The sequence below is a fragment of the Streptomyces sp. NPDC048389 genome, from assembly GCF_040706335.1.
Lineage (GTDB): Bacteria > Actinomycetota > Actinomycetes > Streptomycetales > Streptomycetaceae > Streptomyces.
Genome location: NZ_JBEZKP010000048.1, coordinates 1 through 57671, shown reverse-complemented (window position 1 = coordinate 57671; position 57671 = coordinate 1). Strand labels below are relative to the sequence as shown.

Annotated in this window: 41 protein-coding genes and 2 pseudogenes; 13 read left to right on the top strand and 30 right to left on the bottom strand. The window is 70.1% G+C overall.

The features are described 5' to 3' along the window. Positions 1-82: 82 nt before the first annotated feature. Together AB0903_RS26595 and AB0903_RS26590 are read right to left on the bottom strand one after the other, a co-directional pair. Positions 83-292 carry an acyl-CoA carboxylase subunit epsilon gene (locus AB0903_RS26595; RefSeq protein WP_366706947.1) on the bottom strand — a complete coding sequence of 70 codons (210 nt, stop codon included), beginning with the start codon at positions 290-292 and terminating at the stop codon, positions 83-85. Between the two features lie 26 nt (positions 293-318). Further along, positions 319-1902, bottom strand: coding sequence for an acyl-CoA carboxylase subunit beta (locus AB0903_RS26590; protein WP_366706945.1), 1584 nt, complete (start codon positions 1900-1902; stop codon positions 319-321). Positions 1903-2614: 712 nt separating this feature from the next. Here AB0903_RS26590 and AB0903_RS26585 point away from each other — a divergent pair. Then, positions 2615-3235: a YceI family protein gene (locus tag AB0903_RS26585; protein WP_366706943.1), complete on the top strand. Its 621-nt coding sequence runs from the start codon at positions 2615-2617 to the stop codon at positions 3233-3235. A gap of 96 nt (positions 3236-3331) precedes the next feature. Here AB0903_RS26585 and AB0903_RS26580 read toward each other — a convergent pair. From AB0903_RS26580 to ureA, 7 genes and pseudogenes are all read right to left on the bottom strand, one after another. Beyond that, a pseudogene (locus AB0903_RS26580) lies at positions 3332-4467 on the bottom strand (S8 family serine peptidase); the annotation flags it as partial. Beyond that, entirely contained in the window at positions 4352-5734 is a 1383-nt protein-coding gene (locus AB0903_RS26575) for a hypothetical protein (RefSeq protein WP_366706941.1), read from the bottom strand. The gene AB0903_RS26575 and the pseudogene AB0903_RS26580, both read right to left, overlap by 116 nt. A gap of 412 nt (positions 5735-6146) precedes the next feature. Continuing rightward, positions 6147-7766 carry a citramalate synthase gene (cimA, locus tag AB0903_RS26570; protein ID WP_366706939.1) on the bottom strand — a complete coding sequence of 540 codons (1620 nt, stop codon included), beginning with the start codon at positions 7764-7766 and terminating at the stop codon, positions 6147-6149. Positions 7767-8508: 742 nt separating this feature from the next. Beyond that, entirely contained in the window at positions 8509-9063 is a 555-nt protein-coding gene (locus AB0903_RS26565) for a TetR/AcrR family transcriptional regulator (RefSeq protein WP_366706949.1), read from the bottom strand. Between the two features lie 110 nt (positions 9064-9173). After that, the gene (locus AB0903_RS26560; RefSeq protein ID WP_366706937.1) at positions 9174-10190 is read right to left on the bottom strand and encodes an agmatine deiminase family protein; all 1017 of its coding nucleotides are present in this window, start codon (positions 10188-10190) and stop codon (positions 9174-9176) included. A gap of 11 nt (positions 10191-10201) precedes the next feature. Then, positions 10202-11884: an urease subunit alpha gene (locus tag AB0903_RS26555; RefSeq protein ID WP_366706935.1), complete on the bottom strand. Its 1683-nt coding sequence runs from the start codon at positions 11882-11884 to the stop codon at positions 10202-10204. Beyond that, entirely contained in the window at positions 11884-12570 is a 687-nt protein-coding gene (gene ureA / locus AB0903_RS26550) for an urease subunit gamma (protein ID WP_366706933.1), read from the bottom strand. Before ureA ends, AB0903_RS26555 begins: the two co-directional genes overlap by 1 nt. 139 nt (positions 12571-12709) lie before the next feature. Here ureA and AB0903_RS26545 point away from each other — a divergent pair, with 139 nt between their 5' ends. Beyond that, positions 12710-14182, top strand: coding sequence for a cytosine permease (locus AB0903_RS26545; RefSeq protein ID WP_366706931.1), 1473 nt, complete (start codon positions 12710-12712; stop codon positions 14180-14182). A gap of 723 nt (positions 14183-14905) precedes the next feature. Here AB0903_RS26545 and AB0903_RS26540 read toward each other — a convergent pair. The 6 genes from AB0903_RS26540 to AB0903_RS26515 form a co-directional block, all read right to left on the bottom strand. Then, a complete protein-coding gene (locus AB0903_RS26540) occupies positions 14906-16012 on the bottom strand; it encodes a branched-chain amino acid aminotransferase (protein ID WP_366706929.1) in 1107 nt (368 codons plus the stop codon). Positions 16013-16274: 262 nt separating this feature from the next. Next, complete coding sequence (locus AB0903_RS26535; protein ID WP_366706927.1) at positions 16275-17318, bottom strand: 3-isopropylmalate dehydrogenase; 1044 nt, start codon at positions 17316-17318, stop codon at positions 16275-16277. Positions 17319-17403: 85 nt separating this feature from the next. After that, entirely contained in the window at positions 17404-17532 is a 129-nt protein-coding gene (locus tag AB0903_RS26530; protein ID WP_366706925.1) for a hypothetical protein, read from the bottom strand. A gap of 396 nt (positions 17533-17928) precedes the next feature. Further along, positions 17929-18321, bottom strand: coding sequence for a hypothetical protein (locus AB0903_RS26525; RefSeq protein ID WP_366706923.1), 393 nt, complete (start codon positions 18319-18321; stop codon positions 17929-17931). Positions 18322-18456: 135 nt separating this feature from the next. Beyond that, the gene (gene pruA / locus AB0903_RS26520; protein WP_366706921.1) at positions 18457-20088 is read right to left on the bottom strand and encodes an L-glutamate gamma-semialdehyde dehydrogenase; all 1632 of its coding nucleotides are present in this window, start codon (positions 20086-20088) and stop codon (positions 18457-18459) included. Between the two features lie 36 nt (positions 20089-20124). Further along, a complete protein-coding gene (locus tag AB0903_RS26515) occupies positions 20125-21051 on the bottom strand; it encodes a proline dehydrogenase family protein (RefSeq protein ID WP_366706920.1) in 927 nt (308 codons plus the stop codon). Positions 21052-21241: 190 nt separating this feature from the next. Here AB0903_RS26515 and AB0903_RS26510 point away from each other — a divergent pair, with 190 nt between their 5' ends. The 7 genes from AB0903_RS26510 to AB0903_RS26480 all read left to right on the top strand — a co-directional run bounded on the left by AB0903_RS26510 (position 21242) and on the right by AB0903_RS26480 (position 30957). After that, positions 21242-22522: a helix-turn-helix domain-containing protein gene (locus AB0903_RS26510; RefSeq protein WP_366706918.1), complete on the top strand. Its 1281-nt coding sequence runs from the start codon at positions 21242-21244 to the stop codon at positions 22520-22522. A 167-nt stretch (positions 22523-22689) separates the two neighbouring features. Continuing rightward, entirely contained in the window at positions 22690-23442 is a 753-nt protein-coding gene (locus tag AB0903_RS26505; protein ID WP_366706916.1) for a TnsA-like heteromeric transposase endonuclease subunit, read from the top strand. Further along, positions 23439-25625, top strand: a complete 2187-nt coding sequence (locus AB0903_RS26500) for an integrase (RefSeq protein ID WP_366706914.1) — start codon at positions 23439-23441, stop codon at positions 25623-25625. Before AB0903_RS26505 ends, AB0903_RS26500 begins: the two co-directional genes overlap by 4 nt. Beyond that, positions 25622-26758 carry an AAA family ATPase gene (locus AB0903_RS26495; RefSeq protein WP_366706912.1) on the top strand — a complete coding sequence of 379 codons (1137 nt, stop codon included), beginning with the start codon at positions 25622-25624 and terminating at the stop codon, positions 26756-26758. Before AB0903_RS26500 ends, AB0903_RS26495 begins: the two co-directional genes overlap by 4 nt. Further along, positions 26755-28359 (top strand): TniQ family protein, encoded by a 1605-nt coding sequence (locus tag AB0903_RS26490; RefSeq protein ID WP_366706910.1) that lies wholly within the window; start codon positions 26755-26757, stop codon positions 28357-28359. Before AB0903_RS26495 ends, AB0903_RS26490 begins: the two co-directional genes overlap by 4 nt. Next, on the top strand, positions 28359-29516 hold the full coding sequence (locus AB0903_RS26485; protein ID WP_366706908.1) for a hypothetical protein: 1158 nt from the start codon (positions 28359-28361) through the stop codon (positions 29514-29516). Before AB0903_RS26490 ends, AB0903_RS26485 begins: the two co-directional genes overlap by 1 nt. A 40-nt stretch (positions 29517-29556) precedes the next feature. Continuing rightward, the gene (locus tag AB0903_RS26480) at positions 29557-30957 is read left to right on the top strand and encodes a CBS domain-containing protein (protein ID WP_366706906.1); all 1401 of its coding nucleotides are present in this window, start codon (positions 29557-29559) and stop codon (positions 30955-30957) included. A gap of 26 nt (positions 30958-30983) precedes the next feature. Here AB0903_RS26480 and AB0903_RS26475 read toward each other — a convergent pair whose 3' ends face one another. The 12 genes from AB0903_RS26475 to AB0903_RS26420 form a co-directional block, all read right to left on the bottom strand. After that, on the bottom strand, positions 30984-31565 hold the full coding sequence (locus AB0903_RS26475) for a DUF4240 domain-containing protein (protein WP_366706904.1): 582 nt from the start codon (positions 31563-31565) through the stop codon (positions 30984-30986). A 135-nt stretch (positions 31566-31700) separates the two neighbouring features. Continuing rightward, positions 31701-33752: a hypothetical protein gene (locus AB0903_RS26470; protein ID WP_366706902.1), complete on the bottom strand. Its 2052-nt coding sequence runs from the start codon at positions 33750-33752 to the stop codon at positions 31701-31703. A 48-nt stretch (positions 33753-33800) separates the two neighbouring features. Beyond that, the gene (locus AB0903_RS26465) at positions 33801-35888 is read right to left on the bottom strand and encodes a hypothetical protein (RefSeq protein ID WP_366706900.1); all 2088 of its coding nucleotides are present in this window, start codon (positions 35886-35888) and stop codon (positions 33801-33803) included. Continuing rightward, a complete protein-coding gene (locus AB0903_RS26460) occupies positions 35885-36559 on the bottom strand; it encodes a hypothetical protein (RefSeq protein ID WP_366706898.1) in 675 nt (224 codons plus the stop codon). The genes AB0903_RS26465 and AB0903_RS26460 overlap by 4 nt, the downstream gene beginning before the upstream one ends. 1322 nt (positions 36560-37881) lie before the next feature. After that, the gene (locus AB0903_RS26455) at positions 37882-38928 is read right to left on the bottom strand and encodes an SPFH domain-containing protein (protein WP_366706896.1); all 1047 of its coding nucleotides are present in this window, start codon (positions 38926-38928) and stop codon (positions 37882-37884) included. Between the two features lie 3 nt (positions 38929-38931). Then, a complete protein-coding gene (locus tag AB0903_RS26450; protein ID WP_366706894.1) occupies positions 38932-39363 on the bottom strand; it encodes an NfeD family protein in 432 nt (143 codons plus the stop codon). 311 nt (positions 39364-39674) lie between these two features. Continuing rightward, entirely contained in the window at positions 39675-41267 is a 1593-nt protein-coding gene (gene serA / locus AB0903_RS26445; RefSeq protein ID WP_366706892.1) for a phosphoglycerate dehydrogenase, read from the bottom strand. 239 nt (positions 41268-41506) lie between these two features. Continuing rightward, on the bottom strand, positions 41507-42559 hold the full coding sequence (ilvC, locus tag AB0903_RS26440) for a ketol-acid reductoisomerase (RefSeq protein ID WP_366706890.1): 1053 nt from the start codon (positions 42557-42559) through the stop codon (positions 41507-41509). A 66-nt stretch (positions 42560-42625) separates the two neighbouring features. Further along, positions 42626-43150, bottom strand: a complete 525-nt coding sequence (gene ilvN / locus AB0903_RS26435) for an acetolactate synthase small subunit (protein WP_366706888.1) — start codon at positions 43148-43150, stop codon at positions 42626-42628. A 17-nt stretch (positions 43151-43167) separates the two neighbouring features. Continuing rightward, the gene (locus AB0903_RS26430) at positions 43168-45021 is read right to left on the bottom strand and encodes an acetolactate synthase large subunit (RefSeq protein WP_366706886.1); all 1854 of its coding nucleotides are present in this window, start codon (positions 45019-45021) and stop codon (positions 43168-43170) included. 219 nt (positions 45022-45240) lie between these two features. Continuing rightward, on the bottom strand, positions 45241-48051 hold the full coding sequence (locus AB0903_RS26425; RefSeq protein ID WP_366706884.1) for an EAL domain-containing protein: 2811 nt from the start codon (positions 48049-48051) through the stop codon (positions 45241-45243). A gap of 349 nt (positions 48052-48400) precedes the next feature. Next, a complete protein-coding gene (locus AB0903_RS26420) occupies positions 48401-49351 on the bottom strand; it encodes a 2-hydroxyacid dehydrogenase (RefSeq protein WP_366706882.1) in 951 nt (316 codons plus the stop codon). A 75-nt stretch (positions 49352-49426) separates the two neighbouring features. Between AB0903_RS26420 and AB0903_RS26415 the strand changes: the two genes are divergently transcribed. The 3 genes and pseudogenes from AB0903_RS26415 to AB0903_RS26405 all read left to right on the top strand — a co-directional run bounded on the left by AB0903_RS26415 (position 49427) and on the right by AB0903_RS26405 (position 52160). Beyond that, the gene (locus tag AB0903_RS26415; RefSeq protein WP_366706880.1) at positions 49427-50425 is read left to right on the top strand and encodes an aldo/keto reductase; all 999 of its coding nucleotides are present in this window, start codon (positions 49427-49429) and stop codon (positions 50423-50425) included. 240 nt (positions 50426-50665) lie between these two features. Further along, positions 50666-51816 (top strand): annotated as a pseudogene (locus AB0903_RS26410) (PQQ-dependent sugar dehydrogenase). A gap of 14 nt (positions 51817-51830) precedes the next feature. Next, a complete protein-coding gene (locus AB0903_RS26405) occupies positions 51831-52160 on the top strand; it encodes a DUF6191 domain-containing protein (protein WP_366706878.1) in 330 nt (109 codons plus the stop codon). Positions 52161-52167: 7 nt separating this feature from the next. Here AB0903_RS26405 and AB0903_RS26400 read toward each other — a convergent pair whose 3' ends face one another. Together AB0903_RS26400 and AB0903_RS26395 are read right to left on the bottom strand one after the other, a co-directional pair. Then, positions 52168-52956 (bottom strand): GNAT family N-acetyltransferase, encoded by a 789-nt coding sequence (locus AB0903_RS26400; RefSeq protein WP_366706876.1) that lies wholly within the window; start codon positions 52954-52956, stop codon positions 52168-52170. Positions 52957-53176: 220 nt separating this feature from the next. Next, a complete protein-coding gene (locus AB0903_RS26395) occupies positions 53177-55387 on the bottom strand; it encodes an MMPL family transporter (protein WP_366706874.1) in 2211 nt (736 codons plus the stop codon). Positions 55388-55949: 562 nt separating this feature from the next. On the opposite strand from AB0903_RS26395, the gene AB0903_RS26390 reads away from it, so the two are divergent. Continuing rightward, positions 55950-56849 (top strand): hypothetical protein, encoded by a 900-nt coding sequence (locus tag AB0903_RS26390; protein WP_366706872.1) that lies wholly within the window; start codon positions 55950-55952, stop codon positions 56847-56849. Between the two features lie 319 nt (positions 56850-57168). Here AB0903_RS26390 and AB0903_RS26385 read toward each other — a convergent pair whose 3' ends face one another. Further along, positions 57169-57456 carry a hypothetical protein gene (locus AB0903_RS26385; protein WP_366706870.1) on the bottom strand — a complete coding sequence of 96 codons (288 nt, stop codon included), beginning with the start codon at positions 57454-57456 and terminating at the stop codon, positions 57169-57171. Between the last annotated feature and the right edge of the window lie 215 nt (positions 57457-57671).

The following is a 57671-nucleotide window of genomic DNA, read 5'->3' as shown; positions in this document are numbered from 1 at the left end:
GCGGGGGTTGGGGCGGGGCGCGGCCCGCACAGGCGTGAGGCCCCGCACACGGTCGTGTGCGGGGCCTCACGGGGTCAGGGCGTCAGCCCTGCCAGCTGTGGGAGGGCTGGAAGCCGCGCTGGCGCTCCAGACGGCGCCAGCCGGCCGTGGTGCGGCCGCGGTGCGCCGGGGCCGTGTCGGGCTGGGCGGCCGCGCGGGCCATCAGGACGGCGGTGATGGCGGCCAGTTCCTCGGGGTCGGCGTGCCCCTTCTCGACACGGAGGAGGGAGGAGGGATCGGTAGGAGTGCTCATGGTCGGGCTCCAGTCCAGTCGCAGGGTCACTGCGGGGGGTTGCCGTGCTTGCGGGACGGCAGGTCGGCGTGCTTGGTGCGCAGCATCGCGAGGGAGGCGATGAGGACCGACCGGGTCTCGGCCGGGTCGATGACGTCGTCGACGAGGCCGCGTTCCGCCGCGTAGTACGGGTGCATGAGTTCGGCCTTGTACTCCTTGACCATGCGGGCGCGCATCGCCTCGGGGTCCTCCGCGTCGGCGATCTGGCGGCGGAAGATGACGTTCGCCGCGCCTTCCGCGCCCATGACCGCGATCTCGTTCGTCGGCCAGGCGTAGGTCAGGTCCGCGCCGATGGACTGGGAGTCCATGACGATGTAGGCGCCGCCGTACGCCTTCCGCAGGATCAGCGAGATACGGGGGACGGTGGCGTTGCAGTAGGCGTACAGGAGCTTGGCGCCGTGGCGGATGATGCCGCCGTGTTCCTGGTCGACGCCGGGCAGGAAGCCGGGCACGTCGAGCAGGGTGAGGATCGGGATGTTGAACGCGTCGCACATCTGCACGAAGCGGGCGGCCTTCTCCGACGCCTCGATGTCGAGCACTCCGGCGAGGGACTGCGGCTGGTTGGCGACGATGCCGACGACCTGGCCGTCGAGGCGGGCGAAGGCGCAGATGATGTTGCGGGCCCAGCGTTCGTGGACCTCGAGGTATTCGCCGTCGTCGACGAGTTCCTCGATCACCTTCGCCATGTCGTAGGGCCGGTTGCCGTCCGCGGGAACCAGGTCGAGCAGCACGTCCGACCGGCGGTCGGCCGGGTCGTCACACGAAACCGTGGGCGGGTTCTCCCTGTTGTTGGAGGGCAGCAGCGACAGGAGGAAGCGGACCTCGGCGATGCAGGTCTCCTCGTCGTCGTACGCGAAGTGCGCCACGCCCGACGTCTCGGCATGCACATCGGCACCGCCCAGCCCGTTCTGCGTGATCTCCTCGCCGGTGACCGCCTTGACCACGTCCGGACCGGTGATGAACATCTGCGACGTCTCACGCACCATGAACACGAAGTCCGTCAGTGCGGGACTGTAGGCCGCACCGCCCGCACACGGGCCCAGCATCACCGAGATCTGCGGGATCACACCCGACGCACGGGTGTTGCGCTGGAAGATGCCGCCGTAACCCGCCAGCGCGCTGACACCCTCCTGGATCCGGGCGCCGGCACCGTCGTTCAGGGACACCAGCGGCGCACCCGCCGCGATCGCCATGTCCATGATCTTGTGGATCTTGGTCGCGTGCGCCTCACCCAGCGCGCCGCCGAAGATCCGGAAATCATGCGCGTACACGAAGACCGTCCGGCCCTCCACCGTGCCCCAGCCGGTGATGACACCATCGGTGTGCGGCTTCTTCGCCTCCAGCCCGAAACCCGTCGCCCGGTGCCGCCGAAGCTGCTCGACCTCACGGAACGACCCCTCGTCCAACAACAGGGCGATCCGCTCCCGGGCCGTCAGCTTGCCCTTCGCGTGCTGCGCCTCGGTGGCCTTCTCACTCGGCCCCCGCAGCGCCTGCTCGCGGATCTCGTGCAGCTCGGCCACCCGGCCACGTGCGTCGCTCGGCTCGCTGGTGGTCTCGTCCAAAACGGTCATGCATCGACCCTACGGATCGCACCAAGGAAACCCCGCCGTTGACTCTGTACAGTCTCCTGCCGGTTCTCCTGTGGGACTTGCACAGAACCATTTCCCACAGAACGCCAACCGCCAGCTCAGGCGGGTGGCGCTTTGTTGAGGTTCGACAAGCACGACGGCCCGAGAGCCACGCCACAGCCACGCCGACCCGTGTGCGCCGCCCGGGTTAATCCGGGGGCGGCCCCACCGTACCGGGCCGCACACCGGAGGCGATCGGGCCCGGCAGCGGAACCGGGCGACTCCCCCGTCGGCCTGGTCGTTGCCTGACGGCTCGATTCGGGGTGCGGCGCACAGGCGGACCTCGCACGCCGCGCCGTCATGGTCGACCGGTGCGGTGCCGGCCTCCGGCGCCGCGCCCGTCATCAGCTCGAAGCAGCGCCGACGAAGGCGAACGCCGGGTGCCGGGCAGTCCGGCGGCCGCCACGCGTCGCCGATTCACATCCGTCGGTGAGCGCCGGGGTCCGAGCCCTCGCATTCCGGAGCAGCCCGTGCGGGCGTCCGGTCCGGGTGGCCGGACGCCCGCACGTCGCGCCAAGGGGCAGCACGGGACGCGAGGGAGCGACCCGGTCAAGATGTTGAATGTTGAACGGAATGGGGCTACAGTCAAAGTCGTTGAAGCTTGAACAACAGCGCGGGGAGCTCCCCCGGCGCCCGTCCCCCGCAAGGAGCAGTCATGGGCCTCTTCAACCGCAAGACCGACATCGCCGACACCACCACCGCCGTCGCCACCGTGGACCCCGCACTCGCGGCGCTGACCGGTGAGTACACCATCGACCCGGCGCACAGCAGCATCGGATTCACCGTCAGGCACGCGATGGTCACCAACGTCCGCGGCAGCTTCGGCCGCCACGAGGGCACCCTGCGCCTCGACGGCACGGACCCGTCCCGCTCCTCCGCCTCGATCGACGTCGACATCGCGTCCGTCGACACGGGTATCGCGGACCGCGACGGCCACCTCCGCAGCGCCGACTTCTTCGACGCGGAGAACTTCCCGAAGATGACGTTCCGCTCCACCGGTGCCGAGCAGTTGGGCGGCGACAGGTACCGGATCACCGGTGACCTGACGATCAAGGACGTCACGCGTCCGCTCGCCATCGACCTGGAGTTCCAGGGTGCGGCCACCGACGTCTACGGCAACGAGCGCGTCGGATTCGAGGGCGGCGCCGAGATCCTGCGCTCCGACTGGGGTCTGACCTGGAACGCGGCACTGGAGGCCGGTGGCGTGATGGTCAGCGACAAGGTCAGGCTGGCCTTCGACATCTCCGCGATCAAGGCCGCCGTTCCGGCCGCCTGACCGAACGCGCGTACGGACCGCCACGGCGGGGCCGGGGAGTCCCCCGGCCCCGCCGGCGTACGTCGCGCCCCGGGCGCTGCCGGGGGCGGCGGATCGGAGTCCGCCGGTGTGGAGCAGGCGGTTGGGCGAGCCGGGGCGGATACCGGTCACCACATCCTTGATCGACTTGTCGACCAGCCAACGCGCCACCTCCGTCGCGGTGGCGGTCGGGTGCTCCGAGTTGTACAAGGCGGCGACGCCCGCGACGTGCGGGGACGCCATCGAGGTGCCGTTCAGCGAGACGCTGCCGCCGCCGAACGCGGCCGACTCGATCGAGGCACCGGGGGCATAGAGCGCCAGGCAGCCGCCGAAGGCGGAGAAGTCGGTCTCCTGGTCGAAGGAATTGGTCGCGCCGACGGTGAGCACACGCTCCGCGGACGCGGGAGAGACGTTGCAGGCGTTCTGCGCCTCGTTGCCGGCCGCGACGACCGGCAGGACCCCGCTGTCGGCAAGCGCGTCGGCCGCGCTGTTCACGGCGGTGGACCTGCCGCCGCCGAGCGAGGCGTTGAGCACGGCGGCTGCACGGCGTTGGCCGCCACCCAGTCCATCCCGGCGATGACCCCCGACACGGTGCCTCCGCCCTCGCAGTCGAGCACACGGACGCTCACCAGCGACGCCTTGGTGGCCACGCCATAGGTCCTGCCTCCGACGGTGCCCGCGACATGGGTGCCGTGACCCTGGCAGTCCTGGCCGCGGCGCCCGTCCCCGACGGCGTCGTAGCCGAAGGTGGCCCGGCCGCCGAACTCACCGTGCGCGTAGTCGATGCCGGTGTCGAGGATGTACGCGTTGACGCCCTGGCCGCTGCCGGCCGCGATGAAGCTGCTGTCGAGCGGCAGTTCCCGCTGGTCGAACCGGTCGAGGCCCCAGGACGCGGCCGGGGCGAGCGACGCGGGGGCGCCGTCGGCCTTGACGGTGGCGTCCTCCTCGACGGCCACGACTCCGGGCATCAGCCGGATCTGCCGCAGCTGCTCGCGGGTCAGCGTAATGGATTCTTACTGCCCGTAGCGAAGTTCCGTCGTAGGCCCACACGGTTGCCGTACAGGCGTCCCCAGGGGTCCGTCCCGGTGGCCCGCGGCCCTAGAAACCGCCGCCGTCGAAACCACCACCGAAGCCGCCGCCGCCGAAGCCGCCGCCGCCGCCGCCCCAGTCGCCACCGCCTCCGCCTCCGCCGAAGTCGGACGTGTTGAAGTCACCGCCCGAGACGTCGCCGCCGCCGTATTCACCGCCGCCGAACTCGCCGGCGCCGTAGTCGGCCGCGTAGGCAGGGGTGGCGAGCATGTGGCCGAGCATCGTGCCCATGAGCAGGCCGGGAAGGATGCCGCCGCCGAAGTAGCCGCCTGCCCAGGGGCCGTACGCGGGCCCGGCCTCCCAGTAGGGGCGGCGGCCGTAGCCGGTCTCGACGGTGCGGGCCATCGGATCCCGGCCCTCCTCGACGCGTGCCGCGTCCTCGGCGCACGCGGGGATGTCACGGGCGGTACCACCGGCCGGAGCCCAGGAGATGTCCTTGACCGAGAGGCCGTGGCGGGGGTCGAAGAAGCAGGGCGCGCGGCGCTCCGGCAGGGGCAGCCCCTCACGGCGGGCGGCCAGGACGGCGAGCGAGAACCGGCCGTCGTCCAGGGCTTCGGTGACCCCGCGGACGTCGCCGGGGTGCTGTGCGGCGCCCATCCGGGACTTGGCGGTGTCGTACGAGTCGAGGGCGCGCTCGTAGTCGGCGCGCATGGCGTCGTCCGCACCCTTCTCCGAGGGATGGAAGTCCAGCCGGTCGAGTTCCTCGCCGAAGGCGGTGATGTCCTCGTCGACGACGACCCGGAGCTGCTCGAGGGCCGCCCGCTCCTCCTCCGCCTTGCGGCGACGCCTGGTGCGGACGATCGCGTAGGCGCCGGCGCCGCCCGCGGCCGCGAGACCGCCGAGGACGATCAGGCCCGCACCGGTGTCGTCGCCGTCACCGGAGCCGGGGTTCCAGGAGGCCGGTGCGCTGCCCCTGACCTGGGGCAGGGCCTGGTCCACGAAGTTCTCGAGCTGGGTGGCCGCGTCGACCGGTCCGCCGCCCTTCACCGCGCTGGTCAGGTTGTCGACAATCCGGCCCGGCATCACGACCGAGTCGGCCCCGGCGTCGAAGCCGTCACCGAGCCGCACCGCGTACAGGCCGGTGACACCGGTCTCGGTGCGCAGGTTGCGCAGCAGGTCGTCGGGCGGGAACTCCGAGGTCTCCGGCAGCACCGCCACGAAGACCGGCTTGTCCGCCTCCTCGATCCGGTTCGCCAGAGCGTCCGCCTCGGCACGTGGCACCTGATCGGCCATCGCCGGGTGGACGTAGACCGGGCCCTGTTTCAGGGCGTCGGCGGCATCCGACAGTCCCGATGCCGTGACCGCCGCGCCGGACGCGGGGGCAAGGATCAGGAGCAGGAACAGGGTCAGCCCCGAGAGGGCCGACACAAACGTGAACGGCCGTATCCTCATACCATGAAGGTACTCCAACCGGGTCAATCGGGGCATCCGTCCGGCCGGAGGAACGACTCGGCGGCGGCATCGGTCCGGCGGGTAACGCCGCGGGGTCGTGTGATCGGCCCGCCCGGCAGACGGCGGCCGGCTCGACGACCTCTCCACGGCCGGCCGGTGAGCGGCAGGGGTCGACCCCGGCGGAGGGCTTCGCCGATGCCTCCGTGCCGTCCTGGCCGATCCGCTCCCGGACGATCAGCCGTGCCGAGCCGATCACCCTCCTGATCCGCTCGGGCCCGCCCTGACCGGTCACCGGGAGGAACCCGGGCGGGGCGGGCGCGGGGCTGGACGGGGCGGGGCTCGACGGGGTGGGGCGGGCGGGGCGGCGGACCGGGCCGCCCCGCTGTCGGGCTACTCCGGCGGTGCTGCCCGGCTACTCCGTCGGTTCGATGCCGGCGCGCAGCAGGCCGTAGGTGTACGCGTCCTCCAGCGCCTGCCAGGACGCGGCGATGATGTTGTCCGCGACGCCGACCGTGGCCCATTCGCCGGTGCCGTCGCCGGTCGTGATGAGCACGCGGGTGGTGGAGCCGGTACCGTGGCGGCCCTCGAGGATGCGGACCTTGTAGTCGATCAACTCGAACTTCGCGAGCTGCGGGTAGATCTTCTCCAGCCCCACCCGCATCGCCCGGTCCAGGGCGTTGACCGGGCCGTTGCCCTCCGCCGTCGCGACGATGCGCTCGCCCTTGGCCCACAGCTTCACCGTGGCCTCGTTGGCGTGGGTCCCGTCGGGGCGGTCCTCGACGATCGCCCGCCAGGACTCGGTCCGGTAGTAGCGGCGGGCCCTGCCCTCCGCCTCCGCGCGCAGCAGCAGCTCGAAGGACGCGTCGGCGGCCTCGTACGTGTATCCCTGGAGCTCGCGCTCCTTGACCCGCTCGACGACCCGGCCGACCAGCTCGCGGTCGTCACCGAGGTCGATGCCCAGTTCCTTGCCCTTCAGCTCGATCGAGGCGCGGCCCGCCATGTCGGAGACGAGCATCCTCATGGTGTTCCCGACGAGTTCGGGGTCGATGTGCTGGTACAGATCCGGGTCGACCTTGATCGCGGACGCGTGCAGACCGGCTTTGTGGGCGAAGGCGGAGACACCCACGTAAGGCTGATGGGTGGAGGGTGTGAGGTTGACGACCTCCGCGACGGCGTGGGAGATACGGGTCATCTCCGCGAGCGCGCCGTCGGGCAGGACCTTCTTGCCGTACTTGAGTTCCAGGGCGGCGACGACGGGGAACAGGTTGGCGTTACCGACCCGCTCGCCGTAGCCGTTGGCCGTGCACTGGACGTGCGTGGCGCCGGCGTCGACGGCGGCCAGGGTGTTGGCGACGGCGCACCCTGTGTCGTCCTGGGCGTGGATACCGAGGCGGGCGCCGGTGTCGGCGAGCACGGTGGAGACCACGGCCTGCACCTGGGCGGGCAGCATCCCGCCGTTGGTGTCGCACAGGACGACGACGTCGGCACCGGCCTCGTGAGCGGTCCGCACAACGGCCTTGGCGTACTCGGGGTTCGCGCGGTAACCGTCGAAGAAGTGCTCGCAGTCGACGAACACGCGGCGGCCCTGCTCGCACAGGTACGAGACGGTGTCGCGGACCATCGCCAGGTTCTCGTCGAGCGTGGTGCGCAGCGCCAGTTCGACATGGCGGTCGTGCGACTTGGCGACCAGTGTGATCACCGGCGCGCCGGAGTCCAGGAGCGCCTTGACCTGGGGGTCGTCGCTCGCCTTGGCGCCCGCGCGGCGCGTCGCGCCGAAGGCGACGAGCTTCGCGTGCCGGAAGTCGATCTCCTGCCGGGCACGGGAGAAGAACTCGGTGTCCCGCGGGTTCGCCCCCGGCCAGCCGCCCTCGATGAAGCCGACGCCGAAATCGTCCAGGTGCCGGGCGATGGTCAGCTTGTCCGCGACCGTGAGATTGATGCCCTCACGCTGGGCGCCGTCGCGCAGCGTCGTGTCGAAGACATGGAAACCGTCGTCGGCCCGCCGATCGTGGGCGCCTGCGTTGGTGGTCATGCTGTCCTGACTCCTGTCGGATGAGTGGCTCCGGAATGTCTGGCTCCACTTGCCCCCATCATCACGCGCCGCTCGCCTTCGGCCGAGGGTGAGGCCGTAAAACGAAAAAACCCCTCGCGGGTGCGAGAGGTCTGCGCGCGGGTCTGGGGCACGGTGCCGCCTGCCGCGGGATTGCTGTCCACGGGTCAGCGGTCACTGCGGACCGGCGCGCTGTTGCCGATAATCATGGCGAACGAGAGCACGGAGGCAGTGTGCCACAGCTTCATCGCGGCCTGGACACCGGTCTCACGATGCGGTCGGCCCGGCGGGTCCGCTGTGCGGGGCGAGCGTTGCCGTGCCGCGCGTGGCGCGAGCGGGACCGCCGCGCGGGGCCGTTCCCCACCTCGCCCCTTCCCGAAACCGGGGCTCCGTCCCGGACCCGTTTCCGGGACTCACCCCTTGGGCCTGGTGGCCCGGGGGACCCACCACCGGACGCCCGCGCCTCAAACGCCGGCGGGGCCTGCGTTGGCCGGCACATCCAGCCCGAGGTATCCAGCCCGAGGTATCCAGCCCGGCCCGGGGCCCGCTCCCCACGGCCGCCAGGCCGTGCGGAAGTGCGAGGCCACCGCGCGAAGCGCGGTACCGGGTCCGCCGGGCGGAGCCCGGTTCGGGAAAGGGACGAAGCGCGGCACCGCGTCCCGGCAGAGCCCGGCACGGGAAGGCGAAGCGCCCGCCGCGGTAGCCACGGACCCGAACCGCCCCGTCATCGCAGCAACCCGTCCCCCACGAACTCCGCTACGTGCGCCAGCACCTGCTCGCGGCCCGTCCCCGGTATGCCCACGGCGACATGCACGCTGAAGCCGTCCAGGAGCGCCCGCAGCCTCGCCGCGAACCGGTCGGGGTCCACCGCGCGGAACTCCCCGCGGGAGACGCCCTCCGCGAGGAGCGCCACCAGGTCCCGGTGCCAGGCACCTTCGATCGCGGCCTGGCGGCCGTGCATGTCGGCGTCCGCGTTCTGCGAGCGGTTCCAGACCTCGAGCCACAGCATCCAGTGCGGGTCGCGCGGCCCGTCGGGGACGTACAGGTCGATGTACGCGTCGAGCCGTTCACGGGCCGGTGCCTGCCGGGACAGCAGCGCACTGCGCTGCGCACCGAGGCGGCCCTCGCTCCACTCCAGGGTCTGCAGCAGCAGCTCGTCCTTGCTGCCGAAGTAGTAGAGGAGGTGCCCACTGCTCATCCCGACCTGCCGGCCGAGACCGGCCATGGTCAGCCCGTCGAGCCCGCGCTCGGCGATGGTGGCCATGGCGGCGGCGAGCAGCGCCTCGCGCGGCGGTGCGGACTGGTTGCGGCGCCGGGGGCCGGCGGGGCTGGAGCTGGTCACTCGTACGTTCTACCGGATCCGTGTCCCGGGGCGTCGGCGGCCCGGAGTCAGACCCGGGGCTGCTGCTGGGTGATGCAATGAACGCCGCCGCCGCCCGCGAAGATCGCCCGTGCGTCGACCAGAGTGACCGTCCGCTCGGGGAAGAGCCGCCGGAAGATGCCCGCCGCGATCTCGTCCCGGGGGTCGTCGAAGCCGCACAGCACCACGCCGCCGTTGCAGAGGTAGTGGTTGATGTACGAGTAGTCGACCCATTCCCCGTCGTCGTCGACGAGGACCGTCGGTGCGGGGACCTCGACGACCTCCAGGCGGCGGCCTCTGGCGTCCGTCTGGGCGGAGAGCAGGGCGACGTTGGCCTTGCACGGTTCGTGGTCGGGGTGGGACGGGTCGGGCTGGGTGTGGACGACGACGACGCCCGGACGGGCGAAGGCCGCGACGATGTCGACGTGGCCCCGGGTGCCGTACATCCCGTAGTCGCCGCTCAGGCCCCGCGGCAGCCAGATCGCCTTCTTCGTGCCGAGCCGGGCGTGGATCTCCGCCTCGACCTCCGCGCGGGACCATCCGGGGTTGCGCTCGGGACCGAGCTGGACCGTGTCGGTGAGCAGGACGGTGCCCTCGCCGTCGACGTGGATCGCGCCGCCCTCGTTGACCAGCGGAGAGGGGTGTACGGGGACACCCGCGAGGTCCGCGACATGACGGGCGATCTTGGAGTCGTGCTCCCAACGCGCCCAGTCCGCCGCGCCCCAGCCGTTGAACACCCAGTCGACGGCGGCCAGCGCGGAGCCGTCGGTGACGAAGGTGGGGCCGATGTCGCGCATCCAGGCGTCGTCCAGGTCCCGTTCGACGATGTCGATGTCGGGGCCGAGGAGGTCGCGGGCAGAGTCGGACTGGCCCGTACCGGCGACGACGGTCACCGGCTCGAAGCGCCGCACCGCGCGGGCCACCGACGCCCAGGCCGTACGGGCCCCCAGCAGCTCCGCGTCGTCGGTGAACGTCGGGTTGGGACCGGGCCAGGCCATCCAGGTGCGCTCGTGCGGGGCCCACTCCGGGGGCATACGGAAGCTCATCGAAGGCATCCTCAGAGGAAGTAGAGGCGGTTGAGGGAGATCGACTCGGCGGGCTCGGAGCGGATCGGGTCGCCGTCGAGGGTGACGAGACCCGTACGGCCGTCCACGGACACGTCCCCGAGGCGGGAGTTGAGCAGCAGGTCGCGGGGGCCGATGCCGCGGGTGCCGCGTACGGCGACCCGGCGGCGCCTGGTGGGCATCAGATCGGAGCCGGCGTCGACCGCGGCCTGTGCCACGAAGGCGACCGAGATGTCGGCCGGTGTCGCCCCGTACGCGCCGAACTGAGGGCCGAGGACGAGTGGTTCGCAGGTGTCCGTCGCCGCGTTCGGGTCGCCGACCACCCCGTACGCGGGGAAGCCGGACTTCAGCACCAGTTGCGGCTTCGCGCCGAAGAACTCGGGCCGCCACAGCACGATGTCGGCCATCTTGCCGACCTCGATGGACCCGATCTCGTGCGCGAGGCCGTGGGCCAGGGCCGGGTTGATGGTCAGCTTCGCCATGTAGCGCAGGACGCGCGCGTTGTCGTCGTGCGCGCCGTCGCCGTCCATGGGGCCCAGCTCGGCCTTCATCTTCCCGGCCATGGCGAAGGTGCGCCGCACGGTCTCGCCCGCGCGCCCCATGCCCTGCGCGTCGGACGAGGTGATGCCGATCGCGCCGAGGTCGTGCAGCACGTCCTCCGCGCCCATCGTGCCGGACCGGATGCGGTCGCGGGCCATGGCGGCGTCGCCGGGGAGGTCGGTCTTGAGGTCGTGGACGGAGACGATCATGCCGTAGTGCTCGGCGACCGCGTCCCGGCCGAAGGGCAGCGTGGGGTTGGTGGACGAGCCGATGACGTTCGGTACACCGGCCATCTTGAGGACGTTCGGTACGTGCCCGCCGCCGCAGCCCTCGATGTGGAAGGCGTGGATCGTCCGGCCGTCGAGCACGCGCAGGGTGTCCTCGACGGACAGGCATTCGTTGAGGCCGTCGCTGTGCAGGGCCACCTGGACGTCGTGCTCCTCCGCGACCCGCAGCGCGGTGTCGAGCGCCCGGGTGTGCGCGCCCATGTCCTCGTGGACCTTGAACCCGGACGCGCCGCCCTCGGCCAGGGCCTCGACGAGCGGTGCCGGGTCGGAGGACGAGCCGCGCGCCAGGAAGCCGATGTTGACGGGCCAGGCGTCGAAGGCGTTGAAGGCGTGCTTCAGCGCCCATGGAGAGTTGACGCCGACACCCCACACGGGGCCGAACTCCTGGCCGATGACGGTCGTGACGCCGGAGGCGAGCGACGCCTCCATGATCCGCGGGGAGAGCAGATGCACATGCGTGTCGACCGCGCCCGCCGTCGCGATCAGCCCCTCGCCGGAGACGATCGACGTGCCGGTCCCTACGACGACGTCCACGCCGTCGAGGGTGTCCGGGTTCCCGGCCCGCCCGACGGCGTGGATGCGGCCCTCCCGGATGCCGACGGAGACCTTGCGGATGCCCTGGACCGCGTCGATCACCAGGACGTTGCTGATGACGACGTCGCAGGTCTCACGCACGGCGGCGGCCTTCAGGTGCAGGCCGTCGCGGGCGGTCTTGCCGAAGCCGGCCAGGAACTCGTCGCCGGGCTTCTGCGCGTCGGACTCGACCCGGACGACCAGACCGGAGTCGCCGAGGACGACCCGGTCCCCCGCCCGGGGTCCGTGCACGGATGCATACTCGTACGGGTCCATCACTTCTCCTCCGCTCCGAGGTAACCGCAGGCCACAGCCCTGCGCAGGGCCTCTTCCTTGGCTCCGGGGGCGTCCAGCGGGCCGTCCACCAGGCCCGCGAAACCGATGGCGATCCGTTCGCCGCCGATGGGCAGCAGCCCGACCTCCACGTCGCCGCCCGGGTCGAAGCGGACGGAGGACCCTGCCGGGACGGCGAGCCGCATGCCGTACGCCGCGGCGCGGTCGAAGCGGAGCCGCGGGTTGGCCTCGAAGAAGTGGAAGTGCGAGGTGACGCTGACGGGCACGGTGGCGGTGTTGCGCACACCGACCCGTAGCGCGGGCGGGAGGTCGGCGTAGCCGGGACCGGGGAGCAGCGCGCCCGGGGCGCCCGGCCCGGTGGCGGCGCCGCGGATCGGGTCGGAGACGACCGCGAGCCGGGACCCGTCGTCGAAGACGGCCTCCACGTGGACCTCGGTCACCACGTCCGCGACGCCCGGGAGGACGTCGTCCGGCCCGAGGACCGACCGCGCGGCCTCGATGGCTTCGGCGAGCCGACGACCGTCGCGGGCCGCCTCGCAGACGGTGTCCGCGACGAGCGCCGTCGCCTCCGGGACATTGAGCCGCAGGCCCCGGGCTCTGCGTGCCCGCGCCAGCTCGGCGGCGCCGTAGAGCAGCAGCCGGTCGCGCTCGGTCGGGGTCAGTCGCACGTCACCACACCTCCAAGTTTGAACGCCACTCTAACAATGCCTACCCAGGAGCGAAACCATTGACTTCACACGAGGCATGGCTCACATTGAGCAGCACTCAATTAGAGCGCCACTCAAACTACGAAGGTAGGGGCAGCCCATGCCGGTGGAACAGCGCGGAGTCGACACGATCCCGGAGGCGGAGCGCACCAGCACCCCGCGCGATCTCGTCTCGATCCTGCTCGGGTCGAACCTGTGCCTGGGGGTGATCGTCTTCGGCTGGCTGCCGGTCTCCTTCGGGCTCGGCCTGTGGCCGTCAGTGACCTCGGTCGTCGCCGGCACGCTCGTCGGTGTGGCCGTCACCGCCCCGCTGGCCCTCATATCTCTGCGCACCGCGACCAACCTGTCGACGTCCAGCGGCGCGGCCTTCGGCGTGCGCGGCCGTCTCGTCGGCTCCGTCGTCGGCCTGCTGCTCTCGCTCGGTTACACGGCTCTGACGCTGTGGATCGGCGGGGACGTGGTGATCGGGACCCTGGCGCGGCTCGTCGGCCTGCCCACCGGAGGTGTCGCCCACACGCTCGTCTACGCGCTGCTCGCCGCCTGCACCGTCGTCGGCGCCGTGTACGGGTACCGGCTGCTGCTACGTCTCAGCAAGGTTCTGGCCGTCGGCATGACCGCGCTCCTGCTGCTGGGCGTCGTCGCCTACGCCCCGGACCTCACCACGGCCGCGCCGCCGGACACCCCTTACCTGCTGGGCTCGTTCTGGCCGACCTGGGTCCTGTCCGCCGTGGCCGCCGGGCTGAGCGGACCGATCGCCTTCATCACCCTGCTCGGTGACTACACCCGCTACGTCTCGCCGCTGCGCCACACCCCGCGGCGGGTGCTCGTCGCCACCTGCCTGGGCCTGGTGGCCGGGCTGCTCGTCCCCCAGCTCTTCGGTACGTACACGGCGCTGGCGGCCCGCGCCGGGCTCGACTACGCCGGCCCCCTGGTCGCCGCGTCCCCCGCCTGGTACCTCGTCCCGCTGCTGCTCGCCGCGGCGGCCGGATCCGTCGGCAACGCGGGGCTGATGCTGTACTCGATGGGCCTCGACCTCGACGCCATCCTGCCGCGCGCCACCCGCCCCCGGGCAACTCTGGTGGTGGCCGTCGTGGCGACCGCGTTCGTCTTCCTCGGCCACTTCGTGTGGAACGCCCAGTCGGCCATGACCTCGTTCGTGCTGCTGCTCACCGCGGTCGGCACGCCGTGGGCGGTGATCACGCTGACCGCGCACGTCCGCTGCGGCGGCGTCTACGACGCGGAGGCCCTTCAGGTCTACAACCGCCGTGCGCGGGGCGGCATCTACTGGTTCCGCGCCGGCTGGAACGTACAGGCCACGCTGTCGTGGGCGCTCGGCGCGGCGGTGGGGCTGGCGGCGGTCTCCACTCCGCTGTACGAGGGCCCGCTGCTCGCCCTGACCGGCGGGGTGGACTGCAGCTTCGTGCTGTCCGGCCTGGTGGGCGGCCTCGCGTACGCGGCGGTTCGCGCGCCGGCGGCGGGGTCGGCGAGGTCGGCTGCGCCGACGGGGGCGGAGCCGCAGGGGGCGGAAGCGCAGGAGGCGGAGGGTTCGGTGGGCGGGGTCGCGGTGTCGTGACCGCGGTGTCGTGACCGCGGTGTCGTGACCGCGGGTGGAGCCCGCTGCGCGGGGCGCTTCCCCGACCCCACCTCTTCCCGAGCCGGGGCCGCCCCCGGACCCCGTACCGCTCCGGAACTCCGCACCGGGCCCCGTGCCCACCGGGCGGGTATGCCGGGCTTCGCCCGGGCCCGGCACCGCGCTTCGCGCGGTGGCCTCGATCGCCCACTGCGGCGGCCGTAAGCCCTCTCGTCCGGGCCGGAACAGCCACTGCGCGACACACCGGCCGACAGGACCGACCCCGCCCGGCGGACAGGATTTCGCCCGCGCGAACCAGCCCGTCCAGCCGGGACACGACCAGCCCCGCTGGAGGCACCGCCAACGGCCGACAGGCTGCAGGAGGAGTTGAGGCGCGGGGCGCGGGGCGGCGCCCCGGCAGGAACGGCGCGCCCGGGCGCCGGCGAGACGCGGGAGCGTGGGCCCGCCCCCGCGAGAGCGGGCACGCCCCGGGCCTCGTCGGCGCTTGCCGCACGAGGGCGCGGGGCTCCGGGCGCGGCCCCGTAGAACGGGGTCCGGGGCGGAGCCCCGGTTTCGGGAAGGGGCGGGGAGGGGAACGGCCCGCCGCAGGCACCGACCGCCCGCGCCCCCGCGTGGACGGGGCGGGCGCGAGCAGGCCACTCCGGGCGTCAGGCCAGTTCGCGACCCCGCGTGGACGGGGCGGGAGCGAGCAGGCCACTCCGGGCGTCAGGCCAGTTCGTGGGACCAGCCGTGGATGTCCTCCGCCTTGCCCGTCTGGATGTCGAGCAGCGCCTTGCGCAGCTTCATCGTGACCTCGCCCGGCCGCCCGCCGGAGTGCTGCCACTCGCCACGGGCGGACTTGACCGTACCGACCGGGGTGATCACCGCGGCCGTGCCACAGGCGAAGACCTCCTTCAGCGTGCCGTTCTCGGTGTCGGCCTGCCACTGGTCGATGGAGACGCGGCTCTCCTCCGACCCGTAGCCGAGGTCCCTGGCCAAGGTGAGGAGCGAGTCACGGGTGATGCCGGGGAGCAGCGAGCCCGTCAGCTTCGGGGTGACGATCTTGAGGTCGCCGTCGGAACCGGTCTCGTAGACGAAGTACAGGTTCATGCCGCCCAGTTCCTCGACCCACTTGTGCTCCACGGCGTCGAGGTACGCGACCTGGTCGCAGCCCTTCTGCGCGGCCTCTGCCTGGGCGAGGAGCGACGCGGCGTAGTTGCCGCCGGTCTTGGCGTCGCCCATGCCGCCGGGGACGGCGCGGACGCGGTCCTCGGAGAGCCAGATCGAGACGGGCTTGACGCCGCCCGGGAAGTAGGCGCCCGCCGGGGAGGCGATGACGAGGAAGAGGTACTCGTTGGCCGGCTTCACACCGAGACCGACCTCGCTCGCGATCATGAACGGGCGGAGGTAGAGCGACTCCTCGCCGCCGTGCGCCGGGACCCACGCCGTGTCCTGCTGGACGAGCGCGTCGCAGGCGGCGATGAAGGTGTCGACCGGCAGCTCCGGCATCGCCAGACGGCGGGCCGAACGCTGGAAGCGCTCGGCGTTGGCATCGGGCCGGAAGGTGGCGACTGAGCCGTCGGGGCGGCGGTACGCCTTGAGGCCCTCGAAGATCTCCTGCGCGTAGTGCAGGGTCATGTTGGCCGGATCGATGGACAGGGGCCCGTACGGAACGAGCTGGCCGTCGTGCCAGCCGCGGCCCTCCGTCCACTTGATCGTCACCATGTGATCGGTGAAGTGGCGGCCGAATCCCGGATTGGCCAGGATCGCCTCGCGCTCCGCGTCGGACAGCGGGTGCGAGGAGGGCTTGAGCTCGATCGTGGGCGTCGTCATGAGTGCAGTGTCCTTCACCGGTTGTTGTGACGGACCGCGCTCACGCCGACTGCTTGGACGTCCGAGCATCGCCGTGCACCACCACGGTCCATGGCCGATTATCGCCCGTGGAAGACCGTGCGGGGAACGGCGTGAATGCGGCCCGGGTTTCGATGGTGGCACCCGGGGGCCGCACAGGAAAAGCCGCCGGGCGCGGTGAGAGATGCGACCCGGCGGCTTCTGGGGGTGTCGGGGGACACCCCGGAATCAGTGTTCCGGCGGGTCAGCTCGCTACTCGTACCGCAAGCGCGTCGCCGATCTCGTCCGTCGTGCGGACGGTGCCGGAGGTGCGCCCGGCCAGGTCGGCGGCGACCGCGTCCTCGATCCGGACGGCCTCGGTCTCGTACCCGAGGTGCCGCAGCAGCAGGGCGACGGAGAGGACGGTCGCGGTGGGGTCGGCCTTGCCCGTGCCCGCGATGTCGGGTGCGGAACCGTGCACCGGCTCGAACATCGACGGGAACCGACCCGTCGGGTTGATGTTCCCGGAGGCGGCCAGGCCGATGCCGCCGGTCACGGCAGCGGCGAGGTCGGTGAGGATGTCGCCGAAGAGGTTGTCGGTGACGATCACGTCGAAGCGGTCCGGCTGGGTGACGAAGAAGATCGTCGCGGCGTCGACGTGCAGGTAGTCGGTGGTGACCTCGGGGTATTCCCGGCCGACCCTGTCGAAGATGTTCTTCCACATGTGGCCCGCGTACACGAGGACGTTGTTCTTGTGTACGAGTGTCAGCTTCTTGCGGGGGCGGGCGTTCGCCCGCTCGTAGGCGTCGCGGACGACGCGCTCCACGCCGTACGCGGTGTTGAGGCTGACCTCGGTGGCGACCTCGGCCGGGGTGCCGGTGCGCAGGGAGCCGCCGTTGCCCGTGTACGGGCCCTCGGTGCCCTCGCGGACGACGACGAAGTCGATGTCCGGGCGGCCGGCCAGCGGGGTGGCCGTGTTCGGGAACAGCTTCGACGGACGCAGGTTGACGTAGTGGTCGAAGGCGAACCGCAGCTTCAGCAGCAGACCGCGCTCCAGCACACCGGACGGCACCGACGGGTCACCGATGGCGCCGAGAAGGATGGCGTCGTGACTCTTGAGGGAGTCGAGCTCCGCGTCGGGGAGGGTCTCTCCGGTGCGGTGCCAGCGCTGGGCGCCGAGGTCGTACTCCTTGGTCTCCAGCTTCACATCCTGGGGCAGGACCGCGGCAAGGACCTTCAGGCCCTGCGCCACGACCTCCTGGCCGATGCCGTCACCGGGGACAACTGCGAGATTGATGCTGCGAGACATGTCGGCACCCTACTCCCCGTCCCATGCATTGACATGCGAGGTCCACCATGTGGACGGGGGTGTCGAACGAGGCGTGGTCCGTCGCTCAGTGGCCCGTGGAGCCGCCGTTGTCCCGGCGGTCGAGGGCGCGCTGCAGGGCAGCGGCGGCGTTCCTGCGGTCGGAATCGGTGGCACGGGAGGCGTGGCGGACTCGGCGGACGGTCACAGCGGTCATGGGAACGACTCCTTGAGATCAGAAGAGATTTCGAGGCGCCGGAAGGGGCGGGGAGCGGTGCCGCAGGGGTTGCCTGCACGGGGCACGGGCTCGCGACCGCCATTCGCTGGATCGAGCGAGACGTTCGGCTCCTACAAAAGTAGGACAGCTCGGCCGGTCTGTCTCCACAGTTACTCGGACTTCCTACTATCTGAGACGCGATCATCGTCGGCACCCCCGCCCGCGGTGCTGCCGGCCGGCACGTTCGGCATGACCTACCGGGTCAGACGCACCGTCGCCAAGAGCTGCGGCGAGACGCCCTGAGGCGACCGGCGGGCGGGAGCGGCCGCGTCCGGCGGGGCCGGGGCCCCCGCCCCGCCGGACGGGAGCCGGCAACAGCCGGGCGGTGCGGCCGGTTCAGAGCCTGCCGCCGGTGAGGCGGGACAGCGGGCCGCGCTGCCGCAGACCCACCCGGCGGCCGAGCGCGTACGAACCGGCCACCACGGTGGCGACGCCCGTACCGGCCCCGGCCACGACGGCCTTGCGCTCCTTGACGAGGGTCCAGACGACTCCGGCCTTGCCCGCGGCGGTCCCGGCGGCGGAGACCGCGGTGCGCTGGACCGTCCGGGCAGCAGTCGCCGCCTTCTGCGTCGTGGCGTCACCGATGCCGCGCACGGACTCGACCGTCCGCAGACCGGTGCCCTCCGCGGTGTCCTTGACCGTGTCCTTGACGGTGTCCTCGGCCTGTCGTGCTCGCGTGCCGGCGCTGCTCGTACGCGCCCTGGTCGTGTTCTTCTTGGTCTCAGCCATGCCTCCCGGGTATCCGGCACGCGCCGTCGCAAACTGACCCCTCGTCAACCCCGGCCCCCGGGCCGCGCGAAAAAAACCGCCCCCGTTCCGGCGTGGGGGCCGGGACGGGGGCGGAACCTCGGGGCGAGCGGTCGGTCAGCCCATGTGCGGGTACGAGTAGTCGGTCGGTGCGACCAGCGTCTCCTTGATGGCGCGGGTCAGCGTCCAGCGCATCAGGTTCTGCGGGGCGCCCGCCTTGTCGTTGGTGCCGGAGGCACGGCCGCCGCCGAAGGGCTGCTGGCCGACGACGGCGCCGGTCGACTTGTCGTTGATGTAGAAGTTGCCCGCCGCGTAGCGGAGCTTGTCCATCGCGTCGGCGGCGGCGGCCCGGTCACCGGCGATGATCGAGCCGGTCAGCGCGTACGCCGACACCGACTCCATCTGCTCCAGCATCTCCTCGTACTTGTCGTCCTCGTAGACGTGGACGGCGAGGATCGGGCCGAAGTACTCGGTCGTGAAGACCTCGTTGTCGGCGTCGGAGCACTCGATGACGGTCGGGCGGACGAAGTAGCCGACCGAGTCGTCGTAGCTGCCGCCCGCGACGATCGTGCAGGTCGGGTCCTCCTTCGCCCGGTCGATCGCGGCCTTGTTCTTGGCGAAGGCGCGCTCGTCGATCACGGCGCCGATGAAGTTCGTCAGGTCGGTGACGTCACCCATCCTGATGGCGTCGACCTCGGCGGCGAACTCCTCCTTGAAGCCGGAGTTCCAGATGGAGGCGGGGACGTACGCCCGCGAGGACGCGGAGCACTTCTGGCCCTGGAACTCGAACGAGCCACGGGTCAGCGCGGTCTTGAGGACGGCACGGTCGGCGCTCGGATGGGCGACGACGAAGTCCTTGCCTCCGGTCTCGCCGACGATCCGCGGGTAGGAGCGGTACTTCTCGATGTTGTTGCCGACCGTCTTCCACAGGTGCTGGAAGGTCCTGGTGGAGCCGGTGAAGTGGATCCCTGCGAGCATCGGGTGCTCGAGGGCCACCTCGGAGACGGCGATGCCGTCACCGGTCACCAGGTTGATGACGCCCTTGGGAAGACCGGCCTCCTCCAGGAGCTGCATCAGCAGCACGGCGGCATGGGTCTGCGTCGGGGACGGCTTCCAGACGACGACGTTGCCCATGAGCGCGGGCGCGGTCGGCAGGTTGCCGGCGATGGCGGTGAAGTTGAACGGGGTGATCGCGTAGACGAAGCCCTCGAGCGGGCGGTGGTCGAGGCGGTTCCACACGCCCGGCGAGTTCGCCACGGGCTGCTCGGCGAGCAGGTCGCGGGCGTACTTGACGTTGAAGCGCCAGAAGTCGACGAGCTCGCAGGGGGTGTCGATCTCGGCCTGCTGGGCGGTCTTCGACTGTCCGAGCATGGTGGAGGCGGCCAGCGTCTCGCGCCACGGGCCGGCCAGCAGCTCGGCGGCGCGCAGGATGATCGCGGCGCGGTCGTCGAAGGACATGGCGCGCCAGGCCGGCGCGGCCGCGAGGGCGGCGTCGACCGCGTCCTGCGCGTCCTGCCGGGTCGCGGCGGCGAAGGTGCCGAGGACGGCCTTGTGGTTGTGGGGCTGTACGACGTCGACGCGCTCGCCGCCGCCCATCCGCTTCACACCGCCGATCGTCATCGGCAGGTCGATCGGGTTCTCGGCCAGCTCCTTGAGCTTGGCCTCGAGACGGGCGCGCTCGGGCGACCCGGGGGCGTAGCCGTGCACCGGCTCGTTGACCGGGGCGGGGACCTGGGTGACAGCGTCCATGGGTTCCATTGCTCCTTAGCGAGGGGTGGGAGGGGCTCAGCCCTTGGTGATCATCGAGCGGAGGAAGAAGAGCAGGTTGGCCGGCTTCTCCGCGAGGCGGCGCATGAAGTAGCCGTACCAGTCGGTGCCGTACGCGGTGTAGACGCGCATGCGGTGGCCCTCCGCCGCCAGCCGGAGGTGCTCGTCGCCGCGGATGCCGTACAGCATCTGGAACTCGTACTCGTCGGGCTTGCGGCCGGCGCGGTGGGCCAGCTCCTGGGTGATGGCGATCAGGCGGGGGTCGTGCGACCCGATCATCGGGTAGCCGCCGCCCTTCATGAGGATCTTGAGGATGCGGACGAACGCCTTGTCGATCTCGGCCTTGTCCTGGTACGCGACGGAGGCCGGCTCCTTGTAGGCGCCCTTGACGACGCGGACACGGCTTCCGGCGTCCGCGAGGCGGCGGGCGTCGTCCTCGGTACGGAAAAGGTATGCCTGGATCACGCATCCGGTCTGGGGGAAGCCCTTGCGGAGCTCCTCGTGGATGGCAAACATCGAGTCGAGGGTGGTGTGGTCCTCCGCATCCAGCGTAACCGTCGTGCCGATGGCGGCGGCGGCCTCGACGACGGGGCGTACGTTGGCGAGCGCCAGCTCGTGGCCGCCCTCCAGCGCTTGGCCGAACATGGAGAGTTTGACCGACATCTCGGCCTTCGTGCCCAGGCCGAGGCCCGCGAGGTGCTCGATGAGGTCGAGGTAGGCGTCCCGTGCGGCGGCGGCCTGCTCGGGGGTGGTGATGTCCTCACCGACGACGTCGAGGGTGACTTCAAGGCCCTTGGCGGCGGCGTCCTTGACGATCGGGACGACCTGCTCGACCGTCTCACCGGCGATGAACCGGGCGACGACCTGCTTGGTCCCCGGGGCTGCCGACACGAAGCGGCGCATCTTGTCGCTGCGCGAAGCGGCGAGGATCACGGGACCCAGCACGGGCACCTCCATGAAACAGGTGTTGAAGTGGCGGAACAGGTGTTGAAGTGGCTGAAACCGAACGTTTCGGAAACGGCACGGGGAACCACCCTGAAACCTAAGGATCGCCCCGGCCGTCTGCCATCGACAGCTGTCACGCATCCGTGTCCGGGATCTCAGACATATGTCTGAAGGGTGCGAGAATGGCGGAGTGAAGGGCGACTACCAGGACCTTGTCGACGAGATCTCCGCGCTGCTGGCCACGCCGGCGACCCTGGAGAACCGCGACTTCGGGCTGATCGCCTTCGGCGCGCACGACAGCGACGACGACAGTGCGATGGACCCCGTCCGCACCCGCTCGATCCTGACCCGGAAGTCCACCCCGGCGGTCCGCGCCTGGTTCGAGGGGTTCGGCATCACCCGCGCGACCGGCCCGGTCCGTATCCCCGCGGCTCCGGAGGCGGGGGTCTACCGTGACCGGATCTGTCTGCCCGTGCGGCACCACGGCGTCGCGCTCGGGTACGTATGGCTGCTCGACGCCGACCCGGGACCGTCCGCCGCCCAGCTGGCCGCCGCCATGGAGGTCGCCGACCGGATCGGCTTCCTGCTCGCGGACGAGGAGCGCGCCGGGGCGGATCTGTCCCGGGAACTTCGGGCGGTGCTGGCGGCCGACCGGGGCTGGCAGTACGACATGGCGGTGGCCGAGCTGGGCACGGGCCTGGGTCCGGACGCAACAGGGCTGCACGCCCTGGTCTGCGTGACGCCATGGGCGGCAGGGGACGCCCCTTCCGTGCGGTCGCTGCCCGGAGCCTCCGCGCTGTGCACCGTCGCGCTGCCCGTCGCGGGCCGCGCCACCCGGGGGACGGGGAGCGCCCAGGGGCGCGAACGGCCGGAGGGGGAACGGGACGACCCGGCGGGCGGGGACGAGGGGGCGGTCACGCGATCCGACGCGGTGGCCGCCCTGGTCCGGCTCCGGGCGGCGGACAACCTCGCCCCGGCGCTGGCCGTGGCCTCCCGGCTGGCCGGGGCAGCCGGCGAGGCCACCGCGGGCGACGCAGGGCCGTCCGGGACCGGCCGCCCTCCGGTCGGCGTCGGGATGTCCACCGCCCTGCGCGGGTTGGGCGGCCTGGACGGGGCCTGGCGGGAAGCGGCGGCGTCGGCGCGCGCGGCACGGGCCGACGCCGGGCTCGGGCCGGTGGCTCGCTGGGCGGACCTCGGGCCGTACCGCCTGCTGACGGCGCTGCCCGCCGGCGCCGCCCGTGATCCGGTGGTGCGACAGCTGCTGACCACGCCGCACGCCGAACTGGCCCGTACGGCCGAGGTGTTCCTCGACTGCGCCGGCCAGGCGGGCCGCACGGCCGCCGCACTGGGCATCCACCGCCAGACCCTGTACTACCGCCTCTCCCGCGTCGAGCAGCTGACCGGGCTCGACCTCGACGACGGCGAGCACCGGCTGCTGCTGCACATGGCTCTCAAGAGCGCGCGACTGTAGGGCGCTTCTAGGATCCGCGACTTAGCTAGCAATGAAGGTGGTTCGTTAGCAGCGGATTAGCAAATCCGCGATCCCGTTGACAGTGACTACGGTCAGTGGCGATCTTCTCCGGGTCGTCTTCGGTCTTCTCCGTCCGTGGGCCGCCTGTGCTTCGTACCGTCTCCAGCATGGCGGTACGGAGCTCGGGCGGCGCCCGTGGTACGCGCAAGGTTCCTACGGCGTCGATCCGGTACGAGGACGCATCGGTACGCGAAGTCCCGGTACAACAGTTGCGGTTGGCCGACTTCGCGGAGTCGAGGCCGTGGCGTGATGCCCGGTCGGTGCACGGGATGGCCCACTACTCGGGCAAGTACGCATCCGCGACGACGGGCGGGCATGTGGTCTATGAGAGTCGCCTGGAGCTAGCCCGGCTGTTGCTGGCGGACTTTGATCCCGCAGTGCAGGGGATCTTCGCCCAGCCGTGCCGGTTGGCGGCTCGGATCGGCGACCGCGTGCGACACCACGTTCCGGACTTTTTGCTGGTCATGCGCTCGGCGACGGTGCGAGTGGTCAACGTCAAACCGGTGGACCGACTGCAGGACCCGAAGATCGTGGAAGCCCTGGCCTGGCCGGGTGAGCTGATTCGGCAGCACGGCTGGGAGTACGAGATCTGGTCCGGGGCGGATCGGGCGCTACTGGAGAACGTGCGGTTCCTGGCCGCCTACCGGCGGCCCGGTGTGGTGCCGGAGGCCGAGGTGGAGCAGGCGTGGGAGCGGGTGGAGGACGGTGAGAAGCTGGCTTTGGCCGAGCGCCGGCTGGCGGGTGATCGGCCGCCCGAGGAGGCAAGGCCGGCGCTGATGGCCTTGTTGTGGTCCGGGCGGCTGACGACGGATCTGACACGTCCGTTGTCGGGTGAGTCAGTACTGCGGAGGTGCGCATGAGCGCCTGGACGACGCCTCTGCGGCCGGGGCTTCCGCTCAGTTTCGACGGAGAGCAGTTCACTGTCGCGGAGATCGAGGGCCGCCGGATTCTTCTTGAGCCGGCGACAGGGGTGTTCGGTACGCGGAAGTGGCGGCAGGTCGACATCTCCGTGCTGCTGGCCCATCCCAGCACCGAGATCCTGGTCCCGGTGCCGCAGGACGAGCCGTCGGCAGCGGCCGTTCTGGGCAGCCTCGACGACGACGGTGATGACGCCTTGACCCGGAGGTTCCGGCATGTTCAGGAGGTCATGACCGGATACCAGTTCGGTGACGAGGTACTGGCTCTGCCGGGGGAGCCCAGGCCGGACTACGCGCCTACAACCCCGCTGATGCATCGGTACGCGGCCAAGGCGGTGGAGCTCGGGGTCGCCGAGAGCACGATCCGGAACTGGGTACGGCAGGTGAAGCGCTCGGGCCCGGCAGGGCTGGTGCAAGAGCGTCCGAAGGCGAGTGTGCTGGACCGGGCCGACTCGCGGTGGCTGGATATGGCCCGCGCGGTGCTGAAGGGTCATGAGAAGAGATCCCGGCCGGTGCGGAATCTGGTCCTCATGGAGATCGAGGAGCGTCTGCGGAAGGAGTACGGGAAGGGAACGGTCCCCATTCCGGCACGCACAACGGGCTACGGGCTGCTGCGGGCGCTGTCCAAGGGCACGAACGCCTTCGAGGGCAGCACGAAGGGCAAGCGGTCTATCGCCAACGCCCCTGCAGGGACCTATGGCCGGCTGCGGGCGACGCGCCCGGGCGAGTACGTGGTTCTGGACACGAACTGCCTGGACGTTTTCGCGATGGAGCCGGTGACCTGCCGGTGGGTGCAGTGCGAGCTCACGGTCGCGATGGATCTCTACAGCCGGTGCATCACCGGGCTGCGGCTGACTCCGGTGTCGACGAAGTCGACGGACGTGGCGGGGGTGCTGTTCGAGACGGTAAGGCCGCGAGACGTTCCGGAAGGCGGGCGTGAGCCGCTGCCGTATTGCGGGGTGCCGTCCACCGTGGTGGTCGACTCGGACAAGCTGGTCGACCGGGACGGGCAGCCGCTGCTGCCGACGGTCGCGGCTGAGACGATCATCTACGACCACGGCAAGGTCTACCTCTCGAACCACATCCAGAGTGTCTGCGCGAAGCTGGACATCTCGCTGCAGCCGGCCCGACCGAAGACGCCGACCGACAAGCCGATCGAGCGCTGGTTCCTCACCCTCAACCAGGGAGTGTTGGCCGCGCTGCCCGGCTACAAGGGCTCGGACGTGCACAGCCGCGGCGAGAAGGTCGAGAATGAGGCGTTCTTCTTCATCGACGAACTCGAAGCGATCATCCGCGAGTGGATCACTCTGATCTATCACCGGCGGCCCCACCGTGGTCTGTCCGTGCCGGAGGTGCCGGGGCTGAAGCTGAGCCCCCTGGACATGTTCGAGCACGGTGTCACCCGTGCGGGCCCGCTGCGGATCCCGGCCCGCCCAAACCTGGCCCTGGAGTTCCTCGAGGAGGAACGCGTCCCGATCCACCACTACGGGGTCGAGATCGAGGGGCTGCGCTACAACGGGGATGCGCTGAACGACTACCGCAACCAGCCCAGCCCTTATCGCGGGGTGAATGCGGGCAAATGGCCGATCGCGGTGGACCGCGGTGATATGCGGAAGGTGTACTTCCAGGATCCCAAGGTGCGGAAGTGGCACGTGCTCGATTGGGAGCATGCGCCCGTGCTGAACGGCCCCTTCAGCAGGGAGGCACTGGTCTACGCCCGCCGCCTCGCCAAGAAGACCCACCGATTCCCGGACACCAAACGCGCACTGATTGAACTTCTTGAGCGGTGGGGTGCCGGACTTGCCGCGGACCGCACGGAGCGCCGGATGGCAGTGCGGTTGTCCCAGGAACGGCTGCGGCTGGTGGGCGAGGACGACGAACCGCAGAACGCGAAGGCTGAGGTTGCCGCTCTGCCGTCGGTCCGGCGCATCGCCGACCTCAGCTCAACAGCGTCCGGCCCAGAAGAGGCCGACGGGCCTAGCCTGCATGTCGTCGGGTCCCAGGAGGATGACCTGGGCGGGGACGACGACGAGGATGAGGAGTGCGACGCTGCCTTCCCTGGCGACGACAGCGTCGCCCCGCCCGAAGAGGACGACTACTACGCCGACGTCTGGAACAGCCGTTGAGTACGGCGGACGGCATCGAGCCGTTCGAGGGCGATGACCGCCAGTACACCCCCACCCGGCTTCCGGGCTGGCTGCAGGAGGTCAACGGCCCAGACCGCGTCCAGCCTCCGCAGCTCACCCGCGCCCAGCTCGCCGATCTCTCGCCACGGAATCTGCTGGTGCACAACGACAACCGGGACGTCTGGCACGCCAACATCGGCCCGATCGATACGCCCCAGCTCCTCGCTCTGCACGACTCCCTGGCCGAGATCGTCGAGTCGAACCGGCACGACGGAGATAAGACGAAGCCCGCGGCCCTGGTGGATGCCTATCCCGGGCTCGGCAAGAGCACAGCAGTGCGGGACTACGGCCGCAAGCTGTTCCGCAAGCAAGTTGCCCTGCGCGGAGAGACGACGCCGAGCGGCAACCGCCGCGTCCCGGTCATCTACATCGCGTTGAGCGGGAACACACAGATCCGCGGGCTGAACGCGGCGATCTGCCGTTTCTACGGCCTGCCGACCTCCGGAAACGCCGACACCCTGGCCGAGCGGGCTGTGGATGCCGTGTTGTCCATGAAGACGGCCGCGATCATCATCGACGACATCCATTTCCTCGCCGGGTCGAACTCCAACTCGGTGCGCATGGCGAACCAGTTGAAGTACCTGGCGAATGTCTTCCCCGTCACCCTGATCTACGTCGGTGTCGGCGTCCAGCAGCGTGGTGTCCTGCGCGAGGGCTTCTCCGACAGGCAGACCGAGCTCGCCCAGTTCGGTCGCCGCACCACCCCTTTGACGCTGCCGCCGTTCCATATTGAGGACGACGAAGGCCGCCAGGACTGGCAGACCCTGCTCAAGACGATCGAGCAGACACTCGTCCTGGCGGAGAAGTACCCCGGAATGCTCGCCAGGGACCTGTCCGACTACCTCTTCGCACGCTCCACCGGACACTTCGCCTCCCTCATGGCGCTGATCAACCGCGGCTGCCTGCGCGCGATCCGCTCCGGTCATGAGCGCCTCGACACGGACTTGATGGACCAGGTCAAGAACGACGCCGCCGCTGAAGCGGCCCGCAAGGAACTCGAAGCCGAGATCGCCGCCGGCCTGCTGACCAGCCGACCGACGCCGTCTCCACAACGTCGCAGGAAGTCGGCGTGACTGTTTGGACCGATGACCGCATCCCCATCGCGCTGGCACCTCTCCCGGGCGAGGCCCTGGAAAGCTGGATCGGCGCCTACGCGCGCCGACTGCGCGTCACCAACAGTGTCTTTCTTGAAGCCGTCGGGCTGCCCGGCGCCCGCACGTCACACCTCGCGCTACGGCTCACCGCTGACGAAACGACCGCCTTGGAGCGGGCCACCGGCGTCGAACGGCAGGCACTCACCAGCATGACGCTCGAACCCTACGACGGGCTGGCAGTGGCGATCCTGCCCAGTCGGCGCAAACTGTCCAGACCACCAGCGTGGAGGTTCAGCGGAAGCCGAGCCCGCTACTGCCCTGGGTGCCTGGGCCATAACGCCGGCCGCGGGCCGGTTTTCTGGCGCCTCCCATGGGCCTTCGCCTGTCCCACCCACCACACACTGCTGCTGGACTTCTGTCCCGACTGCCACCAGCCCCCGCACCCTTGGAAAGCAAGACGGCTCGGTCCCCGCGCAACGGGCACCTGCACGCGAGCTCACAGCAGTCTCGGCCTACGGGCAGCCTGCGGAGCCGACCTCACGCAGGCCCGGGCCACCCCTCTGCCCGCCCCAGGACTCGTGCTGGCCGCCCAGCGACACATCATCACCCTGCTGAACGGCGAACCGGCCGCAAGGCCGGCCGCGCTGGCCGAGGTCAAGCAGCTCTATGCTCTGGCCTGGCGCATTCTGCGTGGTCTGCACACCACCGCGGACCGGGCACCGGAGGTCGTACACACCGTGGTGACCGAGTGCGGCGGAGGTCTACCACAGCTGACCAGGGAGGACGTCGGGCACGACGCCCACAATGCCGCCGTCGGCACCGCTCTGGCCCGCATCGCCCTTCACCCCGGCCATGCCGACCACGAGGCACTCTTCGAGTGGATCCTCGAAACCGACCGGTCACTGCTGAAGACCTCGAAGAACAACATCGGCGCGATGGCCGACCGATGGACTTGGAGCGGTCCCGAGCTGGTCGGCCGCGTGCTGGCCAAGCTCGACCCCCAGGCCACCTTGCACGCCCGGCTTCGTTACGCCAGCGCCAGCCCCCGACCACGCTGGCCGGACCTCCCCGCCTCCGCCATCACCCGCCGGGCGGCAATGATCCCTGCCATGCTCTGGCCCGGATGGACGATGCGCCTGCTCCCGCGCCCCACGAACAACAAAGACCCCCGCGCTGGCACGTTCCGCCGCGGCTGCAGCAGCTTCCTCCTGCTTCCTGGCGGGCCGCCCCAGCTGAACTTCGAACGTGTCGGCCCGCTCCTGGGCAACCAGGAGATCAACACCGATCGCGACAGCATCGAACGGCGCCTCTATCTCGATCATGATCTGACCCCGCTGGCATCCACGCTGGCCCAGCTCGCCCGCGCCTTGGACGAGCACGGCTCTCCCATCGACTACGCCAGACGGCGAGCCGCCTTCACCAGCACCACGGTCACCCTCGATCTCGACGCCTATGCACGGTTGTGCGTCCAGCAGGGCTGGAACCCCGGTCAGCAGCATCGCGTCCTCCTGATGCGTGCGTATCTGCTGATGCTGCTGACCGGCGAGGTTCATCCCCCGCCTGAAGGAGCGTCCTCCTGATGCGTGCGTATCTGCTGATGCTGCTGACCGGCGAGGTTCATCCCCCGCCTGAAGGAGCGTCCTACCGATTCGCATGGCACTGCTCGGAGTTCCGGTTCCATGCGCCCCGCGCCCTCCGCTCGTTCCTCCGCCAGCAGGCCGAAGAGAACCTCGCCCACCGCAAGATCATCGAACCCGTTACCTGGGAACCACCCGAGACATGGGTGACCGGCGTCCGATGGCCCGGCCTCTCCCCCACGGACATCGTCACGGACGAGTTCCGTGATCTGCTGGCAACAGCCGGCACCGTCCATGAGGCGGCTGACGCTCTCGGCCTGGCCGCAGAACACGTCCGCCTCTACTGCGATCTCACGAAGACCGGCGCAGCCACCCCCAGCGACGTGATCGGCAAGCACCTCAGCACACGCACCGCGCGAAAGGCCAAGATCCGCGAAGGCATTCTTGCCCCGAAGTGCCTCCGTGACCTCTACGTGAACCAGAAACTGGAACTCACGCACATCGCCAACCTGGCGTCCTGCAGCCCCGACACCGTTCGCCGACTCCTCCGGCAAGAGGGGATCCCACTCCGCCCCCGGCCACGACGACTCCCAGACCGCCCCGACATCACCCGTGAATGGCTCCACGACGAGTACATCGAACGCCAACGCGACATCGCCAACCTCGCCCGCGAACGCGGCGTCACCCACTACCACCTCACCAAGCTGGCCAGAACCTGGGGCATCCCGATTCGCTCCTCCGGAGGCCACTGCTACAGCGCTGTCGGGCACCTGGACCTTCGCCGTCCCCTGTCGGAGGGCATGCGAAGAGTGGTCACGACCCCGCAGGCCATCGACCGGCTACGGGCCATCAGTTCGGTCCCCGGCCACCCCAGCTTCGCCGCCGCAGCCCAGAGGAACTCCACGGGAAGCGACCGCGCCCTCCGCCAGCGAGTGATCCTGATCGAAAAGACAGTCGGGTTCCAGATCATCGACCGTTCCGCCAAGCCCCTCGCGCCCACCGAACGCGGACGGGAGTTCCTGCGCGAAGCCCGCGAGATCCTCCACGCCGCGGACGGCACCCGACCCGTCCGTACACCTCGATCGCAAGCTCCACGAGGATCTCAGCAGTCGGGCTGCCAACGTTCCGCCCTCGACGGTTCCGCTGACGCTCTACGATGACCGGGGCATACGTTGTGCTGGGGCAGAGGGGACAAGCGCGATGACAGATCTGGCAAACGATGCTGATTCGAGCGAAACCCAGGCGAGAGCCTCGTACCTGCTCGAGGGGCGGCGCGTCAGCATCGCGGACCTCGTGAAGGCCGAACTTCTTGAGGTGGGAGCGCAGCTCACCTTTGAGCGACCACGCATCGGTGAAACACATGCTGCACGCGTAACAGACGACTCCACGATTGAGTTGGTCGACGGACAGCAATTCAAATCCCCCTCCAGCGCAGCGATAGCAGCAGTGGGCAGCGGCTCCTTCGACGGTTGGCATGCCTGGGCACTGGACGATGGCACGACCTTGGATGCGCTTCGTCAGCAGCTTCTCGACTCGGTTGCCGCGCAGGCATCGAATGAGGTTGCTGTGCAACCCTCCACCGCTCGCCACGAGAAGCTGAAGAAGGCAAGGGAGGAAGCAGAGCAGGGGAATCCCCTCACCCTCACGGTTCGAGACCTCCTCGGTTGGTGGGGTGCTGAGCGGCGAGGCTACCTGATCAGCCAACAGGTAGTCGCCGAGCTGGACAATCACAGCCTGTCGACGGTGCCCGACTTCGAGGCGGTGAACCTCGACGTTCAGGTCAATCTGGTGATCGCTCCGACGGACGCAGACAGTGAGCAGGAATCCGAGAAGGGCACCGTGACGGTGAGCTCCACTGCTGCCTCTGAAAGTGAGGACACCCACGTTCTCGGCCTGACGGTAGGCAACTTGCCTTCGGCGCTTTCGGGGGTCGTGGCGGTCTCCCCGTCGGCGACCTTCGAGGAAGCCATTACGGAGATGGCTGTCAATGGCTATTCGCAGCTCGCTGTTCTGGCTGGAACCCGCAACCTCCGAGGCGCTGTTACATGGGAGTCGATCGCTCGCGCGAGGCATGCAGACCCAAGCGCACCCTTCTCAAAAGCCATCATCAAAGCGCGCGACGTTACATACGACCAGCATCTGATCGATGTCCTCCCCCTGCTCGCAGACTTTGACTTTGTGCTGGTCAGGGATCAAACGAACGCCATCGCTGGTATTGTCACGGCCAATGACGTTGCTGCGGCATACGGAACCATGGCTACGCCGTTCTTCCTCATCGGAGAGCTCGATCAAAGACTTCGGAGGATCCTCTCCGATGCCTTCAGTGTTGAGTATGTCGCAAATCTGTGTTCGCCAGATGGAGACCGCGACATAAGTTCCTTCGACGACCTGTCCATCGGGGACTACCAGCGCATCCTCCAGAACAAGGAAGCATGGGAGGCTCTCGGATGGCCCCTCGACAGGAAGGTATTCGTGAAGCGGATTGACGAGCTGCGCGAGATCCGTAACGATCTGATGCACTTCAATCCGGATCCCATTCCGGAAGACGCCGTGCATAAGATCCGCCACATGATCGCGCTACTGCGAGAGTACGGCGACTGACTGAAAACTCGGACCATGCGACCCCGTCACGGCACTTCAGTGGCGGGGAACAGCGCACTGAGTCGTGGCAAACGACGTGCGGTCTCGTCGTCGCGGTTCGCGTCCCACCGTTCGCCAACTGGCTCTCTCGGCTCAAGGTCCTCAATGTGGAGTGAATCCATGGCCTTGTGGAAGTCGTCGACCGCCTTGTCCGTCGTGTCCTCGAACGCGCGCCCCGCGACATAGTCCAGCTCCTCCCACTCGGGCCACTCCTCGTCCGACCAGGCTCTTGGAGATCGGCCGGCGAGCCGTTGAATCGCTGGTGCGTTGGCGAGCGCGTCGGGATCCCGGGCCACTCGCTCGAACGTGTCGCGGCCTAGCCCGACCAGCCAGAGCCGGAAGTAGAAGAAGCTGTCGTCGGAGCACCAGCCCAGGATCCGGTCCGCTGCTGCCCACAGATCCCAGGTGAACGTTGGCACCAGGGCGCGATCCAGGCATACCTGGAACTGCACGATCTCCGCCTCGGGCTGTCCTGACAGGTGACCACGCAGCCAAGACAGCCGCTCATCCGGGTGCTGGGTCTGCTCTCTGCAGCGGTCGATCATGTTCCAGAAGGTCTCGTCATCCACAGCCGCACTATCGCAGGCTGGGCTGACACCCCGTACGGTCCGTGACCGGCAGAGACCCTGATAAGTAGATGGAGGTCTGTTGCCGGTAGGTCAACGGACTTACCCAGATAGTCGTCGCCCAGGCCGCAGTCGCCGCTACGAGGCGGGGGCAGGGCGCAGCAGGTTGGGGTTTTCGCGTCCTCCTGGAATGCGGATAATTACGACGAGGCATGGTTCAGATTCGCCGGGACGCTGAACGGGTTCGATCCAGATACTGGAGAAGATGTTGACGGCGCCTTCGGCGTCGACGGTTTTGTCGAGAGCGAGCAGGATGGCGAAGCCAGCATTGGTGTTCTGATATTCGGCCGCTTGGGCGACGTATTGACGTAGTGCGGTTTCACTGGCGTCGTCTTCTTCAATCTTGCATTCGACGTTGAATTGCACGGCGCCGAATGAGACAAGGATGTCGGTTCTTCCGCCTGCCTTGTCGATGACTTCTGAATTAACGACACTGAAGAGCGCTGAGAACTGCAGCACTTCCCGGTAGTGCTGATGGAATAGGGCTTCATCCACTTTCTGCTTCTTGCCATCTTTGTCACGTTTGCGGAGGTGCTCGGTGTACGAGCCGCCCATCTTTCGGCCGACGTCGTAGCAGAGGTAGGCATAGCGGATTGTGGTTTCAAGGAGAGCGGTGAACTCGTCTGCGATGCCGGTAATCCAGTCGCTGGAGCTTTCCAGCTGCCTGAGAAGTCGCGCCTTGAGGCGGCCGTACTTGGGGTCGGCGATGGGAGCGAGGACGTCTTCGTGGGTGCGCAGGCCGAGTTCCAGGCGGTCGAGGACGTGCTCCGGTGTCTGGTCAACGAACGCAGCGAAGTCGTCCTTGAGTTGGTGTGCCAGCCGCTGCCAGCGGCGCGCTTTTCCCTGATCAGTCGCCTGCTGACCGGGGGAGGTCTTGCTGGTCTTGGTGCGGTGGAGGAGGGCAGCGTGGAGTTGCTGGGCCCCAGGATCGTCGCGGAGTTCCTCGTCATGGGCCAAGGCGTGCTCGAGGAAGCGCTGCCGGTGCTCGTGCTGGAGGAAGGCGTCTTCCACGACAGGCGCCACCAGGGTCTCCGCGGCCGCGGCCGCGGGGGTGTCCTTGAGTACGGTGACCGTGTTGTGCGCGGTGTACGCGCGAAGCAGGGCCGCCAGGATGCCGTGGCCGCCCTCGTACCAGGGGTCATCGGGAGCGAGGTGTGCGGCAGCGCCATCCAGCACGACGGTTAGTTCCGACCAGGCGATCACATCGTTCTGGCGCGGCCGTGCCCAGGCCGGTGTGCGGGCGCGATAGCGATAGTCCCGGTAGCGGTGGAGGGCGTCGCGGAGAGTGGCAGCGGCCGTGTGGACGCGTGTGGGAGCGTCGGGAGCGGACAGGCCGAGGACGGCCTCGATGGCGGCGTGGTAGAGCTGGGCGTCCAGACGGTCGGGGTCAAGAGTGATCAGTTCGGCCAGCCGGTCCTGGGTTTTGCGGAGTTGCTTGGCCATGGGCGCGTACTGGTCTTGTTCCAGAGCCTGGCGCAGGTCACCGAGGGCGAGTTCGAATGCCGCGTCTCGGCAGGTGTGATCGAGCATCAGGCAGCGTTCGAGGGCGTCGCGGAGGCCGGCGCTGGGATGGTGGGCGTCGAGGACACCGAGGAGGCGGGGCAGGCGGGTGGCCATGGCCTCAGGAAGTGCGGCGGGGTCCTCGGTTGCTTCGTCCATGGCCCCGAGGAGACGCGCAGCGCTTTTGATGATGCCGGCCAGGGTGAGTTGGACGAGACAGTCTGCGGCTTCCACCCCGATGAGGGCCGCAGCGAGGTCGTCGTCAGCATCCTGGGCTTGTTGGAGGCGAGCGAGGAGCGTTCGATTCAGTGGAGTGCCGAGTTCACGTGCCAGGGCGGGGCGGCCAGCGAGGGCATCGGTGGCGCTGGCGAAGGCAGCGTGGTTGGTGTTACTCCGAAGGCCGCTCAGGACGGCGTCGTACAGCGGCTTGCACGCTTCGGTACCGAAGGCGTCGAGGTGGTGTGCGGTCGCCTGGATGAGGTGGTGGAGGAAGGTGCCCTTCCCGAGGTGGTCTGCGGCGGCGAGGACCACGTCCAGGCCTCCGAGGTCGTCCACCGTCGGGCCGGCGCGTAGTTGGGGCCGGGAGGCGCTTGCGGCCCACTGAGCCAGGCGTTCGTCGATGACGTGCACGATGCCTTCCGCCTCCCTCGCGTTGCTGGATACCCCTGGTGGCCTGGCCTAGAAAAGCTGACGCTGGTCAGGACCAGTGACGGTACGGTCCTTGGGGAAGAACTCCCAAACTGCGTCGTCGATCGAGGTGATCACCATCTGGATGCCGTGGTCGTTGGCCGCAGTGTCGTAGAGGGTCTTGATGCACTGGCGCGCGTTGTCGTGGGAGAGCTCTTCGGCTGTGGGCGCGTCGATGAGCAGCAGGCCGGGGTGGGACATGATTCCCCGTTTGCGGCCGACTTTGATCATGCCGACGATGGCCGCGATGCGCATGCGCAGGCGGTCGGTGGGGCTGAACGACTTGAAGGGGTGCTTGGCACCGGTCTTGCGGGCGTTGAGGTGCCCCGCCAGGTTGAGTTCGACGCTGGTCAGGTTGGCCACACCGAGGTCCTGGGCAATGGTGACGATCTCGCGGTTCAGGTCGGCGAACAACGCGTTACTGTGGTCGGCGACCACCTTCGACAACACCCCGGCGGCCGCCTCCAAGATGGCATCGCCGTCGTCGGAGTCATCCTCGGTGTCCGACGGACTTGTCGTTGCGGTGACGTAGTCACCGACCACCTCCGGCAGTCCCATTCCATTGCCGGTGGCGACAGCCAGCGCACCGCGTAGCTGGTAGACGTCCTGCCGGGCGGATTCGAGACGGGTGTACCAGCTGCCGGAGCGTGCCCCGGTAAGCCGGGCGTTCGCCAGGTCGTACGCGGTACGGCTGTTGACGCAGGCGGCGGTGGTCGTCTGGACAGCCTGCCGGGCTGCGTCTTCGGCCGTACGGGAGGCGTTCACCCGGTCCTCCAGTCTGCTGAGCAGTGCGGCCCGCGCGCCCGGGTCGTCCTGGACCTCCGGCAGAGGGCTTGCGCAGATCGAGCACCGGTGGTCGGTCTCTTCTGCGGTGCGCCGGGCATCGTCGATCTCGTGGTCGCAGCGCGGGCAGGACTCCGGGTCGAGGGCTCCCAGAAGGAGTCGAGCGGCGTTGCTCTGCTGGGCTCGGCGGACGGCTCTCTCGTCCTTCAAGCGCGCCTTGTGCGCGAGGGCGTGGCCTTCTTCCGCCTCCTGAAGGGCTGCCTGGTCCTGGGCGAGCCGACGTGCGGCGGCGTCGACGTCGGCGAGCAGGCCCGTCAGGTCGGGCTGGTTCACTTCCAGGGTCGCCACCTTCTCCTCGGCGACCCTGAGCGCCTGGCGCAGCGGCTCCGTCTGCTGCTCGCGAACGTGGGCATCTTCGCGTGCCCGGCGCTGAACTCGGTTGGTCTCCTGGGTGTCCTTCTTGCGGGCGGTGTTGATCTGGGTGAGCTCGGATGCGTAGGGGACGTCGAGGAAGAGCTGCATCAGCTTCACGGGGAGCTGGTTGTAGGACGTTGGGCCCAGCAGGACGCTGGAGTTTCCCGAGTTCAGCGCGATGGCGTAGAAGTAGCTGGCCCAGCCGTGCACCTGTTCCGCGCTGTCGCGGTTGCCGTCGGCGCCCTTCGGAGCGCCGGCCTCGGCCGCCCACAGGGGCAAAGGTCGCAGCCCCAGGCGGTCGAGCATGAAACGGTCGATGAGCTCCTTGACGCCTTCTGGTTCCGCGGTGGCCGCCACGCGCACGCCGGGGCCGGTCTCCTGGGAGCCTTCGAGGGCTGCGAGGTGCTCGAGGGTGTCGGCGCTCAGGAGCCGGCAGCTCGGGCGGTCGGGCTTGTCGAAGGTCAGGCGGATGGAGGCGGCGACGCCGGCGACCTCGATGTCTGCCCGGACGTAGGAGAACCAGCTCACTGTTTCCGGTCGTTTGAAGGCGTCGAAGCCGTCCCCGCGCAGGGCGTAGCTCAGCGCCCACAGAAGGCTCGACTTGCCGACGTTGTTCAGGGTGCTGGCGATCGCCCACGGGCCCGGCCCCAGTGGCATGTCAAAGGTGAAGGCGCCATCGTTGTCGGTCGTGCCGGTCTTGGTGCCCTCGCAGTACAGCCGGTGCACTACCAGTTGCCGTCGCGCGGGCAGCGGGCTGGTCAGCTGGATGCCGTGGGCAGACAGCGTGGCGCGGGCCCTCTCCACGTCAGCGGACGGCACGCGGGCGGCGATCTGCTCATACAGCTCAGCATCGGACGGGACTGGCAAAGCCTCTGTGGTCACGCGGCGTCCCCTTGCTCTGCTTCGGCGCGCAGCCGGGCCAGGCGCGCGCGGGCCCGGTCGGCGATCGACGGGATGACCTCGTTCAACGGGGTCTGGGCGTAGTCGCGCTGCAGGTACTGCCGTGTGCGCAGCGCCAGGGCGGAGTGCCCGGTGGCCTCGGCCAGCGCCCGAACGAGGCGGGCGCGTTCGGTGTACCAAGCCAGAACCGGGAACTGCTCCGTTGCCCGTTCAGCGAGCTCGCGGCCCTTGGCCGTGAGGTAGTAGTTGTCCTGAAGCACCCGCTTGACCGTACGCCGCGGCACGACCACCACCAGCCGCGGGACGGCCAGGATGCTCATCGCCAGGTCGATGTACTCGAACGCCCCGAACAGGTAGCGCAGCATCGGGATGGCGCAGATCTCCGGCTCGTCCGAATCCAGGATGTCGCCAGCCAGCTCCAGGTTGATGGACTCATGCTCGCGCTCGTAGTCGTTGAGAAGCTCATCGGCCAGGTAATCCGGGTTGCGCAGCCAGAAGTCCAGCTTCTGCAGCCGGCCCTCAGCGCGCAGCACAGCCACCGCATCCTTCGGCGCGGCCTGCTGCTCGGCTTCGTTCAACGGATCGCACACCGCCGCGATGAGCAGCAGAAGCCGAATCGCATCGGAGAAGCGGTCCCCCTCGTCATCATCCACTCACAAAGCGTAATGACTCATGATCTGGTTGATCAATACCTCTGCACTGGCCCGCTCAGGGCATCTGGACAGTGTTATCGACGCGGCATTTCGTGGGCCCGCCATACGAGGTGCGCCGGCGGATAGCGCCTGCCGCCGGGGCACAATCTACCTGTCGCCCCCTGCGCCGGGCTTCCGGGCAATCAGCACCGCCACCGCCCGGGTGTGGCTGGCCAAGACGCGCAGGTGGTCGGTGACGGTCTTCGCGGGGTGCTTGGCGGACGGACCGCACGGGCGATCGGATTGGACGCGAGAGCCCTGAGGGCTATATCGCCCACATGCGCTTGTTCCGCCTCGGCTTCCAGATGGTCAATCTCGACCTGCCCGATGGCCACACCCTCGCGCCTACCGACGACGACAGTGGCTTGATCGCTCTATGGCCACCACGCGACACACTCGCATGGCCCCCTGAACAGACCTTCCCCACGAACGTATGGGACAGCGTCTACGCCGCAGCAGGGCCCTTCAGTATCGCGTCCGGCCCCATCGCCCCTGCCGAGTCTGGACAGGGGACCCGATCATGGTTGGCTGCCGGATAACACCACGGAGAGTAACTTCCTTCGCTGACGGCCGGGCCCGGATTGCTCATAACGAACGGACGCAGTCACTGCTAGCGAAGCCCGGATTCCGGCGTTTCCGCAGGAGCCAGTGTCAATGATCTCGTGGACCCTACAGCGCTGCAGGATCCGCGGCTCGATGCGCAGTGTCGGCGCCTGATGCGCAGCGAATGCGCAAATCCGAGCTTCGGTGCGCAGTGAGCATGCGCTCGGTCCTGAGAAGTTCGTGTCGCAGTCCCTGGGTGCCGAGGGCTTGCTCAGCGGCCGACAGGCTCGGCATGCCGGGCAGGGCAGGGCAGGGCAGGGCAGGGCAGGGCAGGGCAACAATAGGCCGGACTCCACCTCGGCCGCGGGCACGATGCCCGGTCGCAGGTAGGCGGCCAGGAACCGTACGTTCTCCAGCAGCGCCCGATCCGCACCGGACCACAGCTCGTACTCCCAACCGTGCCGCTTCACCAGTTCACCCGGCCACGCCAGGGTCTCCGCGATCTCCGGGTTCAGGAGGCGGTCCGCCGGCTTGACGTCGACCACCCGAGCCGTGCCCGCGCGCGGGGGGCCCACCGCGGCAGCGACGGCAGCGACACCGCGCACGCCGACTCGTACGTGCCGTGCCCGCGCGCGTGGGGCCCACCGGCCCGGATCTCGACCCGCGGTGGGCACCGGCTGCCGCACATGGCGTTGCGGAGCGCGCGGCTCTCCACAGCCGGCGCCGCGTACGCCGCTCCGTCAGGGCACGGCCGGCGGGCCGGGAGGACGGCGGCCGGTCGCGGATTCGTCGGCCTTGGCCGCGTCGGCAAGTGCCTCGGCTGCGGCTTCCGCGGCCTGCGCCGCGTCGTCGGCGGCCTGGGCGGATCTGTCGTCGTCCGCGGAGGTCTCGCGGGTGGCCGGGGACTGCGGCAGTACCTCGCCGAAGGCCCGGGAGATCCCCTGGAGAGCGGAGGTCACTTCACTGGGGATCACCCAGAAGGTGCTCCCCTGCCCCTGGGCGAGCTGGGGCAGCGTCTGCAGGTACTGGTAGGCGAGCAGCTTCGGGTCCGGGTCGTTGCGGTGCACGGCCTGGAACACCTCGTCGATCGCCCGGGACTGGCCCTCGGCCTTGAGGATCTCGGCCGTGCGGTTTCCCTCGGCACGGAGCACGGCGGACTGCTTGTCGCCCTCGGCGGTCAGGATCTGCGACTGGCGCTGCCCTTCGGCCCCGAGGATCGCGGCACGCTTGTCCCGCTCGGCCCGCATCTGCTTCTGCATCGCGTCCTTGATGGACTGCGGGGGGTCGATGGCCTTGATCTCCACCCGGTTGACCCGCAGCCCCCACTTGCCGGTGGCGTCGTCCAGCACGCCACGGAGCTGGCTGTTGATGGTGTCGCGGGAGGTCAGTGTCTTTTCGAGGTCCATGGACCCCACGACGTTGCGCAGGGTGGTGACCGTGAGCTGCTCGACCGCCTGCAGGAAGTTCGCGATCTCGTAGAAGGCCGCCCGGGGGTCGGTGACCTGGAAGTAGAGGACGGTGTCGATCTCGACGACCAGGTTGTCCTCGGTGATGACCGGCTGCGGCCGGAAGGACACGACCTGTTCACGCAGGTCGATCACCGGATGGACGCGGTCGATGTAGGGGATGACGAGATTGAGGCCCGGCTTCAGTGTGCGGTGGTAGCGGCCGAGCCGTTCGACGTTGCGCGCGCGGGCCTGCGGCACGATCCGGACCGCGCGCACCACGGTGAAGACGGCGATCAGGGCGACGATCAGACCGGCGACGAGGGTTGCCGAGGCTTCCATGGGTCACTCCCGGGGGTAGACGAGCGCGGTGCTGCCGCTGATCTCTATGACGTCGACGGTCGTTCCCGGCGGAATCACCAGCGTCTCGTCGTACGGGCGGGCGCTCCACTCCTCGCCGCCGATACGGACTCTGCCGCCCAGGCCCGACACCTCGGTGACGACATAGGCGCCCCGGCCGACCAGCGCGTCCACGCCGAATCGTTCCTTCTGCGGCTTGAGCACATGGCGGAGCGCGAGGGGGCGCAGGAAGAGCATGCTCGCCGTGGCGACGACGGTGAACACCACGAGCTGCCAGACCACCGGAAGGCCGATCGCGGCAGCTCCTGCCGTGACCAGTGCGGCCCCGCCCAGCATTCCGAGCGAGGCGGTGAGCGTGAAGATCTCCGCCACAGCCAGTAGCGCTGCGACGATCAACCAGATCAGCCATGCATCCATCGCGTGCCCCTCCTGACCTGTGCGGGCGAGCGAATGGCTGGACCCGTCACCCGGCCACCGGTACGGGAGTGCCGCGTAGCCCGGGCAGGCCCCGCAGAAGAAGCAGGGCCGGTGCGAGACACCGCGGCCTCGAGCGACTCATGCCCACTTTTAGATAATTTTACCCATTTGGCCGGATTGGCGTCGTGCTCCGCAGAGGAGAGGGAACGGCAGGACCCGGACACGCCCCGGCCCCCGGTCTCCCGCACAGGGCGAGCGACCGGGGGCCGGGGCGACGGATCGTACGGGTCGGTCCGAGAGGTTCGTACGGGTCAGTCCGTGAGGTTCACCGTGCGGGCGGAAGCTGCGCCGATCTCCTCGGCGATCTCCGCCAGCACCGGCGCCGGCACCGTGTCGTCCACGGTCAGGACGACGAGTGCCTCGCCGCCCTCCTCGGAGCGGGCCACCTGCATGCCGGCGATGTTGAGACCGGCCTCACCGAGGATGCGGCCGACCGTGCCGACGACGCCGGGACGGTCCTCGTAGCGCAGTACGACCATGTGGTCGGCGAGGGCCAGGTCCACGTCGTACTCGCCGATGGCGACGATCTTCTGGAGGTGCTTGGGGCCGGCCAGCGTGCCGGAGACCGCGACCTCCTCGCCGTCCGAGAGCGTGCCGCGCACGGTGACGACGTTGCGGTGGTCCGGGGACTCGGAGCTGGTCGTCAGGCGCACCTCGACACCGCGCTCCTGCGCGAACAGCGGCGCGTTGACGTAGGACACCGTCTCGTCGACGACGTCCTCGAACACGCCCTTGAGCGCGGACAGCTCGAGCACCTTGACGTCGTGCTGGGTGATCTCGCCGTACACCTCGACGTCGAGTCGGACCGACACCTCGCCGGCGAGCGCGGTGAAGATGCGGCCGAGCTTCTCGGCGAGCGGCAGGCCGGGCCGTACGTCCTCGGCGATGACGCCGCCCTGGACGTTGACCGCGTCGGGGACCAGTTCACCGGCGAGGGCGAGGCGGACCGAGCGGGCGACGGCGATCCCGGCCTTCTCCTGGGCCTCGTCCGTGGAGGCGCCCAGGTGCGGGGTGCAGACGACCTGGTCGAGCTCGAAGAGCGGGGAGTCGGTGCACGGCTCCTTCGCGTACACGTCCAGGCCCGCGCCGGCGACCCGGCCCTCCTTCAGCGCCGAGTACAGCGCCTCCTCGTCGACGATCCCGCCGCGCGCGGCGTTGACGATGCGGACGGCCGGCTTCACCTTGTGCAGCGCCTCGTCGCCGATCAGGCCGAGCGTCTCGGGCGTCTTGGGCAGGTGGACGGTGATGAAGTCGGAGACCTCGAGCAGCTCGTCGAGCGACAGCAGCTTGACGCCCATCTGCGCGGCACGCGCGGGCTGCACATAGGGGTCGTACGCGACGACCTTCATACCGAAGGCGGACATGCGCTGCGCGACCAGGACGCCGATACGGCCGAGGCCGACGACGCCGAGGGTCTTCTCGCTCAGCTCGACGCCGGTGTACTTGGAGCGCTTCCACTCGCCGTTCTTGAGGGCGGTGTTGGCCTGGGGGATGTTGCGCGCGGTGGCGACGAGCAGGCCGCAGGCGAGCTCGGCGGCGGTGACGATGTTGGACGTCGGGGCGTTCACGACCATCACACCGGCCTTGGTGGCCGCGGACACGTCCACGTTGTCCAGGCCCACACCCGCGCGGGCGACGACCCGCAGCTTCCTGGCGGCGGCGATGGCCTCGGCGTCGACCTTGGTGGCCGAGCGGACCAGGACCGCGTCCACGTCGGCGATCGCGGGGATCAGCTCCGCGCGGTCGGCGCCGTTGCAGTGCCGGATCTCGAAATCCGGGCCCAGCGCGTCGACGGTGGCGGGCGACAGCTCTTCAGCGATGAGTACGACAGGTTTCGAGCTCACGTGAGTCCTCACATGTCCGGTGCAGACGGCCGTCCCGACGGCCGCAGCGGTGGAGGGGGCTAGCCGCGTGGAAGACGCACGACACTGTGGGCCTGACGCGTGTGTTGATGAGTGTAGTGGTGCCGCACGGTGCGCCTTGCGCCTCGTTGGCAGGATCACCCGTCCGTGGCTGGACGAAGTGGAGAAGCGGCCGGACGTACGGATGAGGGGGCCGTGGGCCGGCCCCCTCATCCCGAGGATCACGCCTCGTCGTTGTCGACCCAGCTCATGAGCTTGCGCAGCTCCTTGCCGGTGGTCTCCAGCAGGTGCTCGGAGTCCTGGGTCTTGTACTCGTTGTACTTCTTCAGACCGCCGTGGTACTCGTCCATCCAGTTCTTGGCGAAGGTGCCGTCCTGGATCTCCGCGAGGACCTTCTTCATCTCGGCCTTGGTGTCGTCCGTGATGATCCGCGGGCCGGTGACGTAGTCGCCCCACTCGGCGGTCTCGGAGACCGACCAGCGCATCTTCTCCAGGCCGCCCTCGTACATGAGGTCCACGATCAGCTTCAGCTCGTGGAGGCACTCGAAGTACGCGATCTCCGGCTGGTAGCCGGCCTCGGTCAGGGTCTCGAAGCCCGCCTTGACCAGCGCCGCGGTGCCACCGCAGAGGACGGCCTGCTCACCGAAGAGGTCCGTCTCGGTCTCTTCCTTGAAGGTCGTCTTGATGACGCCGGCGCGGGTGCCGCCGATGCCCTTGGCGTACGACAGCGCGAGGTCGAACGCCTTGCCCGTGGCGTCCTGCTCGACGGCGGCGATGCACGGGACGCCGCGGCCCTCCTCGTACTGGCGGCGGACCAGGTGCCCCGGGCCCTTGGGGGCGACCATGGCGACGTCGACACCGGCCGGCGGCTTGATGAAGCCGAAGCGGATGTTGAGGCCGTGGCCGAAGAACAGGGCGTCGCCGTCCTTCAGGTTGTCCTTGACGGACTCCTCGTACACCTGGGCCTGGATCGGGTCCGGGACCAGGATCATGATGACGTCGGCCTCGGCGGCGGCCTCGGCGGGCGTCACCACGCGCAGGCCCTGCTCCTCGGCCTTGGCCTTGGACTTGGAGCCCTCGTGCAGACCGACGCGGACGTCGACACCCGAGTCACGCAGCGACAGCGCGTGGGCGTGGCCCTGGCTTCCGTAGCCGATGACCGCGACCTTGCGGTTCTGGATGATGGACAGGTCGGCGTCGTCGTCGTAGAACAGCTCGGCCACTTGGTTGTCTCCTTGGTGTGCACGTCTTTGGAATGACGCTTTGCGTCCCACCGTACGGCGGGAGCGGCGGGAAGAGTTTCGCGGTCTCGCCAGGCGAGAACGGGGGCGGAACGGGGGCTATGCGGAACGGTCCAGGGCGCGCAGCGACCGGTCGGTGATGGAACGGGCGCCACGCCCTATGGCGATCGTGCCGGACTGGACGAGTTCCTTGATGCCGAACTGCTCGAGCATCTTCAGCATCGCCTCGAGCTTGTCACTCGATCCGGTGGCCTCGATGGTGACGGCGTCGGGCGAGACGTCGACGGTCTTGGCGCGGAACAGCTGGACGATCTCGACGATCTGCGAGCGGGTCTCGTTGTCGGCGCGGACCTTGACCAGCACGAGTTCGCGCTGGATCGCGGCGCCGGGCTCGAGCTCGACGATCTTCAGGACGTTGACGAGCTTGTTGAGCTGCTTGGTCACCTGCTCGAGCGGCAGGTCCTCGACTCCCACGACGATGGTGATGCGGGAGATGTCGGGGTGCTCGGTGACACCGACCGCGAGCGAGTCGATGTTGAAGCCGCGGCGGGAGAACAGCGCGGCGATCCGGGCCAGGATGCCGGGGGTGTTCTCGACCAGGACCGAGAGCGTGTGCTTGGACATGTTCTTATCGCTCTCTCTCAGTCGTCTTCGTTGTCGCCGAAGTCGGGGCGGACGCCGCGGGCGGCCATGACCTCGTCGTTGGAGGTGCCGGCGGCGACCATGGGCCACACCTGGGCGTCCTCGTGGACGATGAAGTCGATCACGACCGGGCGGTCGTTGATCGCGTTGGCCTCGGCGATGACCTTGTCCAGCTCGTCCGGGGACTCGCAGCGGATCGCGTGGCAGCCCATGGCCTCCGACAGCTTGACGAAGTCGGGGACGCGGGTACCGGCGCTCTTCTCCAGGCCGGTGGCCTCCGGGCCGGAGTGCAGCACGGTGTTGGAGTAGCGCTGGTTGTAGAAGAGGGTCTGCCACTGGCGGACCATGCCGAGGGCGCCGTTGTTGATGATGGCGACCTTGATCGGGATGTTGTTCAGGGCGCAGGTGACCAGTTCCTGGTTGGTCATCTGGAAGCAGCCGTCGCCGTCGATCGCCCAGACCGTGCGGTCCGGGACACCGGCCTTGGCACCCATCGCCGCGGGGACGGCGTAGCCCATCGTCCCGGCTCCGCCGGAGTTCAGCCAGGTGGCCGGCTTGTCGTAGTCGATGAAGTGGGCGGCCCACATCTGGTGCTGGCCGACACCCGCCGCGAAGATCGTGCCCTCGGGGGCGAGTTCCCCGATGCGCTGGATGACCTGCTGCGGGGCGAGGCTGCCGTCCTCCGGCTGCTCGTAGCCGAGCGGGTAGGTCTCGCGCCAGCGGTTGAGGTCCTTCCACCAGGCGGTGTAGTCCCCGGCGTTGCCGTCGCTGTGCTCGGCCTGGACGGCCTGGACCAGGTCCGCGATGACCTCGCGGGCGTCACCGACGATCGGGACGTCGGCGGTGCGGTTCTTGCCGATCTCCGCCGGGTCGATGTCGGCGTGGACGATCTTGGCGTACGGCGCGAAGCTGTCCAGCTTGCCGGTGACGCGGTCGTCGAAACGGGCTCCGAGGGCGACGATCAGGTCGGCCTTCTGCAGCGCGGTGACGGCGGTGACCGCTCCGTGCATGCCCGGCATTCCCACGTGCAGCGGGTGGCTGTCGGGGAACGCGCCCAACGCCATCAGGGTGGTGGTGACGGGGGCTCCGGTGAGCTCGGCCAGCACCTTCAGCTCGGTGGTGGCGCCGGCCTTGAGGACGCCGCCCCCGACGTACAGGACCGGGCGCTTGGCACCGATGATCAGCTTGGCGGCCTCGCGGATCTGCTTGGCGTGCGGCTTGGTGACCGGCCGGTAGCCGGGCAGATCGGTCTGCGGCGGCCAGCTGAAGGTGGTCTTCGCCTGGAGGGCGTCCTTGGCGATGTCGACGAGGACGGGACCCGGGCGGCCCGTGGAGGCGATGTGGAACGCCTCCGCGATGGTGCGCGGGATGTCCGCCGCCTTGGTGACCAGGAAGTTGTGCTTGGTGATCGGCATGGTGATGCCGCAGATGTCCGCCTCCTGGAAGGCGTCCGTACCGATCGCCTTGGAGGCGACCTGACCGGTGATCGCGACGAGCGGCACGGAGTCCATGTGCGCGTCGGCGATCGGGGTGACCAGATTGGTGGCGCCGGGCCCCGAGGTGGCCATGCAGACGCCGACCTTGCCGGTGGCCTGCGCGTAACCGGTGGCGGCGTGGCCGGCGCCCTGCTCGTGGCGGACGAGGACGTGGCGGACCTTCGAGGAGTCCATCATCGGGTCGTACGCCGGGAGGATCGCACCGCCCGGGATGCCGAACACCGTGTCGGCCCCTACTTCCTCGAGAGAGCGAATCAGGGACTGCGCACCCGTGACGTGTTCGACGGTGGCGGACGGCTGTCCGCCGCTACGGGCCCGCGGTTGCGGATGGTGGGCCCCGGAGGCCTGCTCGGTCATCGGCGTTCTCTTCTCGAAGCTGAGGTTTTCGCGAGGGTTTGGTACGGATTCACATCGTGCCGGTGCAACAAAAAACCCCTCGTGCCGTGAGGCAAGCGAGGGGAGCGCGTCGGGGGTGTTCGCAGAGCTGACTGTGCGGCCCTGCTAGCCGACGCGCTTTCCAAGTACGAGAATTCGGGTGCGCATGGCATTGACCCTCCCCCCGGCGCACTACCACTGTCAAGCGGGTGGGACGCGCGTCTCACTATTTGAGCCATTCCGGGCGGGCGGGATGCCCGCCGTGAGGACCGGCAGCGGAAGGGCCGCGGGCACCGGGTACTCGCCCCTGACCAGGGCACGCCGCAGCCGGTACTCGTCCAGCGGTCCCGAGAAGGCCATGCCCTGGGCGTGGGTGCACCCCATGGCGCGCAGCGCGAGGACCTGCTCCGCGACGTCCACCCCGTCCGCGACGGACTGCATGCCGAGATCGCCGGCGATACGGAGCAGCCCGCTCGTGATCTTGTGCAGCCGGGCGGACTCGACGACGCCCTCGACCAGCCCTCTGTCCAGTTTCAGCACGTCCACCGGGAGCCTCCGCAGCGCGTTGATCGCCGCGTAGCCGCTGCCGAAACCGTCCAGGGCGATCCGTACGCCCATCCTGCGCAGGGCGATCAGCCGCTGTTCCAGCTCGTCGAAGGAGATCCGCGGGTCGCTGTCCGCGAGCTCGACGACGAGTGCGCCGGACGGCAGGCCGTGCCGCGTGAGCAGGGCCTCGATGGACCCGAGCGGCATGGATCTGTCCAGCAGCAGCCGGGCCGACAGCCGCACGGAGACCGTTGCCCCGTGGCCGTCCCGGCGCCGCTCCGCGGCCTGGCCGACGGCTTCCTCGAGCAGCCAGCGGCCGAGCTCGGCGCTGCGGTCGCCGTCGTCGGAGACCCGCAGGAACTCGGCGGGCGTGAAGAGGATGCCCTGGGAGGAGCGCCAGCGGGCCTGCGCGGAGACCGCCGCGATGCGGCCGGTGGCAAGGCTCACGACCGGCTGGTGCAGCAGTGCGAACTCACCCTCGTGGAGGGCGCTGCGCAGCCGTGCGGCCAGTTCGGTGCGTCGGACCACCTCGGCCTGCATCTGCGGGGCGTACAGCTCGACCCGGTCCTTGCCGCCGGCCTTGGCCCGGTACATGGCGAGGTCCGCGTTGCGCATGAGGTCGGTGGGGCTCATCGCCGGCTCGGCGAAGGCGACGCCGATGGAGGCGGCGACCCGCACCTCGCCGCCGTCGATGCGGTACGGCTGGGAGAGCATGAGGCGCAGTCTGTCGGCGATCTCCAGGACCTGGCACTCCCGGGCGGCCCTGTCGCCGGCACCGTCGCCGACGATGAGGGCCGCGAACTCGTCTCCGCCGAGCCTGGCGGCCGTGTCACCGGCCCGTACGGAGTCGGCCAGCCGCCGCGCCGCCTGGATCAGCAGCTCGTCGCCCGCCTGATGGCCGAGGCGGTCGTTGACGCCCTTGAAGCCGTCGAGGTCGATGAAGAGCACGGCGGTGCCCTCGTCGCCCGCCCTGCGGCCGGTGAGGGCTCCTCTGACCCGCTCGGTGAACAGGGCGCGGTTGGGCAGGTCGGTGAGCGGGTCGTGCTCCGCGTTGTGCTGCAGCTGGGCCTGCAGCCGCACCCGTTCCGTGACGTCGCGGCTGTTGAGGATCAGACCGCCCTGGTGGCGGCTGACGGTCGACTCCACGTTGAGCCAGTCGCCGGAGCCGGATCTGAACCGGCACTCCATGCGCGTGGTCGGCTCCCGCGCCGGTTCCGCGGCCAGGAAGCGGCGGAGCTCGTGGACGACGCGCCCCAGGTCGTCCGGGTGGATGAGGGCCGACAGTTCGGAGCCGACCAGTTCCTCGGCGTCGCGCCCGTAGACCCCGGCCGCCGCGGGTGAGACGTAGCGCAGCACTCCGGAGGGCGCGGCGATCATGATGACGTCGCTCGACCCCTGGACCAGAGAGCGGAAGTGGTTCTCCTTCTGGGCCAGTTCGTGCGTGAGGGCGATGTTGTCGAGCAGCATGATGCCCTGCCGTACGACGAGGGCGAGGACGACGGTGCAGCCGGTGAGCACGACGACCCGGTCGACCCGGCGGCCGTCGATGACGTTGTAGAGGATGCCGAGTGTGCACACGGCCGCGGCGAGGTACGGGGTGAGCGCCGAGAGCGAGCTGGCGATGGGCCTGCCCGGGTGCCTCACACCCCGCGGCGGCCGTGCGGAGTCCGGCATCCTGCGCGCTCCCCAGGGGGCGTATGCGAGCAGCAGCGAGCCCGCGAACCACCCGGCGTCGAGCAGCTGGCCCGAGCGGTAGCTCTCGCGCAGCAGCGGTGAGGTGAACAGGGCGTCGCACAGCACGGTGAGGGCGAGCCCGGCGATCGCCGTGTTGACCGCCGACCGGTTGGCCGACGAACGGCGGAAGTGCAGCGCGAGGACCATGCTCACCAGCACGATGTCCAGCAGCGGGTAGGCGAGCGCGAGTGCCGTGGGAGCCACGCTCTCGCCCTGTGCGTGGGCGGTGTGGGCGAGTGCGAGGCTCCAGGACAGGGTGAGCAGCGAGCCGCCGATCAGCCAGGCGTCGAGGCCGAGGCAGACCCAGCCGGCCTTGGACACGGGCCGCTTGGCGAGCACCAGGAGTCCGACGATGGCGGGCGGCGCGAAGCAGAGGAAGAACAGATCGGCCACGGACGGGCTCGGCACCGGGCGTCCCAGCACCACCTCGTACCAGCCCCAGACCGCGTTCCCCGCCGACGCCATGGCGGAGGACACTGCGAACAGCAGCCACGCGGGCCGGAAGCGGCACGCCGCCGTACGCGCGTAGAGCAGACAGGAGACGGCGGCGACCAGGGCGGCGAGACTGAGCCCGAAGTCGCCCATGACCAGCGCCAGACGGGGTGACCCCCAGCCGAAGGCGGCTCCCACCCCGTACCCGGCGCAGACGAACGCCAGGACGAGCTGGCGAGCCGCCCCCGGGCCGCCGCGCGGCACCGCGCCCCCGAGGGCCGGTGCCCCGGGCGCGGTCATCGCGCGGTCCAGGGGTGCGCCGACGGCCAGGGGGGCGCGAACGGCCGGGCCGCGGGGGGCGGAGTCACCCCGTGCGGCGGAGTCCGCGGGATTCGTCGGCGACTGCCCTGCCGCGCCGGTCGGGTCCATCCACCTTGCATCGCCCGTCGCCCCCCTCACGTCTGATCGGCAATCAGTTCGCGCCACGGCACCACCCCTCGCACGGTGCAGCCCCCAGGTCGGGACGATACACCAATATCGTCACTCAGGGACATAGCCCCTCTACTCTGTGTGACGGGCTGGAGCGACTAAGGCACGCGGTGCATTGGAGTGACTTCGGAGTGTGGCGGCGCCGTTCACCCGAGGGTCGTTATCCGGTCGTCACGACGACATTGCGCAGAGGGGCGCCCGCCGCGAAGTCGGTGACCTGGGCCGCCAGCAGCCGCTTGGCACGAGGCATGAACGCAGAGGTCGAGCCGCCGACATGGGGGCTGATGAGGACACCCGGCAGATGCCAGAGGGGGTGCCCGGCGGGCAGCGGCTCCGGATCGGTGACATCGAGAGCGGCGGTGATGCGGCCGCTCTCCACCTCCGCGATCAGCGCCTTCGTGTCGACGACCGGGCCACGGGCGACGTTGACCAGCAGCGCCCCGTCCTTCATCCGGCTCAGGAAGTCGGCCCCCACCAGGCCCTTTGTCCGCTCGGTCAGCGGCGTGGACAGGATGACGACGTCGGCGTCGGGCAGCAGGCCGGGAAGATCGGTGAGTGCGCGCACTTCGCCGCGCTCCGTTGTCCGGGCGGAGCGCGCGACGCGCGCCACCCGCGCGCACTCGAAGGGCGCGAGCCGGTCCTCGATCGCGGCACCGATGGACCCGTAACCCACGATGAGCACCGACTTGTCGGCGAGCGCCGGGTAGAAGCCCGCGCGCCATTCCTCGGCCTCCTGGCCGCGTACGAATCCGGGAATGCCGCGCAGGGAGGCGAGGATCAGGGCAAGGGCGAGTTCGGCGGTCGACGCCTCGTGGACACCCTTGGCGTTGCAGAGCCGCACGCCCGCGGGGAGCGAGGCGAGGGCCGGCTGCACATGGTCGATGCCCGCCGAGAGCGTCTGGACGACCCGTACGGAACTCATGGCGGCGAGCGGCCGTATGGCCACCTCCATGCCCTTCAGATACGGGACGGTGTAGAAGACGCAGTCCGCCGGGTCCGCCGGATAGTCCGGGCCGCCGTCCCAGAAACGGTAGTTCAGCCCCGTCGCGGCGGGCGCGGGAAGGCCGGCGATCTCGTCGGCCGGGACGGGGAGCCATACATCAGCAGTCATGCTCAGGAGGCTATGCGAAGACAGCGGCCGGTCATTGGTTAGTTTTGGGGGCGGCCGAGGGAGAGGTACGGGGAGTTGGAGCGCAGGGCGATCGGTGCGGCGGGCCTCGAAGTGGGCGCCGTGGGGCTCGGATGCATGCCGATGAGCTGGGGCTACACCAGCTCACAGCAGCGCGGGGACCGCTCGCTCCGCACCGTGCACAGCGCTCTCGACGCCGGTTCGACCCTGCTGGACACGGCCGACATGTACGGGCCTTTCACCAACGAGCTGCTGCTCGGCAGAGTACTCAGGGAACGGCGCGCGGACGCCTTCGTGTCGACGAAGGTGGGCCTGCTCGTGGGCGACCAGCACATCGTCGCCAACGGACGCCCTGGCTATGTGAAACGGGCCTGCGACGCCTCCCTGCGCCGCCTGCAGACCGACGTGATCGATCTGTACCAGCTCCACCGCGCCGACCCCGAGATCCCGGTCGAGGAGACATGGGGCGCGATGGCCGAGCTGGTGGGCGCGGGAAAGGTGCGCGCTCTCGGGATGTGCGCCGTCGGTGCGCGGGCGCACCGACGGTCGGGCGCTCACCTGCACGAGGAAACGATCCGCCAACTCGAGCGGATACAGCAGGTGTTCCCGGTCGGCGCGGTGCAGGCGGAGCTGTCGGTGTGGTCGCCGGAGGCGCTGGAGCGGCTGCTGCCCTGGTGCGAGGCGCGCGGGGTGGGGTTCCTGGCGGCGATGCCCCTCGGGAACGGCTTTCTGACCGGGACGCTCACTCCTGGCCAGGGGTTCGAGCCCGACGACGTACGCGCGCGCCATCCACGGTTCACGGCGGAGATGATGGCGGCCAACCAGCCGGTCGTGGCCGGCCTGCGCCGGATCGCCGAGCGGCACGGCGGGGACGCCACACCGGCGCGCGTCGCGCTGGCCTGGGCGCTGGGCCAGGGGCGGCACGTGGTGCCGGTGCCGGGGACGAAGCGGCCCGAGTGGGCCGTCGAGAACGCGGGCGCCTGGAAGCTCGAGCTCACGGCGCACGACCTGGCGGAGATCGCGGGGCTGCCCACGGCACGGGGGTCGTGGGACTGATTTCCCGGCGGATGAGGCAGGGGTTCCGGGTTCTCGGCGGATGAGGCAGGGGTTCCGGCAGGGGCTTTCGGCGAGGGTTTCCGGCAGGGGCGGCCCACCCTTCCCGGCGGATGCGGTCAGGGTTCTCGGCAAGATCGGGAACCTGAGGAGCGGTCGCGGTGTAAGAAGAACAGGAAGGCAGCAGCCCCCGCCGCCGTCGAAGGGATCAGAACCGTGCACCGTCCTGCAGTGACGGCCGTGATGGCCGTGATGGCCGCCCTCGTGCTCCTCTTCGCGGCCGGGTGCTCGTCGGGCGGCGAGAACGGCCCGGCCACCGGGACACCCGGCGCCTCCAAGGACGCCGCCGCCCCGCCGGCCACTGCTTCGAGCGCCGCGCCGAGCCCTTCCGCCCCGCCCGCGAAGGGCTCGGTGAAGGTCGTCTCCACTCTGACCGAGGGCCTGGACTCTCCCTGGGGCGTGACCGCTCTGCCGGGCGGCGACCTGCTGGTCTCCTCGCGCGACGAGGGCACGATCACCCGGATCGACGTGGCGAGCGGCAAGAAGACCGAGGTCGGTTCCGTGCCGGGTGTCGAGCCGGGCGGGGAGGGCGGCCTGATGGGCCTGGCGCTCTCCCCCTCCTTCGCCTCCGACCACCAGGTCTACGCCTACTTCACGACCGCCTCCGACAACCGCATCGCCCGTCTGCTGTACGACGAGCAGAAGCCGGCCGGCCAGCAGCTCGGCGCCCCGGACACGGTGCTCCGCGGCATCCCCAAGGGCGTCATCCACAACGGCGGCAGGATCGCCTTCGGCCCGGACAAGATGCTGTACGCGGGCACGGGCGAGACGGGTGACACGGGCCTGGCCCAGGACAAGGAGTCCCTCGGGGGCAAGATCCTCCGCATGACCCCGGACGGGGAACCGGTCCACGGCAACCCCGAGGCCGACTCCGTCGTCTACTCGTACGGCCACCGCAATGTTCAGGGGCTCGCCTGGGATGCGCAGAAGCGCCTGTGGGCGTCGGAGTTCGGGCAGACACCTGGGACGAGCTGAACCTGATCGAGCCCGGCAAGAACTACGGCTGGCCCGAGGTCGAGGGCAAGGGCGGCGGGTCCGACTTCGTGGACCCGGTGGCCCAGTGGTCGACGGACCAGGCGTCACCGAGCGGCATCGCCTACGCACAGGGTTCGATCTGGATGGCGGGGTTGCGGGGCGAGCGGCTCTGGCGCATCCCGCTGTCCGGAGCGGAACCTTCCGCGGATCCCCAGGCGTTCCTCGATGAGAAGTACGGCCGCTTGCGCACGGTTGTTTCCGCGGATGGTGACAAGCTCTGGCTCGTCACCAGCGAGACGGACGGCCGGGGCACGCCTGAGGCGGGCGACGACAGGATCCTCCGGCTGGAGGTGGGATAAGGGGTGGTGGCCCGGTGTTCAACGCCTTCGAGGAGATCTTCGCGCCCGGCCGCAAGCACACCGACGAGGAGCGCAACCGGCTCGCGCTGACACGGGTCGACGTCGGGGACGGCGACCCGGGCCGCGGCCCCATAGACCTCGCCTCGGGCAAGGTCACGGTCCGGGCGCAGATGTCGCCGGCCGCAGGGGACACCGTCCCGGCGGCCGACACCACCGAGGCCACCCGGGCCCCGGACCGCGAGCCCCCGCCGCCGGCCGGCACGGCGTCCCACGAGGCGCCGGACACACCCCGTACGGGGCGGCCGGGCGACGGGGGCGAGGACGGGGCACCGGCCTCGGCGTAGGCCGGGGTCAGGACCCGGGGCGCGCGGACCGGAGCTCGTAGACGTACGGCGTCGTCGTGCACAGTGCGGTGAAGCCCAGCCGTTCGAGGATCGGGCGGCTGTCGTCGGAGGCGTCCACCTGCATGTACCGGACGCCCTTGGCGACGGCGAGCCGGGCCCGGTGGGCGATCAAGGCGCGGTAGATGCCGCGTCCGCGCCAGGCGGCGAGGGTGCCGCCGCCCCATAGGCCGGCGAAGTCGGTACCCGGGTACCGCTCCATGCGGGCCGAGCACACCGGGAGGTCGCCGGCCATGGCGAGGGTGATGTCGATCGTGTCGGGTTCCTCGGCCAGCTGGACGAGCAGCTGCTCGCGCAGCCGGTCACCGCTGGTACCGAAGGCCCGTTCGTGCACCCGCACAACGAGCTCGACACCCTCCGGCCCGGTCACCCGCTCCAGCCGTACGTCGCCGGGCAGTTCGACGTCGACGGCCATCCGAGCCGCCTCGCCGACCATCACGGTCTCCTCCGCCTCCGGCGCGAACCCGGCTGCGCGCAGCCGCGCGCCGAGGTCTCCAGGGGCGTCGTAGCCGTACAGCTTCCACTCGAAGGGGCGGCCGAGCGCGGAGAAGTGCCGCACCTGGCGGGCGATCGCGGCGTCTGCGGTCTCCCGCTGCAGCGAGGACCAGAGGACGCCGTTCCAGTTCCCGTCGTCGGCGGACCGCCGTACGACGTCGCCGTCGCGTTCTCCGTGGTCGGCGCCGCGCCGCAACTGACGGTCGAAGAGGGCGAGAACGGCCGTGTGATCCTGGGGGTCCATCCGGGCATTCCAGCACCGGACATCCCCCACCACCAGCGGTTTTCCGCTCTGCGACCGCGCTGTGCCCGCCGCCCCGGCGGCTGTACGGCTGTGCGGCCAGTACCGACCGGGCCTGCAGGTCGTGCCGTTCGCCCTGCCTGCCGGGGTTCCGGCGGATGCCGCTGCGCTCCTTCGTCGCCGAGGTCTGTCGCGAACCCGCGGGCCCCTCGATGGCCGGCCGCTATGGCACGAGCTCGCCGTCCTCGCTCGTACGTCCCTGCGGGATCCTCGCATGCGCGGCCTCGCGGGACGCCGGCTTTTCGATGCTGATACGCGGCAGCAGCCGGTCCAGGCCGCGCGGCAGCCACCAGTTCGCTCCGCCGAGCAGGTGCATCAGGGCGGGCACCAGCAGCGTACGCAGGACGAACGCGTCCAGGGCGACCGCGGCCGCCAGGCCGATGCCGAACATGGCGATGACCCGGTCGCCACTGAGTACGAACGCGAGGAACACCGAGATCATGATGACGGCGGCGGAGTTGATCACGCGGCCGGTCTCGGCGAGTCCCACTCGTACGGCACGCCGGTTGTCGCCGGTCTCCAGCCACTCCTCGTACATCCGGCTGACCAGGAAGACCTGGTAGTCCATGGAGAGCCCGAAGAGGACCGAAACCATGATCACCGGCAGGAACGGTTCGATGGGGCCCGCCCTGCCGAGCCCCATCAGCTCGCTTCCCCAGCCCCACTGGAAGATCGCCACGACGATGCCGAAGGCGGAGGCGACGGCGAGTACGTTCATCGCCGCGGCCTTGAGCGGGATGCCGACGGAGCGGAACGCGAGGAGCAGCAGCAGACAACCGAGCGCGACCACGACGCCGATGAACAGCGGCAGCTTGCCGACGATGATCTCCGCGAAGTCGTCGTAGCTCGCGGTGACACCGCCGACGTGCACCTGGAGCGAGGTGCCGTTCTCCGCGACGGGAAGGACCTCGGAGCGCAGCCGGTCGACGAGCTCGCTCGTCGCCTTCGACTGGGGTGCGGTCTCCGGGACGACGGTGAGCAGGGCCGTGTCGCCACTGCCGTTGTACGCGACCGGGCCGGCGGAGGCGACGCCCTCGGTGGCCTGGAGGTCGCCCCGGAGCCGGTCCATGGCCACGTGGTCGTCCGGGCCCTCCAGTTCGGCGACGAGCGTGAGGGGCCCGTTGACGCCGGGGCCGAAGCCTTCGGCGAGCAGGTCGTACGCCTGCCGTGTGGTGGCGGTTCGGGGGCCGTTGCCCTGGTCGGAGGTGCCGAGGTGGAGTGAGAACGTCGGCAGGGCGAGGAGCAGCATGACCGCTGCGGCGACCGCACCCAGCAGTTTGGGGCGGCGTTCGACGAAGGCGGACCACCGGGCGGCGAAGCCGGTCGGCGGCTCCGGCTGCGGCCCCAGTTCGGCCAGCCGGCGCTGTTCGCGGCGGCTCAGCGCGCGCATGCCGATCAGCGAGAGCAGGGCGGGCAGCAGTGTCACGGAGGCGGCGACGGTGAGGACCACGGTGAGGGAGGCCGCGATCGCGACCCCGTTCAGGAAGCCGAGCCGCAGGATCAGCATGCCGAGGAGCGCGATACAGACGGTCGCCCCCGCGAAGACGACGGCACGGCCCGTGGTGGTCACGGCTTCGCGTACCGCCCGGTCCACGGGCAGGCCGCGTTTGAGCCCCTGGCGGTGCCTGGTGACGATGAAGAGCGCGTAGTCGATGCCGACACCGAGGCCGACCAGCAGGCCCAGCATGGGTGCGAAATCGGCGACGGTCATCACATGGCCGAGGAGCACCGTGCCCGCGTAGGCGGTGCCGACGGAGACGAGCGCGGTGGCGATGGGCAGCAGACTGGCGGCGAGGGAGCCGAAGACCAGGAAGAGGACGATGCCGGCGACCGCCACGCCGACCATCTCGGCCAGATGGCCGCCCGGGGCTTCGGTGAGGGCGACGGCGCCGCCGCCGAGTTCGACCGCGATCCCGTCGGCCGAGGCCGCCTTCGCGGTGTCCACCACGGCCTGTGTCTGGGCCGGTGGCACGTCCTGGGCCCGGTGGTCGAAGGTGACGTACGCGAAGGCGGTCCGCGAGTCGGCGCTGATCTGCGAGGCGCCGTCGCTGCCGTACGGGCTCGTGACCATGGCGATGCCGTCGAGTGCGGCGACGTCGTCGAGCATCGCCGACATGCGCTTCTCGACGTCGGGGTCCCTGACGCTGCCCCGGTCCGTGTGCCAGACGATGGTGTCGCCGTCCCCGCCCCGCCCGTCGAAGCCCTCCTGGAGGGCCGCGGCGGCACGGCCGGATTCGGTGCCCGGGACCTTGTAGTCGTTGGAGTACGCGGTTCCCGCGACGCCCGCCGCGCCCGCGGCGCCCCCAAGGGTGACGAGCCAGAGCAGGACGACGACAAGGCGGTGCCTGACGCACCACCGGGCGATTGCTGCCAACGGACCGGCTCCCTGGGTGGTTCGCGGATCTTTGCTCGGGATCAGCCCGCAAAGAACTCATGACCTGCAAGAAGACACTCTGGCAGGCAATCGTGATCATTTGCCCTATTGGTGTGGTTAGTCACACGATGCGATATCCGACCGGAGCCACTGCCCGCGGCGGGTGCGCCCGGGACCGCCCCGGCGCGGGACCACCGCGGACAACCCGCCACCGCCAAGGGAGGCCAAAGCGGGCAGCCCGTCACCGCCAAGGCGGGCCGCTCGTCACCGGCCGCTGTTGTCCAGCGCGACGGCGACCGCCTCCGCGGAGACCGTGGCGTCGGCGTCGGGCTGATACGGCAGAGGGCGGCGGTCCGGGTACCGGGTTCCTGGACGGCATCGACTGCACCGTCGGCGGCGGCGGTCGCCGGCGTCCCGTGAACGGCGGGATCTCCCCCGTAGCCCCGTAGCCCCGTAGCCCGGTAGGCCCGCCACAGGGGCCCGATCGGCCCCGGGCGACGGGAATCGGCCGTGGTCCCCGAGACCGGAGGAATTGTCGGCGTCGGCTGGCACGATGGCCGATATGGAATACAGGGGGATCCACCAGACGGCCCTGACGCCCGCGGACGCCGCGGAGTTCGCCCGCATGCTCCATGACGCGCCCGGCCCGCATCTGGGCCGCGCCCCCGTGCCCGTCCTCGTCCACGGGCCGGGCACGACCCCGGCCGGGCGGCGCGGCGCGCTCCAGGTGGTGTACGACGCGATCGTGGCCAGGATCGGCGAGCCGACGCTGTACGGCGGCTCGGCGGCCGGGCCGAGCGTGCGCTGGCGTGACAGCAACCGCATCCTGCTGCTCGCGGGCGACGCGCAGCAGGTGGGGCTTTCCGTCCACGACACGCTGACCTTGGAGGGCGAGGAGCGGCGCGCCTTCGAATGGCGCGGCCCCTGGTCCGGTGGCCGGCCGTACGACCAGGCGTTCCTGCCGTACGTCTGGCAGTTGGACCGCAGCGGCCCCGGCGAGCGGCCGACTGCGGGGCCCGGCAGCCGGCTCGCCACGGACCTCGGGCAGTTCCAGTACGGGCTGGAGCTGCTGCTCGGAGCCTGGGTGGAGCAGCTGGCGGTGCAGGTGGGGACCGACTGGGCGAGTTTCTGTCTGGCCAGCTCCGCCGACCGGGGGCGCCAACTGCTCGTGTCCTACAGCGTCGAGGACGGCCTGCACGCCTCGATCGACGACCGCGACGGGGAGAACAACGAGGACCGGGCCCGGATGATGCTGGCGCGCGGCTGGCAGAGCCGGGACCGCGGCTGGTGGCAGACCGATTTCATCGACCCGGGACGCGACTGCGCGGCGGCCCTCGCCGCCCTCGTCGTCACCGAGTTGTACGCCCGCGGCACCAAGGCGCCGGAAGAACTGCGGGCACGGGACGTGAGCTGCAAGGACCGCGGCGAACTGTGGCTGCCGGGCCTGGGCATCCGCCACTGACGGGTGCACTGGGGCCGGGGAGGCGTACGCGCCCATCGGGGCGCGACGGACGGGCCCGGACGGGCACCACCGGCCACGGGCAAGTGGCGCCACCGGCATACGTCAGCGGCGGGGAGGCGTACACACCGGCCTGCCGGGCCCACGTGTGGTGCGACCGGCCGGGAGACCTGCCCTGCCTGCGTGTGGTGCGACCGGCCGGGAGACCTGCCCTGCCTGCGCGGGTGCAACCGGGCTGGGAGACGTGCCCCGCCCGCGGGTGCATCGGCGGGCACGGGGCGGCTGCCGGACCGTGGGCCCGGCAGCCCCCGGCGACGGGTGTCTAGGCGCCGAGCAGACCCGTGACGGGCGCGAGCTGGCTGGTCAGCGGGTCGAGGTCGTGGGGCACCCCGGCCAGCCGGTTGAGCCCGGCCAGCTGCTGGGACGCGCTCGGCACCTGCTCGCGATGCTCCGGCGCAAGGGAGCTCGCCGCGAGCGTGTCGACCGTGTCCATGACGGACAGCGTCCCGGTGGGAAGCCCCGGAGAGGCGGCGCTCGCGGCGGGGGCTGCGAGCGCGGAGGCGCCGGTGGCGAGGGCGAGGGCGGCGAGTGCACGCTTTGCTTGGGTCATGCAATGACAACGGCCGCTCGGGTGATCGGTCACGGTGCCGTCCACCCGTACGAGAAACGCGCCCCGGCACCGCAACGCCGCCGCCGCGGACCGGTGTCCGGTCCCGTTGACGACGAGGGGGCGGGGGGGGGGGGCGGGGGGGGGGGGGGGCCCCCGCGGGCGGGCGAGCGGGGCAGAAGCGCGCGAAGCAGCGGAGCGGCGGGGGGGAGGGTGGG

What these genes read in the sequence shown, in the direction of transcription:
- AB0903_RS26525 (WP_366706923.1), bottom strand. Translation starts at nt 18,321, where the DNA reads ATGGCTGAGACCAAGAAGAACACGACCAGGGCGCGTACGAGCAGCGCC.
- AB0903_RS26545 (WP_366706931.1), top strand. Translation starts at nt 12,710, where the DNA reads ATGCCGGTGGAACAGCGCGGAGTCGACACGATCCCGGAGGCGGAGCGC.
- AB0903_RS26455 (WP_366706896.1), bottom strand. Translation starts at nt 38,928, where the DNA reads ATGGAAGCCTCGGCAACCCTCGTCGCCGGTCTGATCGTCGCCCTGATC.
- AB0903_RS26585 (WP_366706943.1), top strand. Translation starts at nt 2,615, where the DNA reads ATGGGCCTCTTCAACCGCAAGACCGACATCGCCGACACCACCACCGCC.
- AB0903_RS26530 (WP_366706925.1), bottom strand. Translation starts at nt 17,532, where the DNA reads ATGACCGCTGTGACCGTCCGCCGAGTCCGCCACGCCTCCCGTGCCACC.
- AB0903_RS26390 (WP_366706872.1), top strand. Translation starts at nt 55,950, where the DNA reads ATGGAATACAGGGGGATCCACCAGACGGCCCTGACGCCCGCGGACGCC.
- AB0903_RS26480 (WP_366706906.1), top strand. Translation starts at nt 29,557, where the DNA reads ATGACAGATCTGGCAAACGATGCTGATTCGAGCGAAACCCAGGCGAGA.
- AB0903_RS26425 (WP_366706884.1), bottom strand. Translation starts at nt 48,051, where the DNA reads ATGACCGCGCCCGGGGCACCGGCCCTCGGGGGCGCGGTGCCGCGCGGC.
- AB0903_RS26430 (WP_366706886.1), bottom strand. Translation starts at nt 45,021, where the DNA reads ATGACCGAGCAGGCCTCCGGGGCCCACCATCCGCAACCGCGGGCCCGT.
- AB0903_RS26450 (WP_366706894.1), bottom strand. Translation starts at nt 39,363, where the DNA reads ATGGATGCATGGCTGATCTGGTTGATCGTCGCAGCGCTACTGGCTGTG.
- AB0903_RS26590 (WP_366706945.1), bottom strand. Translation starts at nt 1,902, where the DNA reads ATGACCGTTTTGGACGAGACCACCAGCGAGCCGAGCGACGCACGTGGC.
- AB0903_RS26540 (WP_366706929.1), bottom strand. Translation starts at nt 16,012, where the DNA reads ATGACGACGCCCACGATCGAGCTCAAGCCCTCCTCGCACCCGCTGTCC.
- AB0903_RS26575 (WP_366706941.1), bottom strand. Translation starts at nt 5,734, where the DNA reads ATGAGGATACGGCCGTTCACGTTTGTGTCGGCCCTCTCGGGGCTGACC.
- AB0903_RS26535 (WP_366706927.1), bottom strand. Translation starts at nt 17,318, where the DNA reads ATGTCTCGCAGCATCAATCTCGCAGTTGTCCCCGGTGACGGCATCGGC.
- ilvN (WP_366706888.1), bottom strand. Translation starts at nt 43,150, where the DNA reads ATGTCCAAGCACACGCTCTCGGTCCTGGTCGAGAACACCCCCGGCATC.
- AB0903_RS26420 (WP_366706882.1), bottom strand. Translation starts at nt 49,351, where the DNA reads ATGACTGCTGATGTATGGCTCCCCGTCCCGGCCGACGAGATCGCCGGC.
- AB0903_RS26505 (WP_366706916.1), top strand. Translation starts at nt 22,690, where the DNA reads ATGGCGGTACGGAGCTCGGGCGGCGCCCGTGGTACGCGCAAGGTTCCT.
- cimA (WP_366706939.1), bottom strand. Translation starts at nt 7,766, where the DNA reads ATGACCACCAACGCAGGCGCCCACGATCGGCGGGCCGACGACGGTTTC.
- AB0903_RS26385 (WP_366706870.1), bottom strand. Translation starts at nt 57,456, where the DNA reads ATGACCCAAGCAAAGCGTGCACTCGCCGCCCTCGCCCTCGCCACCGGC.
- AB0903_RS26500 (WP_366706914.1), top strand. Translation starts at nt 23,439, where the DNA reads ATGAGCGCCTGGACGACGCCTCTGCGGCCGGGGCTTCCGCTCAGTTTC.
- AB0903_RS26560 (WP_366706937.1), bottom strand. Translation starts at nt 10,190, where the DNA reads ATGAGCTTCCGTATGCCCCCGGAGTGGGCCCCGCACGAGCGCACCTGG.
- AB0903_RS26555 (WP_366706935.1), bottom strand. Translation starts at nt 11,884, where the DNA reads ATGGACCCGTACGAGTATGCATCCGTGCACGGACCCCGGGCGGGGGAC.
- AB0903_RS26485 (WP_366706908.1), top strand. Translation starts at nt 28,359, where the DNA reads ATGCGTGCGTATCTGCTGATGCTGCTGACCGGCGAGGTTCATCCCCCG.
- AB0903_RS26595 (WP_366706947.1), bottom strand. Translation starts at nt 292, where the DNA reads ATGAGCACTCCTACCGATCCCTCCTCCCTCCTCCGTGTCGAGAAGGGG.
- pruA (WP_366706921.1), bottom strand. Translation starts at nt 20,088, where the DNA reads ATGGACGCTGTCACCCAGGTCCCCGCCCCGGTCAACGAGCCGGTGCAC.
- AB0903_RS26400 (WP_366706876.1), bottom strand. Translation starts at nt 52,956, where the DNA reads ATGGACCCCCAGGATCACACGGCCGTTCTCGCCCTCTTCGACCGTCAG.